Genomic DNA, 56,693 nt, shown 5'->3' on the forward strand with positions numbered 1-56,693 from the left:
GTCTTGAACGAGTCGTTCAGGACCTGGGGTGTCTCGAACGACTCGTTCAAGACACCCCAGCCCCGCAGCCCCGCGGGATTCACGGCTACCGCCGGCCACAGGAGCTCGCCGGGTACAGGTAGCCGCGCGAGGCAACCCGCATCACCACACCAGACATCGACGCTACTGAGAAAACCTCACTGGGGCGCTTGGGCCCGAACGTCAAACAACTGGCGATGCGACGTGGAGCTGCCGGAAGGCACGGACTGGGCGCGCTACGGTTTCACCGTGCCCGAAGTCGACGTCGTGCACTCGCTCGGCATGGAGATCTACGTCGGCACCGTCCAGCCCGCGATCCGCTGGCTGGGCGTGGTCACCTGGTGGCCCGGCGGTGGGGCCGGTTGCGCGGAATGACGAATCCCACCCCCTGATGGACGCACCGGTTTTGCGGGACTTCACGAAGACGCCGCCGTCCCGGCTCCGCCACCTTGGGACGGCTCGTGGAGAGGAGACCGGAATGCGAGTCGTCAGAGGGCGCCGGAGGACGGCGCTCGCTTGCTCCGCCGTCATGGTCGTTTCGTTGCTGACCGGGGCGTTTCCCGCGTCCGCGCAGGACCCGCCGGTCCGTCCGGGCCCGCATGAGCTGTCCCGCAGCGCGCTCGAAGGGCTCCTGCGCCGCACGAGTCCGCAGGAAGTCGACGCGAGCGTACGGCAGGCACGCCAGGCGGTGACGGACCAGGCGGCCCGGACGCCGGCGGCGACGGGGAGCGCGTCGGTCGTGCTCGCCGAGGGCCTGACCGCCGGCGGCGCGGCGGACTTCGTCGCCAAGCGCGGGCTGGACCTCATCAGCGGCGAGGCGAAGGTTTCCGTCGCGGGCGAGGTGTACACGTTGTGGTTCAACGACTTCGAGCGCATCGAGGGCACGGGGGCGCAGAAGCTCGAGCGCGCGGTCGGCAAGGCGCGGCTGCGCAACCTGCAGCAGGCGAACGCCGCACCGGCGGCCGAACAGGCGAAGCTGCGCGAGCTCGCCACCGCCGACATCCGGTTCTACCGCCTCGACGTCGCGGCCACGCACAGCCGGCTCGCGGACCTGGCGAACGACCGGTCGATCGCCGCGGTGGTACCGGACACCGACGACCGCAAGGTGACCGAGCTGCGGAGCCGGCGCGCGAAGATCGACGCCGCCCGGAAGTCCGGTGCCACCGCACCGCCGATCCGGCTGGAATCCGGTGATCCGGCGAAGAGCGGCACCACGCCGAGCACGCCCGTCCTGACGAACTCGGGCCAACGCTGCGCGTGGCGCCCGTCCGACGGGGCGCTGGGCTGCGAAACGGCCCACTGGGGCAAGGTCTCGGGCGACCCCGTGACCGACAGCGGCCTGGCGCGCCGCCAGGGACAGGTCGCGGCCGGAACGACGGCACCGGCGGCGTCGGCCGCGAACGCGCTGACGGACAGCAACGCGTTCACCGACTGCCGGGCGCCCTCGAACAACGAGGGCTGCCCCAACGACTTCACCTACTCGCCGCGGCCGCAGACCAGTGGCAGCCAGAGCTTCGCGGTCCTCGTCGACGCCTACCCGACGGGTTACGTCACGTTCTACGACTGCTACCTCGTGTGGGTCCCGAACAACGGCGGCAGCGAGAACGACGGCGGCTACTGGCAGACCGTGTGCTATCCCTACACCTACTACACGAACGCGTTCACCTACGGCGCGGCCGGGTGGCGGAGCACGTGGGGCGCCCAGACCACGACCGTGGCGCCGAACGTGACCAAGCCCGTCAGCACGCTCGCGTTCAAGGCGTCGGAGCTGAAGAACTGCGACGTCGACCAGTTCGGCGCGACCGCGACGTGCGACCCGTCCGACCAGAACGCGATCTACGTGCCCTACCCCGGGATCGAGGACGAGCTCCTGATCGACAACCCGGCCTGCACGGGCGGCGACCGCAGCGGCGACTCGAGCGACTGGGACCGGGGCTGCTTCTACCCGACCCTCGCGCAGAGCAACCTGCCCTCGCCGTACCTCGACACGACGTTCGGGGACCACCCGGGTGATCCGTACGACCTCGCGATCGGCTCCGCCAACCCGGCGGCGATCGCGGAGAGCTCGCCGTACACCAACTACGCCGAGTTCTTCTCGTGGGGATACAACGACATGGTGGGCAGGCGGGCCTGGCACGCGGTGTCCGTGGACTCGCGGGTCAGCCTCTCGGCCGCCTGTGCCTACGGCAACGTGATCGGCCAGCCGGACGCTTTCTGCTACTTCCCCGTGGATTCGGTGCGGGTGTCGGAAGTGGCCTACTTCAGCCCCGCCTGACCCGCACCGGCGAAGAGCTGGAGGGGTCGATGCCGCCCGGTCCGGGCGGCATCGGCCTTCAGCTCACCTGGATGCCCACCGCGTCGAGGCAGGCGTCGATCCTCGCGCGGAGGGCGTTCGCCCGGGCCGCGGTGCCGGCGTCCGCGTTCTCGTCCTGGTGCCGGGACACCTCGATGATGCCGCCGATCAGGAAGTCCGCGAGAACGCCGGCGGACCGCTCCGAAAGCCCGGCCGCCAAGCGCTCGCACGCCGGGCGGATCAGGTCCCGGTAGGCGTCGGCCGTCTGCTGGGAAGCCGCACTGGGATAGAGGTTGCGGTACAGCCCGGCGTGCTCGGCCGTGTAGTCGCAGAGGCGGTGGATCAGGGCCACCGGGTGCTCGCCGTCCGTCTCCGCGGCCGCGGCCTGCAGTGACGCCGCCACTGCCGAAGCAACAGCGTCGTCGCGGTCGCGGAAGTGCTGGTAGAAGACCTGACGACTCACTCCGGCGCGCTGCGTGATGTCGCTGACGGAGATCTTCTCCACGCGCCGCTGCTCGATCAGCTCGAAGGCCGCGCGGCGCAGCCGGTCGCGGACCCGGGCGGCCCGGGGATCGGGGCTGCCGGTGCGCGCCGGTGCCCGCAGCCCTTCGTTCGTTGACACGTGTCCACAATAGCCGTAGCGTCGATTTCGACGACAGGTGTCGACGAAATGAGGTGGCCGGGATGGCACGTCCGGTCCGGATAGCGAACTTCTCCGGCGCGATGGGTGACCGGTTCTCCGCGTTCGAAGAGGCCGTCCAAGGCGACCCGGACGTGGTGATCGGCGACTCGATGGCCGAGATCACCATGTCGATGGTGGTCGCCGGCTTCCACCGGAACCGCGAGGCCCGGCGCGGGTTCTTCTCCGAGTACTTCCTGCGTCAGCTCCGCCCGCAGCTTTCCGCGATCGCCGGGAAGCGGATCAAGGTCGTCACCAACGCCGGGATCTACCACCCCGCGGGCCTGGCCGAGGCGATCCGCACCGAGGTCGCCGCCCAGGGGCTGGACCTCAAGGTCGCCTACGTGACCGGCGACGACCTCACCGACACCGCCAAGGACCTGATCGCCGACGGGCAGCTCAACCACCTCGAGACGGGCGCGCCCCTGGAGATCGACGACCTGCTGGCGGTCAACGCCTACCTCGGCGGCTGGGGCATCAAGACCGCCCTCGACGCGGGCGCCGACATCGTGATCACCGGCCGCGTCGCCGACGCGTCCCTGGTCACCGGGCCGGCCGCGTGGTGGCACGGCTGGGACCGCGGCGACCTCGACCGGATCGCCGGCGCGACCGCCGCCGCCCACATCATCGAGTGCGGGCCGCAGGCCACCGGCGGGAACTTCGCCGGGTTCACCGGCCTCGCCGACAACACCCTGCCCGGGTTCCCGATCGCCGAAGTCGCCGAAGACGGGAGCTTCGTGATCACCAAGCGGCCGGAAGACGGCGGAGCGGTCACCGTCGACACCGTCACCGCGCAGCTGATGTACGAGATCCAGGGCCCGCGCTACCTCAACCCCGACGTCACCTGGCACACCGACTCGATCACCCTCGCCCAGGAGGGCCCGGACCGGGTCCGCGTCACCGGCGCCCGGGGCAGCGCGGCGCCGGAGACGACCAAGGCCGGCGTCAACTTCCAGCGCGGCTACCGCGGTGCCACGTGGCTGTTCCCGACCGGCCTCGACGTCGACGCCAAGATCGACGTCCTCAAGGCCCAGGCCGAGCGGGCGCGGCAGGACCACCCCGTCGAAGAGCTGCACTTCTTCGTCTGCGGGCAGCCGGTCCCCGATCCGCGGGACCAGTGGCAGGCCACCGTCGCGGTGCAGGTCGCCGTCGCCGCACCCGACGCGAGCACGGTGTCCGGGTTCCTGAACCAGTTCTGCTCCTACGGCCTCGGCAGCATCCCCGGCTTCTACATCGACATGACCCAGATGTACTCGATGGCCGGGCAGCCGCGCATCGACTACTGGCCAGGCCTGGTGCGCCAGGCCGACCTCCGCCACCGGGCGCACCTGCCGGACGGCCGGGTGGCCGACATCGCTCCCCCGCCGGACACCGCCCCCTTCACCGGCCAGCCCGAAACCGCTTCGAGCACCACGGATCCGGCGTCGTTCGGTCCTACGGTGACAGTCCCGTTCGGACAGACCGTCTACGCGCGCGCCGGCGACAAGGGCGCCAACGCCAACCTCGGTGTCTGGGCCCGCGACGCGGCCGCGTGGCCGTGGCTGGCGACGTACCTGACCGCCGACCGGCTCCGCGAGCTGCTTGGCTGCCCGGACGCCGTGGCCATCGAGCGCTACGAACAGCCGAACCTGCACGGCATCTCCTTCGTACTGCGCGGCTACTTCCCGCCCAGCGGCTCGGCGAACCTCGCGCTCGACCAGATCGGGAAGTCCCTCGGCGAGTTCCTGCGCGCCCGCCACGTCGACGTCCCGACCGCCCTGCTGCCCTGACCGGAGAGTCCACAGTGGAAACCACCGACCCGCGAGCGTTGCGCGAAGCCATGCTCAAGGCCGTGCACGACCGCGCCACCGACGACGAGTTCGACCCGCACGCAGAGCTCCGCGCCGTCCTCGCCCCGCTCGGCCTCACTCCCGAAGACAGCGGCGGCACCATCACCTTCCTCAAGCGCGACCCGCTGATGCCCAGCAGCATTCGGATCGGCGGCGCGGCCGCGGTCGCGCTGGCCCAGCAGTCGGTGATCGCCGCGAAGCTGTGGCGCATGCGCACCGGCCTCGGCCAGGACATCACCGTCGACCTCGGCCAGGCCATCCGCCGGCTCGCCCCGGCCTCGGAAATGAAGTGGGAGACCCTCAACGGCTATCCGGCCGACATGCCCGACCGCAGCGTCTTCGCCTACTTCGGCTTCTACCCCACCCGCGACGGCCGCCGCGTCATCCCGCCCAACATCTACCCCGGCCTCAAGTCGAAGATGCTCGCCGTCCTCGACTGCGCCGACAACCCCGAAGCCCTCGGCCGCGCCATCGCCCGGCACACCGCTGACGAGCTCGAAGCACTCGGCGAACAGCACGGGATCGTGTTCGCCAAGGTCCGCAGCGTCGAGGAGTTCGTCGACGAGCCGGTGTTCGAGCACCTCGCGTCCCGGCCGCTGATCGAAATCGAGAAGGTCGCCGACACCCCGCCCGAACCGCTGCCGGACTGGGGCACCCACCCGCTGTCCGGCATCCGCGCGCTGGGCATGGGCCACGTCATCGCCGGGGCCGGCATCGGCCGCTCCCTGGCCTCGCTGGGCGCGGACGTGCTCAACGTCTGGCGCGTCGCGGAGTTCGAACAGGACCCGCTCATCGCCACCGCGAACGTGGGCATGCGCTCCACCCGGCTCAACGTCCGCGGGCCCGACGGCCAGGAGACCCTCCGGGCCCTGTTGCGGGACGCGGACGTCTTCTTCGCCAACCGCCGCCCCGGCCTGCTCACCGAACTCGGCGTCGACGCCGGACAGGCCTTCGCCGTGCGGCCCGGCCTCATCCACGTCACCGCCAGCTGCCACGGCGAGACGGGCCCCTGGGCGCGGCGCGTCGGCTTCGACCAGGTCGCCGGGACGGTGACCGGCATGGTCGTCGCGGAAGGCAGCCTCGAGGAACCGAAGCTGCCGCCGACCTCGATCATCAACGACTACCTCGTCGCCTGGCTCGGCGCGACCGGCGCCATGGCCGCCCTCGCCCGCCGCGCCACCGAAGGCGGCAGCTACCGCGTGCACGTGTCGCTGACGCGGGCCGCCATGTGGGCGGTGACCCTCGGGTTCTTCGACTGGGACTACGTCCACCGGGCCGTCGGCAGCGGCGGCGAACACGAGCTGCTCGACCCGCAGCTGTTCACGTCCCTCACCCCGCTCGGGATCTACCAGGGCGTCACCGAGAACGTCACGCTGTCGCGGACTCCGCACCACTACCTGAACGTGCTCTCACCGCGAGGAGCCGACCAGCCGGTCTGGCTGCCACGGCCACGGAAAGTCGACGTCGCGACCCTCCGGCGGTGAGCCCGGCCAGGGCGTGACCTGCCCGAACGCTACGGACCACCAGGCCACGGCAGCACGCACCGGCGGCGCCGTCACCCGGGTTCACCGAGGAGCCGGTTCAGCTCGGGGAGCACCGTGTCGAGGTCCTTGCTCGTCCGGAAGACCACAATGGACGATTCGGCGCCTTCGCGGGGGCGGCTGAACAGGCCGACAGTCTCCGTCATCGCCGCGTCGAACTCGCGCTCCGGGTCGCTCGCCTGGCCGCGCAGCCACCTGCGCAGCACGTGGTTGTGGGCGTTCACCACCGCGCCCGCCATCAGCTCGGCGCGCAACGCCGTGTCCGGGCCGCCGCCCATCCAGCGATGCAGGAACCGGCGGAAGAGCCGCTGGTACTGCTGGACTCCCGCGATCTCGCGGTCGCGCAGCGCCGGGACGGTGCGCGTCAGGCGGTAGCGGGTCATCGCCCGCTCGCCCTCGGCGAGGTAGTGCCGCAGGACCAGCCGGGCCGCCTCGGTCACCGCGATCAGCGCCGTCCGGTCGGTCGAGCCCGCCAGGCGGGACTCGATGGCCCCGAGCAGGACCTCGTGGTCCGGGAAGATCACGTCTTCTTTCGTGGGGAAAGTGCGGAAGAAGGTCGTGCGGCCGACGCCGGCCCGGTCGGTGATGTCGTCGACCGTGGTCTGCTCGTAGCCGCGCTCGGCGAACAGAGCGAACGCCGCTTCGACCAGGCGCTCCTTGGCCGGTCTCGCCGACATACCCGCTCCTCCCGCCGCGTGGCGGCCGTCACCTTCAACTACCCGTCGGTACTGAGTACCGTCGACATGGTACCGAGTCCCAGAGAGGTGGCGGCGATGGAACGCGTAGGCGTGGTCGGATGCGGGCAGATGGGGGCCGGGATCGCCGAGGTGTGCGCCCGGGCCGGGCTCGACGTCGTGGTCGTCGAGGCGGATCCGGCCGGCGCGGACGCCGGGCGGCGCCGGCTCGAGACCTCGCTGGCCCGCGCGGAGAAGAAGGGCAAGATCCCCGACGCCGCCGAGGTCCTGCGCCGGATCCGGGTCACCGAGACGCTGGACGACCTGGCCGACCGCACCTTCGTCGTGGAAGCCATCGTCGAGGACGAAGCGGTGAAGACCGAACTGTTCCGGCAGCTCGACAAGATCGTGGCCGCCCCGGACGCGGTCCTCGCGTCGAACACCTCGTCCATTCCGATCATGAAGCTCGGCACGGCGACCGAGCGTCCCGCCCAGGTCGTCGGCGTGCACTTCTTCAACCCCGTCCCGGTGCTCCCGCTGGTCGAGCTGGTGCCCAGCCTGCTGACCGCCGAAGCCACCGTCGACCGGGCGCGAACCCTCGCCCAGGACGCGCTGGGCAAGCAGGCGATCCTCTGCCAGGACCGCGCCGGGTTCGTGGTCAACGCGCTGCTGATCCCGTTCATCCTCGCGGCGATCCGGATGTTCGAGTCCGGCTTCGCGACCCGCGAAGCCATCGACGAGGGCCTGGTCCGCGGCGCGGCGCACCCGCAGGGACCGCTCGCGCTCGCCGACCTGATCGGCCTCGACACCACCAAGGCCGTCGCCGAATCGCTGTACGAAGAGTTCAAGGAGCCGCTGTACGCGCCCCCGCCGCTGCTCGCCCGCATGGTCGACGCCGGCCTGCTGGGCCGCAAGACCGGCCGCGGCTTCTACACCTACGACCGGTCATGACGGAGTGCCAGTGCTTGTGCGCCCCGGCCGGCCACCAGCACCAGATCTGCACCGGGACAGCGGAGTACGGGAAGGCCGTCCGGCTCCCGGGAAGCCCGGCGACGACACTGGTCCCGGCGTGCACGCCGTGCCAGCACGCCACCCGGACGGGCTTCCCGCCGCGGCCGCTCCCGTCGGAGCCCGTCCGGCGGGCTCGTAACCTGGGCAAGCGTGACTGGGACGACGCCGCACTCGCCCGGCCCGGCCGGCGTTCCGCGCGCTGGCCCGGTCAGCCGGCGCAGGAGCCGCCGGCCGGGAGCTGAGCCGAGGCGCCGGATCGTCTCGTCGGCGTACGGGGAGGCCGGTCAGAGTGGCCGGCCCCGGCGCGGCCACGCGAAGGCGAGCCAGCCGACCAGGGCCCGGAACCACGCGGTGGAGCACGGCCGCCGCGACGGCGACCGGTGACTGGAGCCGGTCAGCCAGCACCAGCGCGGCGATCGGCACCACCGGCCCGGTAACCACGGAAGCCGCGGCCGCGAGCCGGTCCGTGGGTTCGACAGTGCCGCTCACGAGCCGGCCGTCGATGAAAGCGCTTTCACGGAACCATACGTCGAAGCCGGCCCCCGGGGGTAGCCCCGCGACCGATCTTCACGCTAACCTGGTTCAAGCACGTGATTTAACTCCGCGCTCAGTCCGGCTCGCCCCGAACTCACGTCCTGCCCCGGCAGGCGGAAGGGAACACATGTCCTCCCGACCGGTCGCCCCGGACCGCCCGCGCCTCACCGCCGAGGAGCTCGGCTTCGACCCCGACGTCCTCCGCGCGAAGTACCGGGCGGAGCGGGACCGCCGCCTCCGTCCGGACGGCGCGGCCCAGTACCGGCGGGCGGCCGGCGAATTCGGGTACTACGCCGCCGATCCCTACACCGAACGCGTCGACCGGGACGCCGTGCACGACCGCGTCGAAGCCCTCGTGATCGGCGGCGGCTTCGGCGGGCTGGTCACCGGGGCCCGGCTGCGCCAGGCCGGCGTGACGGACATCCGGATGCTCGACGAGGCCGGCGACTTCGGCGGCACCTGGTACTGGAACCGCTACCCCGGCATCCACTGCGACATCGAGTCCTACTCCTACCTCCCGCTGCTCGAGGAAGTCGGCTACGTCCCGAAATGGCGGTACGCGCCCGGCGAGGAGATCCGGCAGCACGCGATCGCCATCGCGAAGCACTTCGACCTCTACCGCGACACCCTCTTCCACACCCGCGCCACCGAGCTGCGCTGGGACGACGACACCGCCGAGTGGGAGGTGCGCACCGACCGCGGCGACGCCTTCCGCGCCCGCTATGTCGTCGTGTCCTCCGGCACGCTGACCCAGCCGAAGCTGCCCGGCATCCCGGGCATCGAGTCCTTCCGCGGGCACACCTTCCACACCAGCCGCTGGGACTACGGCTACACCGGAGGGAGTCCCGAGGGCGGCCTGGACCGGCTCGCCGACAAGAAGGTGGCCGTGGTCGGCACCGGCGCGACCGGGATCCAGGTCATCCCCCACCTCGGCCGGGACGCGCAGCACCTCTACGTCTTCCAGCGGACGCCGTCCTCTGTGGATGTTCGCGGCAACCGCCCCACCGACCCGGACTGGGCCGCCTCCCTCAAGCCCGGCTGGCAGCGGGAACGGATGGACAACTTTCTCACCATCGTCACCGGCGGCCACGCCGAACACGACCTCGTCGGCGACGGCTGGACCAGCAGCGCCCGCCTGCAACGCCAGATGCTCAGCGGCACCCTCGACACCTCGCTGTCGGACGAAGACCGCGAATACCTCGACGAGATCGCCGACTTCCGCAAGATGAACGAAATCCGGGCCCGGGTCGACGAGATCGTGACCGACCCGGCCACGGCCGAGCTGCTCAAGCCCTGGTACCGCTACATGTGCAAGCGGCCGACGTTCAGCGACTTCTACCTGCAGACGTTCAACCGCCCCAACGTCACCCTGGTCGACACCGCCGACCACGGCGGCATCACCCGGATGACCGAGACCGGTGTCGTCGTCGGCGACCGCGAGTACGAAGTGGACTGCGTCATCTTCGCGACCGGCTTCGAGGTCGGCATCTCCGGCATCCTCTCCGGCACACTGCCGGTGTACGGCCGCGACGGCGTCCCCCTGCTGCAGTCCTGGGCCCGGGGACCGAAGACACTGCACGGCTTCTACAGCCACGGCTTCCCCAACCTCTTCCACCTGGGGTCGCTGCAGAACGCCACCGCCGTCAACTTCGTGCACATCCTCCAGGAACAGGCCACGCACATCGGCGCGGTCGTCGCCGAGGCCCGCAAGCGCGGCGCCCGCCGCGTCGAGCCCACCGCTGCGGCCGAAGAGTCGTGGGTCGCCACCATCCGCGCCCATTCCCGCGACAACTACCGGTTCCTGGCCGAGTGCACGCCGGGGTACTACAACAACGAAGGCAAGCCCCGCGCGCACACCAACTCCTTCAGCCCCGGTCCGGTCGTCTTCCACGACCTGCTGCGGCGCTGGCGCTCCGACGGCGGCCTGGACGACGTCCTGGCCGGCGCGTGAACAGCCTCCGCGCGCGCCGGCTGACCCGGCCGACGCCCCTGCGCGGCTCGAACGGCGTCGCCTTCGGCCCGGACGGCCGGCTCTACGTCGCCCAGTTCCTGGCCGGCGAGATCAGCGCCGTCGACCTGGCCACCGGCGATGTCGAGGTGGTCGTGCCCGCGGACGGACCGGTGCAGGCGCCGGACGACCTCGCCTTCGGCGCCGACGGGTCGATGTACATCACCGACCTCGTGCCCGGCCGCGTGTGGCGACGGCATCCCGACGCCACGTTCACCCTGGTCACCGATCAGGTCCGGCTGCCGAACGGGATCGCCTGCATCGGCGACTGCCTGTTCGTCAACGAGATGGTCCCCGGCGGCCGGCTGCTCGAACTGGGCCAGGGTGAGCCGAAAGTGCTCACCGGCGGGCTGGCGATGGGCAACGCCATGCAGCTCGGCCCGGACGGCGCCCTCTACTACCCGCACATGCTCACCGGCGAGGTCTTCCGGATCCCGCCCGACGGCGGCACGCCGGAGCTCGTCGCCGCCGACGTCCACGAGCCGGTCGCCGTCCGGTTCGACCTCGGGGGCGTGCTGCAGGTGCTCTCCCGCGGCGCGGCCGGCATCGTCACCCGCGTCGACCTGTTCGGCACCGGCGACCGAACCCTGCTCACCAGCGGCCTTTCCGGTCTGGACAACGCGGCCTTCGACACCGAGAACCGCATGTTCGTCTCCAGCTTCGCCGCCGGCGGCATCACCGAACTGCACCCCGACGGCCGGACCCGCGAGATCGCGCCCCGCGGGTTCGCCGGACCCTACGGCGTCACAGTGGACTTCGGCGGCACCGTGTTCACCGCCGACCACTACCGCGTCGCCGAGCCACGGCACCCCGAAGGCGATGTCACCACGACCGAACTGCTCACGTTCACGCACGGCATCGCCGCGGACGGCGACCTGCTCCACCTGACCTCGCAGTACGGCCAGGTCCGGACCTACGACCGGGCCACGCGGACGGTCCGCACCCGGGCCGAAGGCCTGGACCAGCCCCTCGGCATCGCCGTCGGCGCCGACGGCACGCTGGTGGTCGCCGAGGCCGGCGCCGGCCGGGTGCTGGCCATCGACACCGACGACGAGGTCACCGAGCTCGCCACCGGCCTCGGCCGCCCGGTCGACGTGGCCGTGGACGACGAAGGCGTCTGGTACGTCAGCGACGAGGCCCACGGCACGGTGTACCGCCTGGACGACGGCGCGCCGCTGCCCGTGGCCGCGGATCTCGAGGCGCCGCAAGGGATCGCCGTGCGCGACGGCCGGCTGTACATCGCCGAAACGGGCCCGGGCCGGCTCGTCGCAGTGGACCTGGCCACCGGAGAGACGGGGACGACGGACCTCCCGGCCGGCCCACCCGCGCCCAGGGACCTGCCCTCGTTGCGCGCGCACGGCCTCCCCGGTGTGCCCCGGCCGTTCGCCGGTCTCGCCGCGGGGCCCGGTCAGTCCCTCTACCTCACCGCCGAGGGCACGATCCTGCACCTGACTCCCGCGGAGCACCCGTGACCACCATCGCCGCTCCGCCACGCCGTCAGGTTCTCCAGGCCCTGAGCGGCCTGCTGCTCGCGTTGTTCGTCTCCACCTTGAGCAGCACCGTGGTGGCCACGGCCCTGCCGCGGATGCTGCACGAGCTCCACGGCTCGCCGACCCAGTACACCTGGGTCGTCACCGCCACCCTGCTCGCGGCCACGGCCACCACCCCGATCTGGGGCAAGCTCGCCGACCTCTTCAGCAAGAAGACCCTGATCCAGACCGCCGCGGTGGTGTTCATCGCCGGCTCGGTCGCCGCGGGGCTCGCCCAGAACGCCGGGCAGCTCATCGGCGCCCGCGCGCTGCAGGGCGCCGGCGTCGGCGGCCTGCAGTCGCTGGTGCAGATCGCCATCGCCGCGATGATCCCGCCCCGGGAACGCGGCCGCTACGCCGGCTACCAGAGCAGCGTCACCGCGCTGTCCACCATCGGCGGGCCGCTGCTGGGCGGCTTCATCGTCGACACCTCCTGGCTCGGCTGGCGGTGGTGCTTCTTCATCGGCGTGCCCGTCGCCGCCGTCGCGCTCGTCCTGCTGCAGCTGACGCTCCGGCTTCCGGTCGTGCGCCGGGAGAACGTCCGCATCGACTACCTCGGAGCCACCCTGATCACCGGTGGGGTCAGCCTGCTGCTGATCTGGGTGTCCTTCGCCGGCGACTCGTTCGCCTGGGCCTCGTGGCAGACCGTCGTGCTGGTCGGCGGCACCGTGGTCCTGCTCGGGCTCGCCGCCCGGGTCGAGACGCGCGCCGCCGAGCCCGTCGTCCCGCCGCGCATCATCCGGCAGCGCACCACCGCGCTGGCGATCCTCGGCAGCCTGGCCGCCGGGACCGCGATGTACGGCGCCGCGGTGTTCCTCAGCCAGTACTTCCAGGTGAGCCGAGGCCGGACGCCCACGGAGGCCGGGCTGCTCACCATCCCGATGATGGCCGGCATCCTCGTCGCCTCCATCACGGCCGGCCGGATGGTCAGCCGCTCCGGCCGCATCAAGCCCCACCTCGTCACCGGCTCGATCAGCCTCACGACCGGGTTCGCGCTCCTGGGGTTCCTCGGCGAACGGACACCGCTGGTGTTCATCGCGGTGGCGATGGCGCTCATCGGCGCTGGCGTCGGGATGACGTTGCAGAACTTCGTCCTGGTCGTGCAGAACGCCGTCCCGCTGCGGGAGGTCGGCGCGGCCAGTGCCACGGTGTCGTTCTTCCGGTCCCTCGGCGGCACGATCGGCGTCGCCGTCCTCGGCGCCGTCCTGGCCCGCCAGGTCGCCGGCGGCACCGCACGGGGCGTCCCGGCGCCGACGGCCTACGGCGACGCGACCGGGCACATCTTCGCCATCTCCGCCGGTGTCGCCCTGCTCGGAGTGCTCGCCGCGATCCTGCTCAAGCCCGTGTCCCTGCGCACCAGCCTCGACAAGACGGGCTGATCCGGCTACCCCGCCGGCAGCAGGGTGAGCACCTCGTCGGTGGTGGCGGTTCGGCGCGGGGATCGGTGATCGCGTCGGTCACCACGGTGACGCTGAAGCCGAGGTCACCGCCCCGCCCGCGGATCCTGTCGAGTTACGGTCGTGCTGTTCGTCATCCTCTTCGACGCAAGCACCACCGCCCGAGCTGGAGGACACGTGCAGTACATGCTGCTGATCTACAACTGCGACCGCCCCGAACCCGACGATCCGCGCTTCCCCGACGCACTGGCCAGGGTGAACGCCTTCGCCGACGAATGCCGCCGACGGGGCGCCCTCGTCGCCGCGCACCCGCTGCAGGGCGAGCACACCGCGACCACCGTGGCCGTGCGCGAGGGCAAGACGCTGATCACCGACGGGCCGTTCCCCGAAACCCACGAGCACCTCGGCGGCGCGTACGTCCTCGACTGCCGCGACCTCGACGAAGCCCTGGAACTGGCCGCACTGTGCCCGATGGCCGCGGACGGCACCATCGAGGTCCGGCCGCTCGCCGGCGTCCCGGGCCACCGGACCGCGACCGGCGCATGACCGCGGCGCCCGTCCTGCAGGCGACCTACCGCGAACACCGGACCCGGATGCTCGCCGCGCTGGTCCGCGTCCTCGGCGACTTCGAACTCGCCGAAGACGCGCTGCAGGACGCGTGCGCGCTGGCCATGCGCACCTGGGACGACGCGGTTCCGGACGATCCGGTCGCCTGGCTGCTGACCGCCGCCCGCAACAACGCCATCGACCGGCTCCGCCGCGCCCGGCGCGGCCGGGAGAAGCTCGCCCAGCTCGACGCCCCGGAGGTGACCACCATGGACCTCCGCGCGGAGAGCCTGGCCGATGTGGGCGACGAGCGGCTCAGCCTGATCTTCACCTGCTGTCACCCGGCGCTGGCCGAAGAAGCCCGCGTCGCCTTGACCCTGCAGGCGGTGGCCGGGCTGACGGCCGGGCAGATCGCCCGCACGTTCCTGGTCGGTGAACCGACGCTGGCCCAGCGGCTGGTCCGGGCCAAGCGCAAGATCCGCGACACCGGGATCAGCTTCGCGGTCCCGGCCGACCACCTGCTGCCGGAGCGGCTCTCCGGTGTCCTCTCGGTGATCTACCTGATCTTCACCCAGGGCTACACCGCCGGCCCCGGCCGGCCGGAGTTCCGCGAGCTGCAGCAGGAGGCGATCCGGCTCGCCAAGCTGGTGGCCACGCTCATGCCCGACGAACCGGAGGCGCTCGGCCTGACCGCCCTGCTCCTCCTGCAGGACTCCCGCGCCGCCGCGCGTTACACCCCCGACGGCGAGGTCGTCCTGCTCGAAGACCAGGACCGGTCGCGGTGGGACCGCACCGAGATCGCCGAAGCGGTCGGGCTGCTCGACCGGGCGCTGCGCCTCGGCGCACCCGGGCCGTACCAGCTGCAGGCCGCCATCGCCGTCCTGCACACCCAGGCCCCGACGGACTGGGCCGGAATCGCCGGGCTCTACGAACGGCTCCTGGAACTGGCGCCCTCCCCGGTGGTCGCGCTGAACCACGCCGTCGCCGTCGCCATGGCCACCACCCCGGCCGACGGGCTCGCCCTCATCGACCGGATCGAGGGCCTCGACCGCTACCACCTGTTCCACGCCGCCCGCGCCGATCTCCTGCGCCGCCTCGGCCGCGGCACCGAAGCCGCGGCCGCGTACCGGCGCGCCCACGACCTCGCCACCAACCCCGCCGACCGCCGGTACCTCGCCGGCCGGTCGCACGCTCTGGAGTCCCCATGAGACTGTCCATTCTCGACTGCGGCCACCGCCGCCGCGCCAAGCTGTTCCTCGCCGTGACGTCGAAGTCGTCCGGAGTGGACAGTCCTGACATCGTCAAGCTGCTGCTGTACCGGCCGGGGCTCTTCGCCCGCCCGCTGCTGCACCTGACCGCCGAAGCGATGCGTGGCCCGTCCTCCTGGACCGCCGCCGAGCGCGAGTACCTCGCGATGTCCACGGCGAAGGTGCACGAGTGCCCGTTCTGCGCGGTCACCCACGCCGAACTGGTACGGATCGCGAGTAGCGGCGAGATCGACCCGGACGACCCCCGCTCCGCACGTCCCGAACTCGAGGCCGTCCGCGCCTTCCTCGAAAACGTCAGCCTGAACCCCGGCCACGTCGACCCCGCCCCGGTGGCCGCGTTGCCCCGGCAGGCCGTCCTCGAGGCGCTGCGGGTGAACCTCGTGTGGAACATCGTCAACCGGCTCGCCAACGCGTTCGGCTTCGTCCTGCGCGACGGCCAGCTCGAAACCGGCACCCGGTCCCTGCACCGGTTCGGCTACCGCTTCCCCGGCTTCCTGATCGCCGACGGCCACTACACCGACCTCGGCGACCCCGCGCGGAACCTGCGTCACGCCGTCCTGGAGACACCGGGCGAGACGGACCGGGCGATCCGCAAGGCCGCCCTGGACGGCGACGAGCTGCCGGAACCACTTCGGTCCTACGCGGCCGACGTCCGCGACGCCTCTTACCAGATCTCCGGCATCGACGAGCTCAAGGCAGCAGGCTACAGCGAAGACGCGATCTTCGAAGTGACCGCGGCCGCGGCCGTCGGAGCGGCGCTGCGCAGCTACGACGCCGGCCGGCGGGCGATCGAAAACTGAGCCCGGCGGCCACGTCATTCAAGAATCCATCGTCCAGGCCGTGCGGAAAAGCCGGGTGTGCGCCATCGAGATCCCCGGGCTCAGCGCGAGCGACCGCCGCGCCGTGGCCAGCGTCGACAGGCATTTCGCACCGCCGCCGGGTTTTTCCGCCTCGCGGATGCGCTCGGCGACCTCGGCCGGGTCGAAGAACTCCAGCACTGTCGCGGCGAAGAGCAGGAACGCCGCCAGCTCGCTCCCGAGGCGCACCGCCGACGGGATCGGCTCCCCCGGCGCCACGGCCGGTGCCCACGACGACAGCTCGTCGTGCCACTTCAGCAGCGACGGCACCGTCGCGTCGGCGGGCGTGAGGTCCGCGACCTTGGCGAGCAGGTCGATGTTCAAGGCGTCGAACGGGTCCCGCATCAGCTCGTGCCGGATCGCGTCGGCCCGCGCTTCCGCCTCGCGGCGGCACATGGCGAGCGCGACCGCGCCGAGCTCGATCTCGTCGCCGTCGGTACGGTGGGACACGAGCTCCCGCGCGCTGCGCCGCAGATCGCGGGCGAGCCCGCCGGAAAGGACGTAACACAGACCGACGAACGGCTTCGTCCAGCCCAGCAAGAGCCCGTAGACGATCCTCCGCGAACACCCCATGTCCAGCAGACGCACGGAAAGCACGTCGTCGAACGCGCTGTCGAAGACGTCCCGGAACGGTGCGCCGCGGCGCTCGAAACCGGCCGCGGCGTCCTCCGACACCGAGACGAGGAAGAAGCACCCGGTGACGCCGAAGACGCTTTTGATGTCGTTGAGGAAGTTCTCGACGTCCTGGTACGAGCGCAGCTTGTCCAGCTCGTCCACACCGATCACGACGGTGTGCTGCTGCGCCACCGCCGCCAGGAACGCGCGCAGGTCCCCCACCAGCTCGGGATAGGTCTTCGCGATCTCCTGGCGGGTCTCGCCGCGCTTGCCGCCGACGTCGAACCCGATCGCGCCGCCGGCCTTCACCGCCATCGACCGCTCGTGCGCGAAGCTCTGCTGGTACCGGATCCCGCGCAGCCGCTCGACCGCCAGCTCGCGCAGCTGTCTCTCCGCGGAGAGCGGGAGCTCGTCGGGAAACTCGACCCGGGACAGCAGGTTGCGAACTCGGTGGGCCAGCACGAACGCCGGGATGCTGACCAGCACGCCCGCCACCGCCCCGAGCAGCTGCCAGGTGTGGCTTTGCCAGCCGTTCCCCGCGGTGATCATGATCAGCCCGTCGACCACCAGCGCGGGGACCACCACCGCCGGCCACACCTTGTCCTTTCGCCGGGCCTGCAACCGGATCGCACCGCGCGCGGGGACCAGCTTCACGTTCCGGACGAACAACGCGGTCGTGGCGATCATGGCCGTGCCGAGCAGCACCGTGCCCGCGTCGGCGAACGGATGCATGACCCACAGCGGCCGGTGAAGACCCAGCAGGGCCAGCAGCCCGGCCGTGACGGCCAGCGCGCCGCCGCCGAGCACCATCAGCCAGGCGTGGACCCAGCGCAGCGGCGCCCCGGCGAACCGGGGTTCGGGCTCGCTCTCCGACCGCGCGGTCGTGTCGCCGTCACCGCCGATCACCCGTTTGCACAGCTCGGCGTAGAGGTGCAGAACGAAGTCACGGGGCTGGTAGGCCACCGGCGCCGAAACGACCACACCGAGCCGCGGACGCTTCCCGGCCGACCGCTCGTGCTCCTCGTCGTCGGGCAAGCCGTGCACCCCGCGTGTGGTGGCGAAGAACCGCACGAGCGTCGACTTGCCGACGCCGCGTGGCCCGGCGATCCCGAAACTGCCGTCGCTGCGCTCACGGATCATGTGTTCCAGCCGCTCGTAGGCGTCCGTGAGCACGATCCGCTCGGTGGTGACGCTCTGCCGCAGCCCGTCGAACGACTTGACCCGCATCCGCGGCGCCGTTTCCTCGGTCACCGCGGTGTTCAGGGCCGTCAACGCGCAGCTGAACACCGCCGATTCCAACGCCTGGACGGTGTCGCTGCGCCGGACTTCCCAGTCGGTTTCCAGCGCGCGGAACTCGAGCGCCTCCCGCGCCCGGGGCCGGGCCGCCGCCAGCAGGTCCACCTCCCGCCGCACCAGTTCCGCGAGCAGCGCTTCACAGACGTCCAGCTCGGCTTCCAGCGCGGCGGCCGAGTCGTCAGGCAGGTCACGGCGCGGCACTACCACGTTCGTCCGGCGTTCCAGGCGCAGCCGGATCTGTCTCAGCTCGTGAGTGCTCTCGGGCAACGGCTCCGCCAGACTGAACTCGTCGACCACGCTCCGCATCGTCATGACGCCTTCGACCAGCCCGGTCAGCACCTCGAGGCCGACCGGTCCCGCGGCCTCGACGAGCAGCTCGTGCAGGCGGTTCCCCACCATCTCGGTACGGTCGAACTGCTCGCGCAAGGAGGAGAGGAGCATTTCGCGGTTCGCCAGGATGACCGCGAGCAGATCCGGTGGATCTTGGAGGGTCTCCAGCTCCTCCCGGATCTCCCTGCGCGCCCGCACGGCGGCGATCGCTTCGACGAACAGGTCGTTGAAGTCCAGCGAAAACGGGCCCTTGGTCGGCCTCGGCATCGGATCCAGCTGTCCGGACATCACACCGGGGAGTCGCACCGGCCGGACCGGGCGCTACACGGGGATCCCGGAAGGCGTCCTGCGGTGCCGCTCGGGACTGCCGGGTGCCGGGTAGACAGGGCGCGCTGCGCGGCTCATGCCGGGCCCCTGGTCGATCACGTGCACCTGGACGCCAGGAACCCGCACGGAAGACCGGGCCGGGGCAAACCCGAGATCAGGCCGAGCTCCCGGCGCCTGTTACGGGCGTAACATCTCGATGTGACTGTCGAACCGCGCGGTGCGGGCCGGCTGCTGGTCAGCGTCTCCACCGCGGGCGACGCCGAATACGCCGAGGTTCCTCGAGCGGTTGCCGGAGCTGCGGCGGGAGCTCGCCGACGAGCGGGCTCGCGGCAACGCCACCTACGCCGAAGTCGAGGAGTCCGAAGCCGGCCTGCAGCGGTTCCGCGGCTGGCTGGACAAGATCGCCGCCCGGGACTACTTCGGCGCGCCGGTCGGCCAGGACGCCCGCGAGGCGGTCGAGCAGGCCGCCGCCGAACTCGCCGCCTTCGAAGAAGCCGCCCTGCGCGCCGAAGCCCCGGGGCGGTGACGCATCCGTGACCGGCTCGTTCTGGGGGGACCTGCTGATCGGCGTCGCCGGCGCGGTGCTGCTGGCGTGGCTGGCCCTCGTCGTGGCGCTGCTGGTGATCCGGCCGCGCGGCGGGCTCCTGCGGGAAGCACTGCGGCTGCTGCCCGACGTCCTGCGGCTCATCCGGCGCCTGGCCGCCGACCGGACCCTCCCCCGCGGCGTCCGCGTCCGGCTCGGGCTGCTGCTGGCCTACCTCGCGCTGCCCATCGACCTGGTGCCGGACTTCATCCCCGTCCTCGGCTACGCCGACGACGCCATCATCGTGACCGCCGTCCTGCGGAGCGTCGTCCGCCGAGCCGGGCTCGACGCCGTCCGCGTCCACTGGCCCGGCACCGACGACGGCTTCGCCGCACTGGCCCGCCTTACCGGAATTCGCGCCGCCGCGGAACCCGGAGGTCGCGACGGGTGAAGCCCACCGGGCCGCGCCCCGCGACATCCAGGGCCGCCCGGTCCCGGCACCCGGACTCCGATCACGGCTAACCTGGGTTCCGTGAAACGTGCCGACCGCCTTCCGGCCCCCTTGCGCGGCGGAGTGCTCGGGGTGGTCACCGCGGCGATCGGCATTTCGGCGCACGTGGTCGGCGGCGGCACGGTTCCCCACACCGGGCTGACCGTCGGCGTCGCCCTGCTCGTCGCCTGGGCCGGCACCGCGCTGGCCGACCGGCAACCCGGCCCGGCCGCCACGGTCGCCGCGCTGGCCGCGGGTCAGGCGATGCTGCACGCCGTCCTCGTGCTGCCCTCCGGGCTCGGCCACCAGCACCCGCCGGCCGGTTCCGGCCTGCTGACGATGCTGGCCGGCCACACGACCGCCGTCCTGCTCATGGGATTGCTGCTGGCCTGGACGGACACGGTGGTCCTCGCGGCCCTCCGGATCGTCCGCCGCGTCCTGTGCCGGATCCGGACGGCGGTCCCCGCGCACGCGCCGCTTCGGGTGGCCGTGGTGCCCGCCGTCCCGCGCGACGGTGCGAAAGAAGTCCTCCTGCGCCGGGCCCGTTCCCGGCGCGGGCCGCCGCTGTCGGCCTGACTTCCGCCGCACCCGCCGGACCCCGGCGGTCCCCCACCGACCCGAAGAGGTTTCCGCATGCCCAAGCCCACCCTGCTGCCCGACGCCGTCCGTCACGCGAAACGCGTGGCCGTCGAAGCCGAAAAACTCTTCCACCGCGCGCTCACCACCGTCGGCGCCCGGCAACCCGAATCACGGATCTCCGCCGACGCCCAGGACTACTGGCGGCGTCCCGCCGACGCGACGTGGCGCGGCAACTCGCACTGGCGCGACGCGCCGGTGTTCGGCGGCACCGACCTCTGGGACCGGATCGGCGCCCGGCACCTCGAGCTGTTCGACGCCGGCGCGCGCATGTGCGGCTTCGAACGGCCCTGGCACCGCGTGCTCGAATGGGGGTGCGGCGGCGGTGCCAACGCGGTCCGCTTCGCCCCGCGCGCCGGGGAGTTCATCGGCGTCGACATCTCGGCGGAAACCCTCCAGGAGTGCGCGAAGCAGGTCGGCGCGGTCTGCGACACGCCGTTCCGGCCGATCGCGATCGACGTCGCCGATCCCGAGTCGGCCGTTCCGCGGGTCGAAGGCCCGTGCGACGTCTTCCTGTCCTTCTACGTCTTCGAACTGGTCCCGACCCCGGAGTACGGGGAACGCCTGCTGCGCATCGCCCACGAAGTCCTCGCCCCCGGCGGGCTGGCCCTGATCCAGATCAAGTACTCCGACGGCCGGTGGCGCACCCGGTCCCGCCGCCGCGCGTACCGCCGCGGGCTCGCCGAGATGACGACCTACCCGATCGACGAGTTCTGGCAGCTCAGCCGGGCGTGCGGGTTCGCCCCGAAGGCCGTTCACCTCGTGCCGCGCGACGAGCTCGACGAGCGGTACGCCTACTTCTTCCTCAAGCGTGAGCCTGCCGGGAACTTGGTAACGAAATGATAACGGAGACATGACCTTTTGAACCCTATGTCGGATTTGCCCGTTTCACCGGATGTCGGGACCAGCGGCCGGAAGTCCGGACCTCCGGCCGCTCCCCCGGGTCCCGCGCGTCCGGACCGGACGTGTCGCCGGTTGCCACCCGGGCCGCGCCTTGCCTTGGCGCGTCCGGGAAAACCCGATTGAGGTGAACAATCCCCATGCCCCGAAAACCCGCCACGGGACGCCACCGCATCACCCGCCGCACGAAGATCGCCACGCTCGGCTTGGGCCTGGCGCTGGCCGTCGGCGCCTTGGTCGTCGCCACCACGACCGGTGGCACCGACACCGCCGGAGCGTCCGAAGTGGACAAATCCTTCTTCGTCGACATCACGAAGGTTCCGAAAGGCACGAACGCCGACCAGGCGCTGCAACGCCAGGGCGCCCGCGGGACGTTCACCGTCGACTGCGGCCGCAACGAGAACCAGCACTTCAACCCCGACAACTTCATCGCCCAGCCCGGCGGCCGCAACGGCGCCGAGCACCTGCACGACTACGTCGGCAACCTTTCCACCAACGCCGACTCCACCAACGAGAGCCTGGCCAAGGCCGGCACCACCTGCAAGAACGGGGACAAGTCGACGTACTTCTGGCCGGTCATCCGCATCGACACCGAGGAAGACGAAGAGAACGCGCCGGCCAAGGACGTCTCCCGCGATCGCGAGCAGGCGAAACAGGAGAAGGCCGGGACGCAGGTGGACTGCCCCGACGTCGCCAGCAAGCTCGCCGACGTCCCCGACCGGGCCGCCGCCGAGGTCGAGCGCAACCTCGACCTGCTCGACAACCAGGTCGGGGAGGCGAACGCCCGGATCGCGCGCGGGGACCTGAAGTCGGAGCAGGACATCCGCAACGCCGTGCTGAACCCGCTCGGCGACAAGCGCAAAGCGACTCTCGACCGCATCGCCACCGCCGTCGGCCGGACCGGGGCCGAACCGGAGGACCTCGGCGGCCTGGCGGCCTGCGCCCTGAAGAAGAACGGCCAGGGCGGCCTCGACAACGGCGGCGGCAACAGCAACGGCCGGCCCGCCGAACTGCCGGGCGTCAACGACAAGAACGAGATCGGCGACAACGAAGGCGAAATCCAGCGTGCCGAGCGGGCCGACCTGACGTTCACCAGCGGCGGCGCCCGCAAGGTCGTGGCGATGCCGCAGTTCCTCCGGATCCTCTACGGCGACGCCAAGCAGAGCACGAACGGCCCGGCCAACGTCCGGCCGAGCTGGACGTGCAGCGGGTTCGAAGACCGGCTCGTCGACAAGTACCCGATCTGCCCCGAAGGCAGCAAGGTGACGCGCATCCACAGTTTCCCGAACTGCTGGGACGGCAAGAACATCGACAGCGCCAACCACCGCTCGCACATCGTGTTCTCCGACCAGCAGGGCCGCTGCCCGCAGGGCTTCCGGAACGTCCCGCAGCTGCGGATCACGTTGACCTACAACATCCCGCGGGACGTGCAGGTCAACGGACAGTACAAAGTGGACGCCTTCGAGCAGGAAAACCACAACCCGCGCTCGGACCACGACGACTTCGCCAACGTCATGGGCCAGCGCCTGATGAACCAGGTGGTCCGCTGCATCAACAGCGGCCAGCGCTGTTCGCAGTGACCGTTCCGCGTGGGCCCGCGCTCCGCGGGCCCACGCGCGGGTTCGCGGCCGCGCCGGTCCGGTGAGCCGCTTCCCCGCGACGGCCGCGCGCCGCTCGCCGAAATGGTTGGTTACCCGCTCACCGGACTTGTCGGCGGCCAACGGTTTGCGCTACCGTAACTGGGAGCGCTCCCAGTGTCCTCGTTTCCGTGAGAGAGGAACACCATGCGAGCCACCCCGAGGAGGAAGCGCACGGTCCCCCGCTCGAGCCTCCGGGCGGTGTCCACGGTGGTGCTGCTGGGCTTGGGTGCCGTGCTTCCGTCACCCGCCACGTCGGCCGCCACCGCGAACGCCGCCGCCGACACCACGCCACCGACCGCACCGGCCGACCCCCGCACCTCGAACCTGACGTGCACGTCGGTGGTGCTGTCGTGGTCGGCGTCGTCCGACGACGTCGGCGTGGCCTTCTACGACCTCTACCACGACGGGCAGCTCATGCGGTCGGTGCCGGGCACGGCACTTTCGGCCGAGCTGACCGTCGTGCCGGGGGCCACCTGGGGCCTGTACGTCAACGCCCGCGACGCCGCGGGCAACGTCTCCCAGGCCAGTCCCACGGTCACCATCGCCGTGCCGCAGTGCCAGGCCGACACCGAGCCGCCCACCGTCCCCACCCGGGTGACGGCGACCGCGTCGGGCACCACGGTCACCGTGCGGTGGGCGCCGGCCACCGACAACGTCGGCGTCACCGGCTACGAGGTGCTCCGCGACGGCACCCAGGCCGGCTCGACCAGCGGCGCGGCCACGACGTCGTTCACCGACAGCGGCCTGGCCGCGAACACGCGCTACCGGTACCAGGTGCGAGCGCGCGACGCCCGGGCCAACCGGTCGGCCCCGAGCACGCCGGTCGTGGTCACCACCGGTTCCTCCTGCGCCACGGCGCTGTGCTCGGTCACCAGGGTCACCACCGAAACCGACCTGCCCTGGGGGCTGACCACCCTGCCCGACGGCCAGGTGCTCTACAGCCGCCGCGACACCTTCGAAATCGTCCGCCTCGACCCCGCCACCGGCACGAAGACCGTGGTCGGCAAGATGCCGAACGTGACGGGCACCGACGGCGAGGGCGGCGTCCTGGGCATCGCCGTGGCCGCCGACTTCGCGGCCGATCCGTGGCTGTACGTCATGCACACCAGCTCGACCGACAACCGGGTGGTGCGCGTCCGCTACACCGGCGGCGTGCTCACCGGCACCCCGCAGGTACTGCTGACCGGCATCCCGCGCAACAAGTACCACAACGGCGGCCGGCTGCGTTTCGGGCCCGACGGCAAGCTCTACGCCTCGACCGGCGACGGCCAGAACAGCGCCTGGGCCCAAGACCTCACCAGCCTCGCCGGCAAGGTCCTGCGCATCAACCGGGACGGCACCATCCCCGCGGACAACCCCTTCGGCACGCCGGTGTGGAGCTACGGCCACCGCAACCCGCAGGGCCTGGCGTTCGACTCCCAAGGCCGGTTGTGGGAGCAGGAGTTCGGCAACAACGTCATGGACGAGACCAACCTGATCGTCCGCGGCGGCAACTACGGCTGGCCCGCCTGCGAGGGCACCACGGGCAGCTGCGGTGACCCCGGCTTCATCGCACCCAAGCACACCTACCCCGTCGCCGAGGGTTCGTGCAGCGGCATCGCCGTGGTCCGAACCGGCCTCTACGTCGCCTGCGAGCGCGGAACACGGCTGTACCGGGCCGAAATCTCCGGTGACAGCCTGACCGACGTCCAGCAGTACCTCAACGGCACGTACGGGCGGCTGCGCACCGTGGAGCCGTCCGCCGACGGCGGTCTGTGGCTGACCACCAGCAACTACGGCGACAAGGACAGCATCCCGAACAACAGCAACGAAAGCATCCTCAAGGTCGAGCTCGGACGCTGAACCTAGCGCACGGAAGGAGAGCCGTCATGGCGCACCGCAGGACCTCCCGCCACCGTCGCCTGTGGACGGTTCCGGCGGCGGCGATCGCCCTCGCGGGCGCAGTGACGCCCACGGCGTCCGGCGCCGTGACGGCCTCACCGTGCACACCGGGCGCGACCTACGGGCCGCCATTGCCGGCGCCGGCGGTGACGTCCCAGCTCATCCGAGGAGGATTCAACTTTCTCGAAGGACCCACCTGGGACCAGCGAACGGGCACCCTGCTGCTGTCGAACATGCAGAATCCCACCGGTCCGCAGGGCGTGCAGCCGTCGGCGGTGCTCCGGTACACGCCGCCGGCCACCTTCGAGACGTTCATCGCCGACTCCGGCAGCAACGGCCTGGCGATCACCGCCGACGGCACGCGGGTGCTCGCCGCCACCCACGACAACCGCACCGTCTCCTCCTACAACCTCACCGACCGCGGCCGGACGACGGTCGCGGCCGGCTACCTCGGCCGCGCCTTCAACTCCCCGAACGACCTCACCACCGGCCGGGACGGCACCACCTACTTCACCGACCCCGACTACCAGCGCGGCAACCGCGCGGACCAGCAAGGCGGCCGGACCAGCGTCTTCCGCGTCCACGACGGCGTGGTCAGCCTGGTCGACGACACGCTGCGGGAGCCGAACGGCGTCGTCCTGTCCCCTGACGGCAAGACGCTCTACGTGGGAGCCACCGGTACCAACGTGATCATGAAGTACACCGTCTTCCCCGACGGCAGCACCGGCAACCGCACGACGTTCGCGAGCATGAGGACGCCCGACGGCGCCACCATCGACTGCGCGGGGAACCTGTACTGGGCTTCCTACGACGAAGGACTCGTCCACGTCTTCTCACCGACGGGCGCCCAGCTCGGCACCGTTTCCGCCGGCCGCAACACCACGAACGCGGCGTTCGGCGGGCCGGACGGGCAGACGCTGTACCTCACCTCCGGTGTTTCCGGTGGGTTCGGCCTCTACCAGACACACCTCAACGTGCCCGGCAACCCTTACTGAGCAGGGAGCCCGTCAGCCACGGCAACGGCCAGTGCTGTCGATGCCTGCTACGGCCTCGGCTCCGATGCGCTTGCGCGGTCCGGCTCCGGCGCGAGGACGGGGAAGTTGCTGCGGAAGACTCCGTGCGGGTCGCGGCTTCGCTTGATCGCGCGCAGCCGGGTCAGCGCCTCGGGGGTGAACGCGGCCGCGGTGGTCTCGCCCGGGGCGAGACAGGTGAACGGCTTGCGGTCGCCGAGGTGCGGGGCGAGATCGGCGGTCAGGTCGTCTTGCCGGGCGCGGATGGCCGTCGCGGTCGCGGGTGCGGTGGGTACGCCGAACAGGTAGAGGGCGTAAGGCTCGGTCAGCGGGCCGTGCGGGCTGTCCGAGGGCCGGGCCAGCGCGCCGCCCAGGTGCCGGATCTGGACGGTGAGCAGCGGCTGGATGGGGGCGGCCAGCAGTGCCTTGATCGCGGTGTCGGTCAGCTCGGTCAGCAGCTCGCCGCGGGCGAGTCCCGGGCCGGGTGTGGTGGGTTCGGCGGTGATGGTGCCCAGGTCGGCGACGGGCATCGCGGTCCGGCTGTCGGAGATCGGTGTGCCGATCTCGTCGAGGGGACGCAGCAGGGCCCGGGCGCCGGCCGGGTCGCCGAGGTAGGTGGCGTCCACCGCGATCACGGGCGCCGAGCCGGGGAAGTGCAGCAGGTCGGCCCAGACGGTGAGTTCGTCCGGTGCGCCGGCCGTGATGTCGTGGAAGGCGGCGAGGACGTCGGGGGCGTGGTCGGCGGGCCAGAGCATTCGCCCGCCGTACAGTGCCGGCGCGGGGTGCAGGCCGAACTCGATCGCGGTGACGATCGCGAAGTCACCGCCGCCACCGCGGAGCGCCCAGAACAGCTCGGCGTCGGAGTCGGCGGTCACCCGGGCGCGATGTCCTTCGGCGTCGACGACTTCGAAGGCGGTGACGCTGTCGGCGGCCCACCCGTGCTTGCGGCCGAACCAGCTCAGCCCGCCGCCGAGGGTGTAGCCGGCGACACTGACCACCGGAGAGCTGCCGGGCAGCCCGGTGAGGCCGTGCGCTCCGGCGACGGCCTGGACCTGACCCCAGGTCACGCCCGCGCCGACGCGGGCGGTGCGCGCGTCCGGGTCGACGCGCAGTTCGCCGAGTCGTCCGGTGCGGAGCAGGATCACGCCCGCCACGTCACCGGTGGCACCGTGCCCGCTGGGCTGGGTCGCCACGCTCAGCCCGTGGGTGCGGGCGTAGCGGACCAAGGCCGCTATGTCGCCGGCGTCTTCGGCGTGGACCACGGCGGCCACCGGTTGGTCGACGGCGAGGTTCCACGGCCGCGCGGCGCGGGGGAAGCCGTCGTCGCCGGGCAGCAGCACCGGGCCGTCGACGGCCGAGCGCAGGTTCTTCACGAGATTCTCCTCGGGGTGGACGTCAGTCATGCTCGAGCACGACCTTTCCGGGGACGCCGTTCTGCTTGGCCAGGAACGCTTCCCGGGTATCGGACAGCGGGAAAGTGGCGCCGGCGAGCGGGCGCAACCGTCCACTTCGGACCCGGTCGGCGAGTTCGGCCAGCTGCGTGCGGTCGGGTTCGACGATGAAGTACACCGCCCGGCTCGTCCCGGGCAGCGCGGCGGGTGGCGCGGAGATCGACACCAGCGCCCCGCCGGGCTTGACGACCGCGGCCGAGCGGGCGAGCACGTCCCCGCCGACGGTGTCGAAGACGAGGTCGGCCCGGCCGTCGAACCATCCCCGGTCGAGGTCGACGAACTCGTGCGCGCCCGCCGCGTCCGCCGCCTCGGCGTGCCGCCCGCGCCCGGTTCCGATCACCCGCGCGCCGGCGTCCCGCGCGAGCTGGACGGCGACGGCGCCGACGCCACCACCCGCACCGTGGACGAGGACGGTCTGCCCGGCGGTGAGCCGGCCGTGGGTGAACAGCGCCTGCCACGCGGTCAGTCCCGGCATCGCCAGGGCCGCCGCGGCGCGGTGCGTGACGTTGCCGGGCAGCACTGCCAGATCGCGGGCCTCCACGGCGAGGTACTCGGCCGCGGCGCCGTCGCGATGCCGGTCGGTGAGTCCGTAGACACGGTCACCGACGCGCAGCCCGGTGGTGCCGTACCCGACTTCGGCGACCACGCCCGACACCTCGTGGGCGGGGACGACGGGGGTCCGGTCCCGGCCCCGGCGGTCGACCCACGTCACCGGCCAGTCCAGCTCACCCGGCGTGAACGACGCCGCGTGCACCTGCACGACGACGTCGCCCACGCCGGCATACGGTTCCGGGGCGTCCTCGTACACCAGATCCCCGGGGCCACCGGGCCGGTGGATTCTGACGGCTTTCATGACTTTTCCTCCTCAGGCGGTGAAGATCGCGGCCGGATCGCCGGTGAACCAGGCGTTGTCGATGCGCAGACGGCGGATCACCCAGCGCTCGCCGTCCCGCACGAGATCGACGTCGTAGGGGTTCTTCAGCAGCGCGAACACCCCGTGGTCGGCCGTGAGCAGGTGCTGGGCCTCGACCAGCGCGGTCAGCCGCGCGGTGTCGCCGTCGATCACGACTCGCGGGTTGGTGACCTGGTGGGTGGTGTCGACCCGCCCGGTGAACAGGCCCAGGATGGTGGTCACGATCGTGTCCCGCCCGGACATCAGCGGCGGCCGGGCACCCCACTTCGCGGCGGCCGGCCGGAAATCCAGCTCGGCGTCCGCGGCGAAGGCCGACGCGAACAGCTCCCGGTCCTTCAGATCCTGGCCGAAGCCGAAACGGTAGAGCGCGTCGACGATCTCGGTGCGGTCCCGCAGCTCCCGCACCACGGTGTCGATCAAGGTTTCCATGGCTCCACCCTCGGGCAGGCCACGCGCCGGAACAACGCGCATGTGTGCCACGATCATGAAGCCACGGTTAACGATGCGGAGGGTGCGGGGATGCTGGAGCGGCACGAGATCGACGCGTTCCTCACCCTCGCCGACGAACTGCACTTCGGGCACGCGGCCGAGCGGCTGCACGTGTCCACCGCCCGGGTCAGCCAGACCATCCGCAAGCTCGAACGGCGGGTCGGTGTCCCGCTGTTCAACCGGACCAGCCGCCGGGTGGAGCTCTCCCCCGTCGGGCGCCGGCTCCACGAAGACCTGCGGCCGGCCTGGGACCAGGTCGCTGCCGCACTCACCCGCGCGATCGAGACCGGCCGCGGCTTCACCGGCACGCTGCGGGTGTGCTTCACCGGCGCGGCGGGCGGTCAGCTGCTCGTCGGCGTGTCCGAGCTGTTCCAAGCCCGCCACCCCGACTGCGAAGTCCAGATCCGCGAAGCACAGCTGGCCGAGCTCACGCCGTGGTTGCGCGACGGCACCGTCGACCTCGCGCTGGCCACCTTCCCCGTGGACGAACCCGGCATCGCCACCGGACCGGTCCTGGTCTCCGAGGCCCGGTTCCTGGCTGTCCCGATCGGACACCCCTTCGCCCGCCGGGACGCTCTCTCACTCGAGGACCTGGCCACGGTCACGCTGCTCCGGCTCCCCGACACCCTGCCGGAATCCCTGCGTGCCGACCGGACCCCCGACACCACCCCGGGCGGGCAGCCGATCAGCCCCGGCCGGTCCGCCGCGACGTTCCAGGAACTGCTGACCCTCGTCGGCGCCGGACAGGGCGTCTTCCCCGTGGGCGCCAACGTCCGCCGCTACTACGTCCGCCCCGACGTCGCCTACGTCCACCTCGACGACGCGCCACCACTGCAGTGGGGGCTGCTCTGGCGCGCCGACAACGCCACCGCCCGCGTCCTCGCCTTCAACGATGCCGCCCACGACCACGTCACCGCATATCGGTGACGGCCGGGACATCCCTTCACCACTTCGCCATCGCCGCGATCAGGTCGCCGATTTCCGCAGAGGTCGCGGCCAGCTGCCGGAAGAACGGCCGCCACCGCTCGCGCTCGTTCCGCATCAGCTCGGACTCGGCCCGGGACTGACGCGCCGGCCGGCGGTGCCGACATCCGGCTTCGCGAAAGCAGGTTCGCCCGGCTAGGCTCGGAGCGGAACGCTCCGACAGTCAGCGCGGACCCCAGGGAGCCACCGACGTGGTCGAGACGCCCGACATCGTTCGCCCGCCTGCCGAGCTCAGCGCGGCCCTCGCGACCATCGGCAGCGCGACGGCCAGTGCCGAGCTCAGCCGCATGGGCATCCGCAGCGCCTTCATCCGCGGGCCGGTTTCGGTGACGCCCGGCGTGCGCGTGGCCGGCCCGGCGCTCACCCTGCAGTTCCTGCCCAAGCGGGAAGACCGCTATCCCGCCGACGAGTACGCCGAACCGGAGAAGCAGCTGCACCGGCACGTCATGTACCACGCGCGGCCCGGCGACATGATCGTCGTCGACGCGCGCGGTGACATGAGCAGCGGGGTGTTCGGCGAGATGATGCTGACCTACTTCAAAGGGCGCGGCGGCGCCGGCGTGGTCGTCGACGGGTGCCTGCGCGACATCGGCGAGGCGCGGCAGCTCGGCCTCGGGCTGTGGATCCGGGGCGCGACGCCGAACTTCCACGCCCAGACCGGCATCGTCCCGGCCGCCGTCAACGTGCCGGTGGCGTGCGGTGGCACGCTCGTCGAGCCGGGCGACATCGTCGTCGCCGATGACGACGGGGCGGTCGTGGTGCCCGTCAAGCTCGCGCCCGCCCTGCTGGCCGCCGCCCAGGAGCACGCGGAATGGGAGGAGTTCTCCCGGATGCGGCTGGCCGAGGGCGGCGACCTGCGGCGGTACTACCCGCTTTCGGACGAGGCCCGGCCCGAGTACGAGCGGTGGCGCGCCGAGCGGGGCCGGGCCTGACGGGCGCCTTCACCCCTTCACGGCCCCCGCGGTGAGGCCCTCGGTCAGGAACCGCTGCCCGAAGCCGTACATCAGCACGACCGGGATGCTGATCAGGAGCGAGGCCGCGGCCAGCTGCCCCTGCGGCACGACGTCGCCGAAGATCATCGACTGCATGCCGACCGGCAGGGTCTTGTTCTCGTCCTTGGTGATGAACACGAAGGCGAACAGGAACTCGTTCCACGCGTTGGTGAGCGTGAACAGCGCGACCGCGAGCAGGCCCGGTTTGGCCAGCGGCAGCACGATCCGGGTGAACGCCCCGAACCGCGTGCAGCCGTCGACCAGCGCGGCCTCCTCGAGGTCGGCCGGGATCGACTTGAAGTAGCCGACGAGCAGCCACGTCGCGAACGGCAGGGTGAACGTGGGATAGGCGAGCACGAGCGACCACAGCGAGTCGTTCAGCCCGATCCCGCTCATGAGCTGGTACAGCGGGATGAACAGCAGCGCGCCCGGCATCACGTAGGTGAGCAGGATCGTCACCGTGAAGCTTTCCGAACCCCGGAACTTCAGCCGTGCCAACGCATAGCCGGCCAGCGCCGCGCAGATCAGGGCGATCACCGTGGACGCCACCGACACCAGGATCGTGTTGACGTACCAGGTGCCGAACGCCCGGCCGGTGAACAGGTTCGTGAACTGCTCGGTGGTCCACGGGGTCGGCCAGAGGTCGTCGGTGCGCGCGACGATCTGGTCGTCGGACTTGAAGGCCGTGACCGTCATCCAGTAGAGCGGGGCGAGCACGAAGCCCAGCAGGCCCACGAGCGCGACCCCCGAGCCGGCGCCGCCGACCAGGCGGGCGGCCATCCGGTTGCCCCGGATGGCGAGCACGGAAACGACCCGGCCGACGACGGCCGCGAGCACCACGAACACGCCGAGCACGAGCGCGGCCTTCCAGACGATGTGCGGCGACGCCCAGACCAGCACGAGCGCCGAACCCACGACGACCACCCACGGCAGGGCTTTGCGCTGGGCGGGAGTCAGCCGCCGTCGACCCAGGTCGCCCGCGCCGGGCAGGTCGCTGCGGCGCATCATCCGCACGAGGATCACCACGAGAACGCCGATGACCGGCAGCATCACCAGCGTGGCCGCGGCGCCCGCGCCCAGCTGCAGCTGCTGGATCGCCTTCGAGTAGGCCACCATCACGTACGGCGCCGTCGCGTCCCCCGGCCCGCCCTGGGTCATCAGCCAGATCAGGTCGAAGTTGTTGAACGTCCAGATCGAGGACAGCAGCACCGTGACGATCATGACGGGACGCAGCCCCGGCAGTGTGATGTGGACGAACCGCTGCCACGGCGAGGCACCGTCCACCATGGCCGCCTCGTGGAGATTGCCGTCGATGGCCTTGAGCCCGGCGAGGAACGTCACCGTGAAGAACGGGATGCCCTTCCAGACGTTGACCAGGATGACCGAGGGCATCGCGAGCGCGGGATCGGACAGCCACTCCGCGGGCCATCGGTCGACGAGCCCGATCGCGGCGAGGGCGGGCCCGATCCCGGTGTCGGTGAGCAGGGTGTTGACGCTGCCGAAGATCGGGTCCAGCAGGGACCGCCAGGTGAAGGCCGTGACGACCGTCGGGATCACCCACGGCAGCAGGATCACCCCGGCGATGATCGCCCGGCCGCGGCGCAGGTGGTGCAGCATCAGCGCCGCGATGAGCCCGAGGGTCACCTTGAAGATCTCGGCGTAGGCGGTGAAGACGAACGAGTTGAGCACGCCCTTGTGGAACAGGGCGTCGTCGATGAGGGCCGTGTAGTTGTCCAGACCGGCGAAGACCGTCTCCGCGCCGTGGCGTTCCGTGGCGCTGGTGACGACCGAGCCGGCGATCGGGACCAGGATCAGGCCGGCGACCAGCAGCAGCGCCGGCCCGATGAACACCGCGGCGAGACGCCAGTCGCGCCCGAGCAGCCGCTGGGTCCTGGTGAGCGAGGACGACGCGCCCGGCACCGGACGGGCCGGCGCCGTCGGTGTCCTCTTCGGACGCAGGACGGTCACTGCCGATAGCCCTGTTGCTCGAAGATCTGGACGATCCGGGCGTGCGTCGCGGCGACGGCGTCGGCCGGCCGGGTGCCCTGGATGACCGACTGCATCATGTCGGTCAGCAGGTAGGCGGCGAGGGCGGCCTGCTCGCCGGGGCTCGGGGCCTGGGGAAACGCGTAGCCGGTCCTGGTTTTCATCGGAAGCGACGCGCGGGTCTGCTCACGCAGCGCAGGGAAGGCCGGGTCACCGCTGGTGTAGTACGGGTCGGAGTCCCACACCTTGTCCCACGAGGGGTTGACCAGGCACGGCGCTTCCTTCGCGACACCGAGCAGCGCGCTCCCGCTGACCATGAACTTCGCCACCAGCTTGGCGAGGCCGGGGTTCTTCGCCCCCTTGAACACGACGAACGAGTTGGACTCGCCGTACGCCAGTGGCCGGTCGATCGCCGGTCCGGTGGCGCCGTTGAACGGATGCGTGTTGGCGTAGACCGGGTTCTTCTTCGTCTTCGAGTCGGCGTAGACGCTGAATTGGTTGAGCGTGAGTCCCAGGATCCCGGCCAGCCAGTTTTCGTTGTTGCTCGAATCGGTCCAGCTCCCGATCCCGGGTGGCAGCATCGGCTTGTACTTCGGGTTCGTGTAGATGTCGCCGATGAACGTGACGGCGGCGACGGTCTCCGGCGAGTTGAACACCACCTTCGTCCCGGTGTTGTCCGCGATCGCCCCGCCGTAGGTGTTGATGACGTTCTGGATGAAGCCGTTGGCGTCGCCGGAGCGGTTCGCCGTGAGCCCCCAGCCGAACCGCCGCTTCGCCGGGTCGGAAACCGCCAGCGCGTTGTCGCGCAGTTCCTCCCACGTGTAGTAGGGCTTGAGCGGGAGACCCTTCTCCTGGTACCAGTCCTTGCGCAGGTACATCCCGGACGCGATGAAGTGGTAAGGGATCGCGTACCAGCGCCCGTCGAACACGCAGAATTTGGTCGACGCCGTCGCGGGTTCCCCGTAGAGCCCGCGCATCTCTTCGACCACGTCGGTGACGTCGGTGAGGGCGCCGAGGTTGTGGAGCTGGCCGACGAACCGCCGGTCGCTCACGAAGGCCAGATCGCGGTTGGTGCCCGCCTTCACCTCGGCGTCCATCTTCGCGACCATGTCACCGGCGTCGCCGGAGACCAGGTCGTTGCGGATCGTGGTGCCGGTGGCCTGGGCGAACACCTGCAGCGACTTGTCCAGCGCCTTGTTGGCGGCCTCGGAGTACAGCTTCTGCGAGAGCATCCCCACCGACCCACCGCGGAGCCTGGAAGCTTCATCGAGCAGCGCCTGGGGCACCTGGACGTCGACCTGCGGTGCGGGGGCGGAACCGCTTCCGCACCCGGCGAGGCCGAGCGCGCCCAGCGCACCCACCCCCGCGCTCATCCCGAGGAAAGTGCGTCTCGACCACTCCGTTTTCTCTGCCATGCCTCATCCGTCCTCGTCATTGGTTCCGGATCTCGGTCGTGCAGTGCGCTAGTGCTTGCTTCGCTGCTCCGCGACGAGCGTGGAGTAGTTGTTGCTCAGGTGCCTGCGCATCGCCGCGCGGGCACCTTCCGGGTCACGCGCCACGAGGGCGTCGTAGATCTCCGTGTGCTGGGCGGTGGCGCGGCGCAGCCCGGCCGGCGCCTCGTTGGTGAGGCGGCGGCTGGCCGTGCCGAGCCACCGGGCGGAGTACATGATCCGGTCGAGGATGCGGTTGTCGGCCGCCCGGCAGATCTCCATGTGGAATTCGTGGTCGACCTCGAGGTAGGCCTCGGGATCCGCCTCGAGCGCCGCCATGCGGTCGAGTTCGTCCCTGAGCCGTTCCAACGTCTCCCCGGTGACGGCGGCCGCGGCCATCGCGGCCAGTTCGGGCTCGAGCAGCGCGCGCATCTGGTGCAGTTCCTGCAGCAGTTCGTCGACGATCTCCGTGGGCAGCCACTCGATCAGCAACGGGCTCAGGTAGTCCCACTCCGCGCGGGGCCGCACGACGACGCGGCGGCCCTGCGCGACGTCGACGATGTCGAGGGAGGCGAGGATCTTGAGCGTCTCGCGCGCCACCACGCGGGACACCCCGAACTCACTCGAGATCTCGATTTCCGACGGCGCCCGGCCCTCGTCGATCTCGCCGTTGACGATCCGCCGGGTCAGGTGGGCCGCCACCTGCACCGGAAGGGTCCGGACCTTGACAGCGTCCGGAGACTCTTGTCTCCTTGGCATGTCATCAGCTTATCGGACAAGTTGGACGTCGCATTAGTCCGTTCATACGCACGACCCGGCGACGGGAGAGCAATGCGGATCGTGAACGTCACGACGGCGGTGGTCGCCTACCACGGTCAGGCCACGCTGGTGCGGATCGACACCGACGAGGGCCTCAGCGGGTTCGGCGAGGCCAATCCCGACGCCGGCGCGGCCGCCGTCGTCGGCATGATCGGCACGTTGACACCCCTGCTGATCGGCGAGGACCCGCGCAACGTCGAACGGTGCTGGGAAAAACTGCGCCGCAGCAACGTTTTCGCGGGTTCCCAGGGCGGGGTGTTCGTGATCGCCCTGTCCGGGATCGAGCTCGCGCTGTGGGACCTCGCGGGCAAGGCCGCCGGGCAGCCGGTCCACCGGCTGCTCGGCGGGAAGTTCCGCGACCGGATCCGCCTCTACGCCGACTGCGGCGACGGCGACGACCCGGCGGGCTCGGTAGCCGGGTGCGTCGACCGGGCCCAGCGGATGGTCGCCGAAGGCTTCACCGCCCTGAAGTTCGACATCGACAACCTCCGCCACCCGGCCAAGTTCGACGCCTTCAACCACACGGTCAACGCCGCCGAACTGCGCTCGATGGCCGAGCGCGTGGCCGCCGTCCGGGACGCGATCGGACCGGACGTCGACCTGGCCATCGACCTGCACGCGCGCTACGACGTGCCGAGCGCGTGCCGGATCTCCTGGGAGCTCGAGCCGTTCGGCCTGATGTGGCTCGAGGAGCCGCTGCCGGCGGAGAACGTCGACGCGCTGGTGCGGGTGCGAGCCCAGACCCGGACGCCGATCTGCGCCGGAGAAAACCTTTACCTGCGCTGGGGGTTCCGCGAGCTCCTCGAACGCGGTGCCGTGGACGTCATCGAGCCGGACGTCCCGAAGTGCGGCGGCCTCGCCGAAGCCAAGAAGATCGCCAACCTCGCGGAGCTGCACTACATCCCGTTCGCACCGCACCTCGTGTCGACGCCGCTGGGCACGATGGCCACGTCACACCAGTGCGCCGCGATCCCCAACTTCTTCGTCCAGGAGTGGCACGCCCTCGAGGAGCGCGCGGTGTGGGACAGCTACGTCCGCGCCCCCGACGGGAGCGGCTCGATCGTCAAGGACGGCTACATCACGCTCCCCGACACGCCCGGCATCGGTGTGGAGCTCGACATGGACGGCGTCCGGGCACACGCCGTCGCGGGCTACGGAGTGTTCGAGTAGCTCTCCGAAAGGCGCGAAGAACCCTTTGTTCTTTCGCGGTAAGGGCCCGGATCGCCGATTCTTGCTTGCTATCTTCGCGTCCGCCGAATCAGGCGACGAGGAAGGTGATCCGGATGAACTTCATCGAAACGGTCGCGAACCGTCAGCCGACGGGAATGCCGACCCTGGAAATGTGCACGCCGACCCGGGTGGTGAGCTCGGCCACCGAGCTGCAGACCGCGGTCGTGGTGTGGAAGGCCGTGCTCTACGGGGCGAACTTCTTCCGCGCCGCGGTGCACGGGTTCCCCCACGGTCCCCAGGGAGCGGACACGGCCGGCGTGCCCGGCCGCGAGCAGTGGGGCCGGCTGTCGGCTGCCCAGCTGACCGCCCTGCTGGCCGAGACCGCCTGATCACCCGCGGCGGGGTTCCGGCAAAGTCCTCTTCCGCGGACGGGTTCGCGATGTCCTGAACGACTCGTTCCTGTCGTCGGACGTCCTGAACGAGTCGTTCAGGACATCGGACCACCGCGGCAGCCACCGACTTTTGCCGGAACCTGCCGCGGGGAAAGCGGCTCAGGAGACCGTCCACACCTGGCTCGAGGCACCCGTCCCGGCGACCTGGCCGACCGGCGCGCCGCTCGCGGTGGAGGAGCCGGTCACCCCGATCACGAGGCCGCTGCCGATGTTCTCCAGGACGTACTGGCTGCCGGTGAGGCTGCCCACCAGGTCCGCGGCCCACTGCTGGCCGGCGGCGCCGGTGCAGGTCCACTGCTGCAGCTGGACGCCGTTCGCCGTGGACCCGTCCGGGACGTCGAGGCACAGCCCGCTGTTGACGTTGACCAGCGTGAAGACGTTGTCGGCCAACTTCGTCAACCGCCACTGCTGGTTGGTGCCCCCGTGCGCGGGCCATTGGATGATCTTGCCGCCGGCCGCGGTCGAGGCGCCCGAGGCGTCCAGCACCATCGAGCTGTTGGCGTTCTTCAGCACGTGCGTGCCGGCACCGGGCAGCCCCGAGTTCGCCGACCACGTTCCCGCGTCGGTGTCGAGGGTCCAGCTCGGGTACTGGCCCAGGTTGACCGTCGTGCCGCGGATCGTGAGCGGAAGCCAGATCAGCGGCGAATCGCCCATGGCGTTCCCCGTCCAGCGGTCTCCCGCGTAGACGTAGGTGGTCTCCGCACTGCCCTGGACCGTGATGATGTTCGCGGTCTGGCTGTTGTAGGTGTTCGTGCCCGGCGCCGCGAAGTTCCGGAACGATGACCACGGCCCGGCGAGCGACGGCGCGGTCGCGTACACGTTGTCGTTGGTCGCCCATCCGGTCAGGTGAGACGCCAGCAGGTAGTACGTCCCGCCGACCTTGATCACCGCCGGGGACTCGTAGTTCGGCAGCGTCGCCACCGCGCTCGCCACCGTCGTGTAGTCCGCGGACAGCCGGTAGATGCGGAGGCTGCGGCCGGCGTTCTCGCTCAGCAGGTACGCGGATCCGTCGGTGTCCTGGTACAGGCCGATGTCGCGGCTCTGGTTGCCCAGCGGCTGGAAGCTCCCCCGGTAGCTGTACGGGCCGCACGGCGTGGGGCTGGTCGCCACGCCGACCCGCTGCTCGGAGTAGCTCGTGTTGTCGATGTGCAGGTACATCACGTACATCCGGGTGCCGGCGTTGTAGAGCACCTTGGGCCGTTCGACGATGCGGTTCGGCCCGAGGTCGCCGCTGCCCTGTCTCGCCAGCGCGACTCCCTGGTGGGTCCAGTTCGCCAGGTCGGCCGAGGTGTAGCAGGGGATGTCCTGGAAGGCGGTGTTGGCCGTGGTCTGGCCGGTCTTGTCCTCGCCGAAGCCGTACCACGTGGTCCCGGCCTTGACGATGCCCAAGCCGTGCAGCTGCAGCGCGCGGCCGTCGGTGTCGGTCCGCCGGGCTCCGAGGGTGAACGTGTTCGTCGCCTGCGCCGGCGGCGCGGGCAGCAGCGCGCCGGCCAGGACGGTGAGCAGGACGACGAGCAGGGCGAGCGGCCGTTCCTTTGTGGACAGTCGCCGTGAGCTGGGCATCCTGGCTCCTCTCGGCCGTCGAACCGGTTCGCGTGATCGGTTCGCCGAAACAGTATGGACCCGTTCGGAAGCAGGTCAAGGCAAGGCTGGAAACTTACACACTCACCCAGGAACGTCGAATCGGTTCGAACAGCAGGACTCAGGCGGGCCCGACGGGCGTCGCGAGGACGTCACCCGGTGCGGGCTCGGCCAGCAGCCGCCGCCCGGCCCGTTCGGGCCGGACGCCGGGCGTGGCCCGCACGTCGTCCGGCGGGAGGCTGCCGAGCGCGCGGACGGCCTCCTCGTCCACCACGACGCCGAGCCCCGCGCCGTCACCGAGCACGAACGCGCCGTCCTCGATCGTGTGGTCCACGGCCACGCCGACGGGAGGACGCAGGTCCTGCAGCTCGCTGACGATGTGGTTGGGCACCGCGGTCGCCGCGTGCACCAGCCCGGCGGGCGTGGTGCCGACCGGGCTGACCGGGAGGTCGTGGGCGTGGGCGAGCGCCGCGACGCGCAGGAAGTGGGTGACTCCCCAGACCGACGCCGTCTGCACGATGTCCACCGCGCCGGCCGCCAGCAGGGGACGGAACTGCTCCAGCCCGGTGAGGTTCTCACCGGTCGCCACCGAGGCGCGGATGCCCCTCCCCACCGTCGCGAGCCCGTCGGCGTCCCAGCGGCGCACCGGCTCTTCCACCCAGATCAGGTCGAGCGTGCGCTCGAGCTCGCCCACGTGGCGCAGGGCCTGCTTGCGCGTCCACGACTCGTTGGCGTCGAGCATCAGGCCCGGGCGCACGCCCCCCGAGAACTCCGCCAGCACGTCCCGGACCACGCTCAGCCGACGCCGGTCCCGGTCGACGTCGAGGCCGCCCTTGACCTTCGCGACGCGCAGCCCGCGCTCGGCGTACGCGCGGTAGGTGGCGGCGAGCTCCGCTTCCGTCAAGGCGATGTCGAGGCCCGACGCGTACGCCGGCACGCACCGGTCACGGCCGCCCAGCAGGCGCCACAACGGCTGCCCGGCCGCCTTCGCCTTGATGTCCCACAACGCGGAGTCGAAGGCGCCGATCGTGCCGAAGACCGCACCGGCGTGCCCGGCCTTGAAGGTCCAGCGGAGCATCCGGTCGTACAGCGCGGCCACGCCGCGCGGATCCTCCCCTTCGATCGCCGGGAAGATCTCCCCGGCCTGCGGGTGCGGTCCCATGCCGACACCGGTGATGCCTTCGTCGGTGTCGAGCAGCACGATGGGCACCTTCACCACGCCGTCCGCGTAGACGCCGTTGGCGTCCCCGACCGGCCGGCCCCAGTCCTGGACGGTGGTCAGGCTCCTGAACCCGGTGATCCGCATGTCAATCCTCCCCGGAGCCGATCGTGGGGTCCCGGGCCCGCGCGTAGATCGACAACGTAAGTCGTATTACATAGTATGAAAAGACTCGAATGACCCGGAGGTGATCGATGAGCACGGTCGCGTTTCCTCCTCCCGACGCGGCGCCCCGGCGCGGCCGCCGGGCCGACGCCGTCGTCGACCACCTCGTCGAGCTGATCGCGAGCGGGGTGATCCAGCCCGACCAGCTGCTGCCCGTCGAATCCTCGCTCTGCGAAACGTTCGGGGTCAGCCGGACCGTCGTCCGCGAGGCCATCAAGTCCCTGGAGGCCAAGGGACTCGTCAAGGCCCGGCAGGGTGTCGGCACGCTGGTGTCGGCCCAGGAGTCGTGGAACCTGCTCGATCCCGCGCTGCTGGCGGCCGTCGTGCGGCACGACCGGCGGTACGACGTCCTCGATCAGCTCATCGACGTGCGCACCTCCCTCGAATCGAGCATGGCCCGGGAGGCCGCGCGCCGGGCCACCCCGGCGGACCTCGCCGAGCTGCGGGAGCTCATGGCCCGGCTCGACGCGGCGGTGCGGGAACCGGACCTCCTCGACGACATCGACGTGGCGTTCCACGAGCGGATCATGCTGGTGTCCGGGAACCGGCTCGGCCGGGCGATCGTGCACACGGTGCACGCCGAGGCCCGGCGCAGCCCGCGCTACGTCGGGTACTCCGCCCTCAAGCACCGCCGTCAGTCGAACCGGCAGCACCTCGCCGTCCTCGAAGCGATCGAGGCCGGGGATCCGGAAGCGGCGGGTTCGCTGATGGCCGAGCACATCGCGACGTCCTGGCAGCGACGCCGTCCCACCCGCTGAGCCCGCGTCGCCGGGGGTCATTCCTTCACCCCGCCACCGACCAGCCCGCGCACCAGCGCGCGCTGCGACAGCATGAACACGACCGCCACCGGGATGACCGCGAGCAGCGTGGCGAGCGCCAGTTCCGGCCGGAAGATGTTCACCTGCTGGCCGCCGCCACCGACGGCGGGGTTGAACGAAGGCGTCGACGACAGCAGGTCCGACAGGCCGACCTGGATCGGGTACTGCGTGGAGTCCGCGAGAACGGTGTAGGGCAGGAAGAAGTTGTTCCAGTCGGCCACGAAGCTGAAGAACAGGACCAGCGCGAGCACCGGCTTCGCCAGCGGCAGCGCGACGTGGCGGAACGTGGCCCATTCGCCGCAGCCGTCGATGCGCGCCGCGTCGAGCAGTTCGCGCGGAACCGCGGTCGCGTAGTAGATGTAGGCGAGGTAGACCCCGAACGGGTAGAACGCGAACGGGAGGATCACCGAGAGGGCGCTGCCGATCAGGTGCACCGAGTTGAGCTCGAGGAAGATCGGCAGCACCAGCGCCGCCGCCGGCATGATCATCACGATGAGGGTCAGCGACAGCACCAGCCGCCGGCCGGGAAAGCGCCCGAACGCGAGGCCGTAGCCGGCGGGAATGCCCGTCACCAGGACGATCGCGGTCGCGCTCACCGCGTACAGCAGCGAGTTGCCTATCCACAGGCGGTAGAGGTGGTCGCTGAAGGCGTCCAGGTGCTGCCACGCCAGGGCGAGCCGGTCGAGGCCGCCGAAGGCCAGCGGCGCACCGGTGACCAAGGCTTCGTCGGATTTCGTGGGTGCCAGGATCAACCACGCCAGCGGGACCACGAAGAACGCGGCGAAGACGGCGAGGATCGCGAACCGGAGGCCACGCGCGGCGAGTCGCATCAGTCGTCCGTCCTGAACAGTCCGGTCCGGGTCACGATGAGCGCCGCGGCGAGCAGGCCGATCGCGAGCAGGTCGACGGAAATGGCGGCGGCGGCGTTGAAGTCCGCATAGCGGAACGCCAGCTGGAACGCGAGCTGGTTGGCCGACCAGGTGTCCGGGACCAGCCCGAGGCTGGCCTGGTTCACCAGCTGCGGCTCGACGAAGAGCTGGGTTCCGGTCGCGAAGGACAGGATCACCATGTAGGCGATCCACTTGCGGATCAACGGAAGCTTGATGCGCAGCGCGATCGTCACCGGGCCGGCGCCGTCGATGCGCGCGGCGTCTTCCAGCTCTTGCGGGATCGTGTTCAGGGCGCCGTACATGATGACGATCCAGCCACCGGCCCCGGTCCAGAACGCGATCATCGCGAAGATGAAGGGCAGCTTGCCGGGCGCGATCGACTCGACGAACAGGTGGGACCCGAACACGTCGCGCACGAGGAAGGACCCGGGGCTCACGGTGGGGTCGAGCATGAACAGCCAGACCAGCACCGACGACGCCCCGGCGAGAGCACCGGGGATGTAGAACAGGAACCGGAAAGCCGACGAGACCCGGTTCGCGCGGCCGTGCAGCAGCAACGTCAGCCCGACGACGAGTACGACGAGGGAGCCGAGCCACACGCTGGTGTAGAGCAGGACGTGCCCGAAGGCGGGGAGGAAACGGTAGTCGCCGATGGTCCGGGTGAAGTTGCGGAAGCCGGCCCAGCCACCCGCGTCGTCGGTGAAGGCGAGCAGGAGCGCGTAGAGCATCGGAAGGACGCCGAACGCGACGAGGAACGGCAGGTAGGGCCCGACGAACGCGAGACCCGGCCAGGTGTGCTTGCCACGCTTACGCTTGTACGGAGCGGGCGCTCCTGCCCCCACGGCAGGAGCGTCCGCTTCGGCGGTACTAGTTGACCGCATACCCGGCCGCCTGTGCCGCTTGCTTGAGAGCCTTCCCGAACGGCTCCAGCAAGGAGCTCAACGGCTTTCCCGCCACCAGCTCCGTGACGACGCTGGTGGACCAGACGGGCTGGTCCGGGTACGAGACCAGGTTCCAGCCGGGCCAGATCTGGTCCGCGGCGGCCTTGAGCGCCGGCGTCGGATCGGCGGCGTAGTAGACGTTGCCGGCCTGTTGTTCCAGCCACTTGGTGGCCAGCGGCGCGTAGGCCGGATACCCGGGCCGGCTGTCGGCGCCACTCGGGTTGAACACGGTCGTGGCCCAGGTGACGAAGTCCGCCGCGGTCGCGAGGTTGGTGGAGTGCCGGGACATGATCCACGGCCCGCCACCGACCTGGCCGGTGGTCACCGGCGTTTCGTCCCCCCACTGCAGCGGCGGCGCGGCCGTGATCTGCTTGGCCGGGACGTGCAGCGACTGGTCGAAGACCGCCTGGGCGTACCAGGACGGTCCCGGCATCAGCAGGACCTTGTCGTCGGCGCCGCCGTACTTCTGGGCGAAGTCCGGGGTGAACACGCTCAGCGGGGGCACCGTCCCGTTCTTGATCAGCGGATCGAGCAGGCCGGCCACCCGGGTGCAGTGCGCGTCCGTCGCATCGATGCGCACGCTGGCACCGTTCACCTGCGAGAGCGGGCACTGGTTGCCCCACAGGTAGATCCAGTGGCTGAACGAGTCCCCGACGTTCCCGACGATGTAGCCCGGGTGTTCCTTGGCGACCTTGTCTCCGAGGCTCGCCCATTCCTGCCAGGTTTTCGGCACCGTGTAGTGGAATTGGTCCATCAGTTTCTTGTTGACCCAGAGCACGACCTGGGCCAGGTTGTCCTGCACGCAGTACTGCGTGCCGTTGATCGTGCACTGGGCGGTCGAACTCGCGGGCCACTTGCCGAGCACGTCCTGCGGAATGAGATCCTTGACCGGCGCGGCGAAGTCGAACGGCTTCTGCGCCATCCACACCGGGTCGTTGACCTGCTCGCTGAAGATGACGTCCGGCCAGCCCTTGCCGGTCCGGTTCCACAGCTGGATCTTGGTCTGCAACGTGGTCGCGCCGTTGCCGTCGCCGTCGAAGGTGACGATGTTCGCGTGGACGCCGGGATGCGCCTTGGCGTAGGCCTGGGCCACCGGCAGGCGTGCCGCGTCCACCCAGACGGTCAGGTCACCCCCGACCTTCCCCGGCGAGTTCGACGCGGCCGGCGAGGTACTCGTGGAGGTCGAACACCCGGCCATGGCCAATGCCGCCACGGCGACGAGCCACAGACGTCGCTGAATCATGGCTGATCACACTCCCCTGTGGGGACTGCCCAGAGGCTCCGTCGACCCTGGGATTCAAATAACGTAAGTCGTATGATGTCTTATGTCAATCGACCATCGCGACCTCGTGCACACCGCCGGAAAGTGACGAAATCCGGGCAGGCACAGAAAAAAGCTCTCCTGCCCGAAAGGATCACCGGGTCAGGAGAGCGGGCTCGGAGCGCACTTTCAGCTGCCGAACCGGCGTAAACGGCACGCCGGGGAACAACTGGAGCTCCACCCGGACCTCCCCCACCGCCCCGATACAAAGCCGGAACGCGGACGGCAGTGCCGGGTCAAGGCACGCTTTCCCGCCTTGACCCGGCACTGCCGTCCGTAGTCACAATCCGGCTTCGGGGTGGTGGGCTGCTTCCACCACGGAACACCGCGACAGCGATTGACTTTGCCAGTCGCAGGAGTGTCCATTGTGGAGCTTGTCCGCCTCCGCGCGCTCAGGCGAGGCCGAACCGCTCGGAGTGCACCTGCCGCCCGGGAACCTTCAGCTCACGCAAAGCACCAAGCACAGCCGACGTCATCGCGGGCGGCCCACAGACGTACACATCGCGTTCGGCGATGTCGGGTACCAGGGCACGAAGATTGCCCGGCTCGAACGGCAGCGTCCCGTCCCCGGTGCGGCCGGTGAGCAGGTGCAGCCGCCCACCGCGATCCGAGATCAGGGCCCGTACCTCGTCGGCCAGCACGGCGTCCCTCTCGCTGCGCACCCGGTACAGCACGACGACATCGCCCGGCGGTTCCTCCTCCAGCAGGGCCCGGACCGGGGTGATCCCCACTCCCCCGGCGATCAGCAGCGCGCCCGGCCGCGTCCGGTGCAACGCGGTGAACGCCCCGTACGGCCCCTCGACGAACGCGCGGCTGCCGACCGGGACGTGCCGCAGGCCGGCGCTGGTGCGGCCGGCCGCCTTGGCGGTCAGGCGCAGCGTGCGGCCGTCGGGGGCCGCCGACAGCGAGAACGGGTTCGCCTGCGACCAGTGGTGGTGGCCGGGGAACCGCCAGATGCAGAACTGGCCGGCCCGGGCCGGCAGCCGGTCGAGGTGGCGGCCGGTGACGTGCACCGACACGACGTCGTCCGACTCGGACACGACCGCCGTGACCTCGAACCGGTGATAGGCGTTGCGCCACAGCGGCATGACGATCCGTCCCGCGACCAGGGCACCGAACGCGAACAGCCACAGCGCCCACCAGTAGATCTTCGCGGGCACGGAAGAGCTGAACGTCGTGGTCTCCAGCAGCTGGTGGACGAACGCCAGCCCCAGCGCCAGGTACAGCAGCAGGTGCACGCCGTGCCAGGTCTCGTACCGCAGCCGTCGCCGCACGTACCGGGCGGAGACCGCGGCGACCACGACGACGATCGTCGCGGCGCAGATCCCGAGCAAGGAGGCCGGCACGCCGGCCAGCGAGAAGAACGTCTTCACCATCGGCGCGTCGTCGAGCCGCGCGTAGCCGAGCACCACCAGCACGGCGTGGGTGAGGATCGTCCACAGCAGCGTGAAACCGGCCCACCGGTGCCACACCGTCAGCCGGTCCATGCCGATCCGGCGGTCGAGCCACGGCAGCCGGGCCACCAGCAGCAGCTGGAACAGCATCAGCACGGCGGCGTGCAGGCCGAAGAACTTGGCGACCGTGAGCACGCCGTTCTTGCCGGTCCCGGCGGTGAGGAAGAGGACCTCGACGATCACCAGGTTGACCACGACGAACGTCCACAACGCCCACCGCGCCGCCACGACCGGAGGTATGGTGCCGGTCCGCACCTGAATTCTCGTCGCCTGCACTGCTTCCCCTTCACGTGTCCCTGCCGTCGCGGGGGTAGGTTGGGTGATTAAGCTCTTAACCACAAGCCGTCGACGGGTTGCGTGGGAACAACGGGCGTTGTTGGGGTACAAATGGGAAGCTCGCGTGCCTGGCAACGCCCCACGCTCGGCGCGGTGGCCGCCCGAGCCGAGGTGTCCGCGGCCACGGTGTCGAACGCGCTCAACGGCACCGGGCGGCTGTCCGAGGCGACGAGGCAGCGCGTGCTCGCCGCGGCACGCGAACTCGGTTACGCGCCGGCCGGCACGGCCCGCGCGCTGGCCCGCGGCGGCACCGGGGTGCTCGGGCTGACCATGACGACGTACGGCGACCTCCCCGTCGCGTACACCGAGATCCCGTACTACGGGCAGCTGGCGCTGAGCGCCATCGCCGCGGCGCACGAACGCGGTTACCTGCTCATGGTGCTGCCGAACTCGCTGACCCCGTGGATGTGGCTCAACACGCCGATGGACGGCGTCGTCCACGTCGATCCCCGCACTGACGACCCGGTGCATTCCCTCCTGCGGGAGCGCGGCATCCCGACGGTCTGCGACGGGCGCCCGCCCCGGCCGCGCTGCGTCGACGCGTGGGTCGAGCCCGACTGCGACGCGGGCCTGCGCCTCCTGCTCGACCACCTCACCGAGGCCGGCGTCCGGCGGGTGGGGCTCACATTGCCCCTTCACGACGACACGTACCCGTACCGGATCGGACGCGCCTACGCGTCCTGCTGCGCCGAACGCGGCCTGCCCGCCCTCGTCGAGGAGTACGCCGCCATGCCCGACTACTTCACGGCCGAACGGGAGGCGGCCGGCCGCCTGTTCGGCCGCGATCCACGACCGGACGCCGTCATCGGCGTCTATTCCGACTCCGGTCACAACATCCTCGCCGCCGCACGGCACCACGGCCTCCGGGTGCCGCAGGACCTGCTGGTGGCGTGCGTCAGCGAGGACCCGGACTACGCGACGACGAGCCCGCCGGTCACCACGCTCAGCCTCCGCCCGGACCGGGTGGGCGAGGAGGCGGTCGACCTCCTGATCGCTCTCGTCAACGCCCGCGGCGGTGTGGACCGCCATCGGCTCGTGCAGCCGGTGCTGACTCCTCGCCAGTCCACGCGAAGCCCGGCACGGCAAGGCACCGGCACACCCTGACCGGTGGGGTGGGCGAGGGGAGTTTCCTGCGGAAAACCCACGAGCACGGCCCCGCGTCGGCCCACCCGCACGAGCGCCGGGTGCCGACACCGACAGTGCCGCCGCGGCGTTCGCCGTGCGCACCGCCCGGTCCAGCGGTTCGCCCGCCGCGAAGCGGCTCGGCTACCTGCGCGCGTTCCTGGACCGGCAGGTGGAGGGCGTGCTGGCGATCCCGTCGACGACGAGCCCGGTGCTGCGCGCGGAGTACGCCAAGATGCCGGCGCCGGTGGTGTTCGCCGACCGCTCGTTCGGCGACGGGAACCTGCCCACGGTGGTGGCCGACGCGGTCGACGGGGCCCGCGAGGTCGTCGCGCACCTCATCGGGCACGGCCACACGCGGATCGCCTGCCTGAGCGGGCCGGACGTCTCGACCTCCCGCGACCGCGTGGCCGGGTACGAGCGCGCGCTGGCCGAAGCCGGGCTCGCCGCCCTGCCGGTGCTGCGCCGCCCGTTCGGCGGCCGGGCCGGCTACGAGGCGCTCGAAACCCTGCCGGCCGGGCCGAACCCGCCGACCGCGCTGTTCGTCACCAGCGACCTCGCCGCGCTCGGTCTCCTGCGGGCCGCCACCGACCGCGGCCTGCGCGTCCCCGACGATCTCGCGGTCGCCTCGTTCGACGGGATCGAGTACGCGGCCTGCACCAGCCCCGGCCTCACCACCGCCGAGCAGCCGATCTTCGAGATGGGCAAGCCGGCGGCCGGACTGCTCGGGGGCGCCCTCGGCGACGAACCGCGCCCGGCCGGGCTGCGGACCCTGCCCACCCGGCTCACGATCCGGGGCTCGTGCGGCTGCGCCGACTCGTTCGTCCGGTCCTCCAACACGTTGCTGGAGCGCACCACCGAGGCAGGCTGATCCCGGCGACCTGCGGAATCAGCGGCGCCGCAGCCGATTCCGCACGCGGCGTCCTCCCATCAGGAGCGCGACCCCGGCGACGACGACCAGACCGGCCGCCGCCAGCACCATCCCCAAGGACGCCGGCGACTCCGGCGCGGCCGCCGCGGCGCTCGGAGCGACCGGCTGAGCCTGCCCGGCACCGCCGCCGTTCAGGGCGATCGCCGGGGGCCGGATCGCGCCCCACGGCGACTTTTCGCCGTCGGGCATCGGGGCCGGCGGCGGACTGACCACCAGCCCTCCGGGCAACGTCAGCGTGCCGATTTCGTAGTCGGCGAAGACACCCTGGCGTGCCGACACGCGCCAGGTCCCGTCGTGGGGCAGGGCGAACGCGGCCGCGTAGTGCGCGGGTTCGCGCAGGGCGACACCGGGGAACACCACGGGGTCGCCCTGCGAGGGCGTGAAGACGAGCGCGGTCGCCCCCAGCTCTCCGTAACTGGGGTGGGAACCGTGCTGCAGCACCCAAAAGCCGGCGGTGTAAGGCTGTCCGGCCGCGAAGGTGTCCGGCAGCGGGTCGAGGTAGGTGATCGCCCAGTTGCCCGCCACGGCACTGGGCACCGGCACCAGCATGGCCACCAGGACCGCGGCGAGCAGGGAGACGAGTCGCAGTTTCATGCCCCGCACTACACCGCGGGCCGCGATCCGGTTCCCGGCGGAACCTCGTGGCCGCGGCCGGTGTAGAGGAGGGTGGAACACCGGTGGGAAGGGGGCGGCGACGGACGACGACGAAGTGGTGGCGCTGATCCGCGACGGCGACGTGGCGTCCTACGGGACGCTGGTCGACCGGTACACCTCGCTCGCCCACCGGACGGCCTACCTGCTGGGCGCCGGGCACGAGGCCGAAGACGTCGTCCAGGAGGCGTTCGTGAAGGCTTTCCGGGCGCTGCCGTCGTTTCGCGGTGGCGCCTCGTTCCGCGCCTGGCTGCTGCGCATCGTCGCGAACGAGACGCACAACCTCGTCCGCTCCCGGCGCCGGCGCGTCGCGACCGAGCTGCGCGCCACGCGCCTGGAACTGGTCCGTGACGGCGATCCGGCGGTACAGGCGGTGGCGGACGCCGCCGGGGCCGAGTTGCTGGACGCCGTGCGGGCCCTGCCCGAGAAGAACCGGGCCGTCGTGGTCTGCCGGTACTTCCTCGACCTCACGGAGGGGGAAACGGCGGAGGTGCTCGGGTGCCCGCGGGGTTCGGTGAAGTCGCGGGCGCACCGCGCGTTCGCCCGGCTGCGGGAGCTGCTGGCCGAGCCGGACAAGGAGGCGGTCGGTGACTGATCCCCGGGACGCGCGTCTCGCCGCCGCCCTGCGCGAGCTCGGCGACCGCCTCGACGTGCCGCCGGCCCCCGAGGTGCGCGCGGCCGTCCTGGCCCGGCTGCCCGCCCGGCCGCGACGGCGTCCGCCGGTTCCGCGCTGGGCCACCGTCGCCGCGGCGCTCGTGCTGGCGTTCACCGCGGCGGTGACGCTCTCCCCCGCCGTCCGCGCGACCGTGACGGACCTGCTGCGGTTCGCCGGCATCGAGCTGCGCGGCGAGCCCGGCCCCGCTGTGCGCGGCCAGGGCCTGCTCCCCGGCGAGCGTTCGGTGGACCTCGCCGAAGCGCGCCGGCTGACCGCGTTCCCGATCGGGGTCCCGGCCGTCCTCGGCGGGCCGGACGACGTCCGGATCACCGGCGACCCGACGCGCGTCGTTTCGCTGCTGTACCAAGGCGGACCGGGCCGGCCGGCCGCGGCGGCGGGCGAGCCCGCCGTCCGCCTCGACGAGTTCGACGGGCAGCTCGGCCCGGTCTTCGAGAAGTTCCTCGGCATGTCCGAAGGCCTGCGGGTGAGCGTCGCCGGCGACCCGGCGATCTGGATCGACCGGCCGCACGAGCTGATGTACGTCGACCGGACCGGGGAATGGCGCACGGAGACGGCCCGTCTCGCCGCGCGGTCGCTGGTCTGGCAGCGGGGCACGGTCACCTACCGGCTCGAAGGCGCGTTCACCCTCGAGGAAGCGGTCAAGATCGCGGCGACGGTCTCGTGAACATCGGCTGGACGGTTTGCCGGACACGGCATACTCATCGGCCTGGGACACTGAACGAGGAGGTCCGGGATGAGCCACCTGGTGCGCTTCGCCGACGGAACCGGCGAAATCCGGGTCGGCCTGCTCGGCGACGAGCAGCTGCGCCCGCTCGCGGTGGCGTCGATGAGCGACCTGCTGCGCCGGCCCGTGGCGGAGATCCGGGAGCTGGCCGAGGCCGCCGGGGAGCCCGTGTCCGCGGCCGGGACGCGTCTGCTGCCGCCGCTGGACGGCCGGATGGAGGTGTGGGCCGCCGGGGTGACCTACCTGCGCTCCGAGGAGGCCCGCCGCGAGGAGAGCGCCGACGAGGACGTCTACGCGCGGGTCTACCGCGCGGAGCGCCCGGAGTTGTTCTTCAAGGCGGCCGCGTGGCGCGTGGTCACCGACGGCGAGCCGATCGCCGTCCGCGCCGATTCCGCCAACAACGTGCCGGAGCCGGAGCTCGGCCTGCTGCTGACCGCGGCCGGGGAGGTCGCCGGGTACGTGGTGGTCGACGACGTCAGCTCCCGCAGCATCGAGGGCGAGAACCCGCTGTACCTCCCGCAGGCCAAGATCTACACCGGTTCGTGCGCGGTGTCGGCGCGGGTGCGACCGGCGTGGGAGGTGCCGGACCCGCTGTCGCTCGGGCTCCGCATGCGCATCCTGCGCGACGGCCGGGAGGTGTTCTCCGGCGAAGCCAGTACCTCGCAGCTGAACCGCGAACCGGCCGGACTGGTCGAGTACCTGTGGCGGGACAACGACTTCCCCGACGGCGTCGTGCTCTCGACGGGCACGTCCGTCGTGCCGGGGCTCGATCTCGGCCTGCGCCCCGGAGACGCGGTCGAGATCGAGATCGACGAGATCGGCTCGCTGCGCTCCCCCGTGGTGCTGGGCGCGGACGAGGTGCGCCGGGCGCTCGCCGCGCGCTGAGGGCCTGTTGGCGAATGGTCCAGCCTCGGCCGCCGGGCCAACAACCGTGTCGACCCTCCAATCACGCGTGTCGACCGCCCAGCCACGCGAGATACGCCTGATCGAAACCCCTCGCGTGATCAGACGGTCGACACGCGTGCTCGAGGAGCCGACACACGTGATTGAACGGACGACACGCACTCCGGAGCCAGTCCCCGCACCGTCGAAGCAGCCACATGATCATTCGCCAACAGGCTCTGAGGGCCCGGCGCGACGCACGTGACCCGCGTCCGAGGCTGATCATGCCTCGGCGGGCATGCCGATCAGGCTGATCATCCGGCGGGTGCGCCCCTCCCCGGTCCCGCGGCCGAGCCGGGCCGTGACGGCTGCGCGTATCTCGTCCTGGAGCTCGGCCAGCTCGGCGTCGGTCAGCCACAACGCAGCCTGCTGATAGGTGACGCCATCGGCCAACGGGTCGGCCGGCTCGGCGGCGAGGTAGTGGTCGAAGTCGGCCAGCAGCCCGCCGACGAAGGCGGTGAACGCGCGCCGGTGGTCCTCGGTGGTCATGGCGGCGCGGGCCTCGGGGCCGATCTCGGCGTGCTGCCACGACACCCGATACGTGCGCTCGACCGCGCCACGGACGCGTTTCTCGTCGAGCACCTCGAGCACGCCCGCCGTCGCGAGCGCCCCGACATGCCGGTACATGGTGGCCGGCGGGATGTCCGGCAGCCGTTCACGCAGCTGCGCCGTCGTCGCGGGGTGGCCGTCGAGGAACGTGCGCAGGATCCGGAGCCGGACCGGGTGCAGCAGCAGGTCGAGCGTCGTCATGGACACATGATTACCCGGGCTGATACCTTTATCAAAACTGATAACGATGGAGGCCTGGCGATGAACGAGACGGAGACCGCGGTGACGCGGGAGAGCGAACTGGCCGCACCGGCGGCGGACGGCGTGCTCCTCGCCGGAACCCTCACCCTGCCCGCCGGGCCAGGACCGCATCCCGCGGTGTTGTGCCTGCCCGGATCCGGCAAACTCGACCGCGACTCCAACGCCGGCAAACTCCGGATGGACCTCGGCCGTCCCTTGGCCGCCACGCTGGCCCGACACGGCATCGCCTCGTTCCGCTACGACCGCCGCGGCGTGGGCGCAACCCCCGGCGACTGGCACACGGTCGGCTTCCTGGACAACCGCGCCGACGCCGACGCCGCACTGCGGGCACTCCGCACACACCCGGAGGTGCGCGGAGAATCGGTCGCGGTGCTGGGACACAGCGAAGGTGCGGTCCACGCCATGTGGCTGGCGGCCCACACGCCCACCGCGGCGGCGGTCCTGCTGGCCGGTTACGCCCGTCCCGGCGAAGCCGCGGTGCGGTGGCAGGGCAGCCGCCTCGCCGCATCGGCGCCCCGCCTGATCCGTCCGCTGTTGCCGATCCTGCGCCGCGCGGCCGCGAAGCAGCTGGCCCGGGTGGCCGCGACGACGACCGACACGACCCGCGTCGGCGGCGTCCGGGTCAACGCCAAGTGGTGGCGGGAGCAGCTGGCCTACGACCCGCGGGCGGACCTGAGCCGCATCCGGGTCCCCGTGCTGGCGATCACGGGCGAGAAGGACGTCCAGGTCGACCCCGCGGACCTCGACGTGATCGCCGGCCTGGTGCCCGGGGCACGGATCCACCGGGCCCCCGACCTGACCCACGTCCTCCGCCGCACCGACGGCCCCGGGACCGTGTCCACCTACCGCGGCCTGCTCCGCCGGCCGGTGGAAAACGAGCTGGTGACCGGGATCGCGCGGTGGCTCGCCGAACGGCTCGGATGACGACCGTGAACGGGCGATGGGGGTGTCAGCTCCACGACGGTTCCGCAGGCCGGTAGCCCGGGCGAACGTCAGCCGGCGAACCGGCCCACCGCCACGAACGCCGCCAGCACCAGCAGCACGACGTTCATCGGCAGCGCCTTCGTCTCCCCGCGCCGCACATGCACGACGATCGCCCCGATCTGGACGACCGCCAGCCCGGTGGCGGCCAGCGGCGTGAGCACCCGCGCGATGTCCAGTGCCCACGGCAGGATCAGCCCGAGCGCGCCGAGGACCTCGACCGCGCCGATGCCCTTCACCGCCGCGTCGGGGAAGTCCCCCGCCCAGCCCATGTTGGGGTTCTCGAGGAGCTTCTTCCTCGGCGTCGACAGCTTCATGCCCCCGGCGGCGAGGTACACCGCGGCGAGCAGACCCGACACGACCCACAGGACGACGTTCACGGAAACCTCCGGCTCGAAGAAATTAGTTGAACGCTACATCTCTTTCCGGAGGTTACTCCTCAACTTGGCTGAACCGTGACCCGACCGCCGGTGACCAGCACCGGCGGACCGGTCACCCGGTCAGAACTCGATCACCAGACGCGCGGGAACGCGGTTGGCCAGGACCTCGCCGAACGCGTCGTTGACGTCCTCCAGCTTCCGCGTCTCGGCCGTCACCGTGGTGCGGCCGGCGGCGTGCAGCGCGAACACCTCCGCCAGGTCCCTGCGGGTACCGACGATCGAGCCGATCACCGAGATCCCCTTGAGCACCGTCTCGAAGATCGGGATCGGGAGGACGCCGCCAGCCGGGATGCCGACGCACACCAGCCGGCCGCCGCGGCGCAGGGAACGCAGGGCCTGCTCGAAGGCGCTCGGCGCGGCGGCCAGGACGATCGCCACGTCGGCGCCGCCGTCGGCCTGGATGGCTTCGGCCGGGTCGCCGGCGCTCGCGTCGACCACGCGGTCGGCGCCGAGACCGCGCGCCAGGTCGAGCTTGGCGGACTCGATGTCGACCGCCGTGACGAAGCCGCCGGCGATGCGCGCGTACTGGATGGCCAGGTGGCCGAGGCCGCCGACGCCGAAGATCGCGACCCGGTCGGCCGGCCGGACGTCGCCGACCTTGACCGCCTTGTACGTCGTCACGCCGGCGCACGTCAGCGGGGACGCTTCGATCGGCGAGACGCCTTCGGGCACCGGGACCGCGTAGCGTGCGTTCGCGACGGCGTACTCGGCGTAGCCGCCGTCGATCGAGTAACCGGTGTTCTGCTGCGACTCGCACAGTGTTTCCCAGCCGGAGACACAGAAACCGCATTCGCCGCAGGCCGAGCCGAGCCACGGCAGAGCGACCCGCTGCCCGATCCGGCTCTCCGGCACGCCCGCGCCGACGCGTTCGACGATGCCGACGCCCTCGTGGCCGGGGATCAGCGGCAACGCCGGCTTGACCGGCCAATCCCCGTGGGCGGCGTGGATGTCGGTGTGGCAGATCCCGCAGGTCTCCAGCCGGACCAGGATCTGCTGGGGACCGGGCTCCGGGACCGGCAGCTCACGCAGCTCGAGCGGCGACGAGAAATCCGTGACGACAGCGGCCTTCATGTTCACTCCTCTTCGACGGTGAGGCCCCACGATCGCGGAACCACCCCCGGGCGGACTGTGGCCGGCGGTCACGAGCCGGCGGGACTTTGGTCATCCCGGCGGGTGCGTCCGGCCTGCCGGGCGAACCGCTCCTGCTGCCATCGGGCGAAGCGGGCACCCTCATGACTTGCGCCCGCAGGGAGTTCGGCTTACCGGTGACCCGCTCAGCGGCCGAATTCGCCGCGGACCGCGCGGACGACTTCGGGGACCGCGGCTCGCACGGCGGGCGTGAGCCCGACGCCCAGGCCCAGGTCCGCGGCTTCGACCGCGTACACCACCAGTTCGCCCGGCACCCGGCCGAGGGCGGCCCCGAGCCGGACGGCGTCGGGGATGCCGAGCGCGTGGGAACTCGCGGAGCCACCGCCGGGCCGCAGTTCGTCCACAGTGGACCGCCAGATCCGGCCGGGCGTGCTCGGTTCGCACAACACGGCATCGACGACGACGGCGAGACCGGCTCCGGTCCACGCTTCGAGAAGCGCCGCCGGCTCGCCGTCGCAGAGCGCGGTGACGACGCCCGGGATCGGGTTCGCGTCGAGCTCGGCCAGCACGGCGAGCCCGACGCCGTCGTCGTGGCGGTATTCGTTGCCGACGCCGATCACCACCGAGCGGCTCACCGGTGTTCCCAGGTGACGTCGAGGAAGTGGGCCGAGCAGGAGATGCACGGATCGTAGTTGCGGATGGTGCGTTCGCAGAGACCGGTCAGCGCGGCGTCGTCGAGGTCGAGGTTGCCGCTCACGACGCGGCGCAGGTCGTCCTCGATGGCGGCCTGGTTCTGGGACGTCGGCGGCACGATGTCCGCCGCGCGGATCAGCCCGCCGGCGTCGAGCTCGTAGCGGTGGTACAGCGTGCCCCGCGGTGCCTCGCTGATCCCGTGCCCGATCCCGGCTCGCGGCGGTACTTCGACGGACGGTCGTGACGGCTGTTCGTACTCGCCGATCAGCCGCAACGCCTCTTCGACGGCGTACACCACCTCGACGCCGCGGACGAGGATGCTGCGGAACGGGTTGCGGCACTCCTCCCCCAGCCCGGCCTCCGCGGCGACCTGGCGGGCCGTCGGCGACAGCTGCGCCGAGTTCAGGGTGTAGCGGGCCAGCGGTCCGGTCAGGTAGCGGTGCCCGTCGAGCGAGGCGTGCAAGGCGGTGGAATGCGGCACCTGCGACTCGACGACGTGCGCGGAGAATTCGCGCGGCGGGAAGGCCGATCCCGACGTGGTGCGCAGGGTTCCGTCGGCGATGGCGTAGCGGCCGGGTTCGTACGCGGCGAGGAAGTCGTGGTCCAGTTCGAGGTCGGGGAACTCGAACCCGGCCGCCCAGCGGACGGTGCCGACAGCGTCGTCGAGGGCCCGCCGCAGCACTTCGGCCAGTGGCGCCAGCTCGGCGCGCGCAGGCAGCGAATAGAACCCGCCGACCCGGACGTTGACCGGGTGGATCGCCCGCCCGCCGAAGGTTTCGAGCAGGGTGTTGCCCGCCTTCTTCAGCGCCAGGCCGCGTTCGACGAGCTCGCGGTGCTCGGTGGCGAGGCTGATCGCGTCCGGGTGCCCGAGGAAGTCGGGGGCGTGCAGCAGGTAGATGTGCAGCGAATGGCTGGAGATCCATTCGCCGCAGTACAGGAGCCTGCGCACGTCCGCGAGCCGCGGGTCGAGCGTGACGCCGCACGCCTGCTCGATCGCGTTGCACGCGCTGGTCTGGTAGGCCACCGGGCAGATGCCGCAGATCCGCGCGGTGATGTCGGGGGGTTCGGTGTGCGCGCGGCCGCGCAGGAACGCTTCGAAAAACCGCGGTGGTTCGTAGATGTTCAGTTCGACGCGCTCGACCGTGCCGCCGGTGATCCGCACGCGCAACGCGCCTTCGCCCTCGACCCGGGCCAGCGAGCTGACCTTCAGTTGCCGGCTGCGATGGCTCATCGTTCCTCCCGCCGGGTTTCGGCGACGGTGAAGGTGCTGAACACGCGGTCCACCGCGGCGTCGCTCATCCCCCGCGAGCGCAGCAGCGGGATGAGCACCGGGGTGTTCGGCCGAGCCATCGGGCCGAAGCACCCGAAACACCCCCGGTGGACGCCGGGGCAGAGCGCGCCGCACCCGGCCCGGGTGACCGGGCCGAGGCACGGAGTGCCCTCGGCGACCAGCAGGCAGGTGAGCCCGCGGCGCTTGCATTCGGTGCACACGCTGGTGTCGGGCAGGTCGGGCTTGCGGCCGGCGAGCAGTGCCGTGATCGTGCCGAGGAGCTGCCCGCGGTCGATCGGGCAGCCGTGCAGCTCGTGGTCCACCGGGACGTGGGCCGCGATCGGGGTCGACGTCCCCAGCGTGTCGATGTACTGCGGGTTCGCGTAGACGACCGAGGTGAATTCGGTGACGTCGGCGAAGTTCCGCAGCGCCTGGATGCCGCCCGAGGTGGCACAGGCGCCGATCGTGACGAGGACCTTCGACCGCGCCCGCACTTCGTGGATGCGCCGCAGGTCCGCCTCGGTGGTGATGGACCCCTCGACCAGGGACACGTCGTACGGCCCGGGCAGCACCTCGCTGGAGGCTTCGAGGAAGTGCGCGATCCGCACCTGCCCGGCGAGCGCGAGGAGTTCGTCTTCGCAGTCGAGCAGGGTCAGCTGGCAGCCGTCGCAGGAGGCGAACTTCCACACGGCGAGCGTCGGGGTGGGCATCACAGCTCCTTCACCGCGAGCAGGGGACCGGCCACCGTGTAGTCCACGACCGGGCCGTCCCGGCAGACCAGCAGCGGGCCGAGCTGGCAGTGCCCGCACAGCCCGATCCCGCATTTCATGGCCCGCTCCAGGGAAACCCGGATGTGCCGTGCGGCCATGCCGTTGTCCAGCAGGATCTCCGCGCAGGCGCGCATCATCGGTTCCGGCCCGCACAAGAAGGCCCGGGTGCGCTCCGCGTCGAGCGCGAGCCCGGACAGTGGTCCGGTGACGAAGCCGACCGGCCCGGTCCAGCCCGGCGCCGGACGGTCGACGGTCCGCAGAAGTTCGACGTCGTGCCTGCCGGCCCAAGCCGCCAGCTCGTGCGGGAACAGGAACTCTTCCGGCGTCCGGGCCCCGGCCACCACGACCACC

General features: G+C 71.3%; 53 protein-coding genes (1 of these 53 running past the window's edge). 30 read left to right on the forward strand and 23 right to left on the reverse strand.

The genetic code is table 11. The annotated features are described in order from the left end of the window. The first annotated feature begins 222 nt into the window (after window positions 1-222). Together AB0G28_RS35370 and AB0G28_RS35375 are read left to right on the forward strand one after the other, a co-directional pair. Complete coding sequence (locus AB0G28_RS35370) at window positions 223-393, forward strand: hypothetical protein (RefSeq protein WP_361099463.1); 171 nt, start codon at window positions 223-225, stop codon at window positions 391-393. Between the two features lie 103 nt (window positions 394-496). Then, window positions 497-2,293 carry a hypothetical protein gene (locus AB0G28_RS35375; protein WP_361099466.1) on the forward strand — a complete coding sequence of 599 codons (1,797 nt, stop codon included), beginning with the start codon at window positions 497-499 and terminating at the stop codon, window positions 2,291-2,293. 58 nt (window positions 2,294-2,351) lie between these two features. Here the strand turns inward: AB0G28_RS35375 and AB0G28_RS35380 are convergent, their stop codons facing one another. Further along, the gene (locus tag AB0G28_RS35380) at window positions 2,352-2,933 is read right to left on the reverse strand and encodes a TetR/AcrR family transcriptional regulator (protein WP_361099469.1); all 582 of its coding nucleotides are present in this window, start codon (window positions 2,931-2,933) and stop codon (window positions 2,352-2,354) included. A 62-nt stretch (window positions 2,934-2,995) separates the two neighbouring features. Here AB0G28_RS35380 and AB0G28_RS35385 point away from each other — a divergent pair, with 62 nt between their 5' ends. Continuing rightward, window positions 2,996-4,759, forward strand: a complete 1,764-nt coding sequence (locus AB0G28_RS35385; protein ID WP_361099472.1) for an acyclic terpene utilization AtuA family protein — start codon at window positions 2,996-2,998, stop codon at window positions 4,757-4,759. A 14-nt stretch (window positions 4,760-4,773) separates the two neighbouring features. Further along, the gene (locus tag AB0G28_RS35390; RefSeq protein ID WP_361099475.1) at window positions 4,774-6,303 is read left to right on the forward strand and encodes a CoA transferase; all 1,530 of its coding nucleotides are present in this window, start codon (window positions 4,774-4,776) and stop codon (window positions 6,301-6,303) included. A gap of 71 nt (window positions 6,304-6,374) precedes the next feature. Here AB0G28_RS35390 and AB0G28_RS35395 read toward each other — a convergent pair whose 3' ends face one another. Continuing rightward, entirely contained in the window at window positions 6,375-7,037 is a 663-nt protein-coding gene (locus AB0G28_RS35395; protein WP_361099478.1) for a TetR/AcrR family transcriptional regulator, read from the reverse strand. An 87-nt stretch (window positions 7,038-7,124) separates the two neighbouring features. Between AB0G28_RS35395 and AB0G28_RS35400 the strand changes: the two genes are divergently transcribed. The 8 genes from AB0G28_RS35400 to AB0G28_RS35435 all read left to right on the forward strand — a co-directional run bounded on the left by AB0G28_RS35400 (window position 7,125) and on the right by AB0G28_RS35435 (window position 16,127). Further along, window positions 7,125-7,985, forward strand: a complete 861-nt coding sequence (locus tag AB0G28_RS35400; RefSeq protein ID WP_361099481.1) for a 3-hydroxybutyryl-CoA dehydrogenase — start codon at window positions 7,125-7,127, stop codon at window positions 7,983-7,985. Beyond that, complete coding sequence (locus tag AB0G28_RS35405) at window positions 7,982-8,287, forward strand: hypothetical protein (protein WP_361099484.1); 306 nt, start codon at window positions 7,982-7,984, stop codon at window positions 8,285-8,287. The genes AB0G28_RS35400 and AB0G28_RS35405 overlap by 4 nt, the downstream gene beginning before the upstream one ends. A 419-nt stretch (window positions 8,288-8,706) precedes the next feature. After that, window positions 8,707-10,530, forward strand: coding sequence for an NAD(P)/FAD-dependent oxidoreductase (locus AB0G28_RS35410; protein ID WP_361099487.1), 1,824 nt, complete (start codon window positions 8,707-8,709; stop codon window positions 10,528-10,530). Beyond that, complete coding sequence (locus AB0G28_RS35415) at window positions 10,527-12,059, forward strand: hypothetical protein (protein ID WP_361099490.1); 1,533 nt, start codon at window positions 10,527-10,529, stop codon at window positions 12,057-12,059. Before AB0G28_RS35410 ends, AB0G28_RS35415 begins: the two co-directional genes overlap by 4 nt. Then, window positions 12,056-13,495: an MDR family MFS transporter gene (locus AB0G28_RS35420; protein ID WP_361099494.1), complete on the forward strand. Its 1,440-nt coding sequence runs from the start codon at window positions 12,056-12,058 to the stop codon at window positions 13,493-13,495. Before AB0G28_RS35415 ends, AB0G28_RS35420 begins: the two co-directional genes overlap by 4 nt. Window positions 13,496-13,690: 195 nt before the next feature. Continuing rightward, on the forward strand, window positions 13,691-14,059 hold the full coding sequence (locus tag AB0G28_RS35425) for a YciI family protein (protein ID WP_361099668.1): 369 nt from the start codon (window positions 13,691-13,693) through the stop codon (window positions 14,057-14,059). Beyond that, a complete protein-coding gene (locus tag AB0G28_RS35430; RefSeq protein ID WP_361099497.1) occupies window positions 14,056-15,267 on the forward strand; it encodes a DUF6596 domain-containing protein in 1,212 nt (403 codons plus the stop codon). The genes AB0G28_RS35425 and AB0G28_RS35430 overlap by 4 nt, the downstream gene beginning before the upstream one ends. After that, a complete protein-coding gene (locus AB0G28_RS35435) occupies window positions 15,264-16,127 on the forward strand; it encodes a hypothetical protein (RefSeq protein ID WP_361099500.1) in 864 nt (287 codons plus the stop codon). The genes AB0G28_RS35430 and AB0G28_RS35435 overlap by 4 nt, the downstream gene beginning before the upstream one ends. Before the next feature lie 18 nt (window positions 16,128-16,145). Here the strand turns inward: AB0G28_RS35435 and AB0G28_RS35440 are convergent, their stop codons facing one another. Then, on the reverse strand, window positions 16,146-18,692 hold the full coding sequence (locus AB0G28_RS35440; RefSeq protein ID WP_361099502.1) for a hypothetical protein: 2,547 nt from the start codon (window positions 18,690-18,692) through the stop codon (window positions 16,146-16,148). Between the two features lie 346 nt (window positions 18,693-19,038). Here AB0G28_RS35440 and AB0G28_RS35445 point away from each other — a divergent pair, with 346 nt between their 5' ends. The 7 genes from AB0G28_RS35445 (at window position 19,039) to AB0G28_RS35475 (ending at window position 25,817) form a co-directional block, all read left to right on the forward strand. After that, window positions 19,039-19,278 (forward strand): Chromate resistance protein ChrB, encoded by a 240-nt coding sequence (locus AB0G28_RS35445; RefSeq protein WP_361099505.1) that lies wholly within the window; start codon window positions 19,039-19,041, stop codon window positions 19,276-19,278. A gap of 7 nt (window positions 19,279-19,285) precedes the next feature. Beyond that, window positions 19,286-19,726 (forward strand): YkvA family protein, encoded by a 441-nt coding sequence (locus AB0G28_RS35450; RefSeq protein ID WP_361099508.1) that lies wholly within the window; start codon window positions 19,286-19,288, stop codon window positions 19,724-19,726. Window positions 19,727-19,807: 81 nt separating this feature from the next. Then, window positions 19,808-20,341: a hypothetical protein gene (locus AB0G28_RS35455; RefSeq protein ID WP_361099511.1), complete on the forward strand. Its 534-nt coding sequence runs from the start codon at window positions 19,808-19,810 to the stop codon at window positions 20,339-20,341. Between the two features lie 57 nt (window positions 20,342-20,398). After that, window positions 20,399-21,244 (forward strand): class I SAM-dependent methyltransferase, encoded by an 846-nt coding sequence (locus AB0G28_RS35460; RefSeq protein WP_361099514.1) that lies wholly within the window; start codon window positions 20,399-20,401, stop codon window positions 21,242-21,244. A 197-nt stretch (window positions 21,245-21,441) separates the two neighbouring features. After that, window positions 21,442-22,881 carry a DUF1996 domain-containing protein gene (locus tag AB0G28_RS35465; RefSeq protein WP_361099516.1) on the forward strand — a complete coding sequence of 480 codons (1,440 nt, stop codon included), beginning with the start codon at window positions 21,442-21,444 and terminating at the stop codon, window positions 22,879-22,881. A 258-nt stretch (window positions 22,882-23,139) separates the two neighbouring features. Further along, a complete protein-coding gene (locus tag AB0G28_RS35470) occupies window positions 23,140-24,783 on the forward strand; it encodes a PQQ-dependent sugar dehydrogenase (protein WP_361099519.1) in 1,644 nt (547 codons plus the stop codon). Between the two features lie 26 nt (window positions 24,784-24,809). Further along, the gene (locus tag AB0G28_RS35475) at window positions 24,810-25,817 is read left to right on the forward strand and encodes an SMP-30/gluconolactonase/LRE family protein (RefSeq protein WP_361099522.1); all 1,008 of its coding nucleotides are present in this window, start codon (window positions 24,810-24,812) and stop codon (window positions 25,815-25,817) included. Between the two features lie 47 nt (window positions 25,818-25,864). Here the strand turns inward: AB0G28_RS35475 and AB0G28_RS35480 are convergent, their stop codons facing one another. From AB0G28_RS35480 to AB0G28_RS35490, 3 genes are read right to left on the reverse strand one after another with little or no spacing between them, the layout of a single operon-like run. Further along, window positions 25,865-27,235 (reverse strand): FAD-binding oxidoreductase, encoded by a 1,371-nt coding sequence (locus AB0G28_RS35480; RefSeq protein WP_361099525.1) that lies wholly within the window; start codon window positions 27,233-27,235, stop codon window positions 25,865-25,867. Further along, window positions 27,228-28,136 (reverse strand): NADP-dependent oxidoreductase, encoded by a 909-nt coding sequence (locus AB0G28_RS35485; RefSeq protein ID WP_361099528.1) that lies wholly within the window; start codon window positions 28,134-28,136, stop codon window positions 27,228-27,230. The genes AB0G28_RS35480 and AB0G28_RS35485 overlap by 8 nt, the downstream gene beginning before the upstream one ends. A 12-nt stretch (window positions 28,137-28,148) precedes the next feature. After that, entirely contained in the window at window positions 28,149-28,625 is a 477-nt protein-coding gene (locus tag AB0G28_RS35490; RefSeq protein WP_361099531.1) for a nuclear transport factor 2 family protein, read from the reverse strand. 90 nt (window positions 28,626-28,715) lie between these two features. Here AB0G28_RS35490 and AB0G28_RS35495 point away from each other — a divergent pair, with 90 nt between their 5' ends. Both AB0G28_RS35495 and AB0G28_RS35500 read left to right on the forward strand, forming a co-directional pair. Continuing rightward, the gene (locus AB0G28_RS35495) at window positions 28,716-29,612 is read left to right on the forward strand and encodes a LysR family transcriptional regulator (RefSeq protein ID WP_361099534.1); all 897 of its coding nucleotides are present in this window, start codon (window positions 28,716-28,718) and stop codon (window positions 29,610-29,612) included. A gap of 248 nt (window positions 29,613-29,860) precedes the next feature. Then, window positions 29,861-30,601 carry a ribonuclease activity regulator RraA gene (locus AB0G28_RS35500; protein ID WP_361099537.1) on the forward strand — a complete coding sequence of 247 codons (741 nt, stop codon included), beginning with the start codon at window positions 29,861-29,863 and terminating at the stop codon, window positions 30,599-30,601. A 9-nt stretch (window positions 30,602-30,610) separates the two neighbouring features. Here the strand turns inward: AB0G28_RS35500 and AB0G28_RS35505 are convergent, their stop codons facing one another. Genes AB0G28_RS35505 through AB0G28_RS35515 form a run of 3 tightly spaced genes read right to left on the reverse strand, consistent with a single transcriptional unit; the run spans window position 30,611 to window position 34,836 of the window. Next, window positions 30,611-32,629: an ABC transporter permease subunit gene (locus AB0G28_RS35505; protein ID WP_361099540.1), complete on the reverse strand. Its 2,019-nt coding sequence runs from the start codon at window positions 32,627-32,629 to the stop codon at window positions 30,611-30,613. Continuing rightward, the gene (locus AB0G28_RS35510) at window positions 32,626-34,062 is read right to left on the reverse strand and encodes an extracellular solute-binding protein (RefSeq protein WP_361099543.1); all 1,437 of its coding nucleotides are present in this window, start codon (window positions 34,060-34,062) and stop codon (window positions 32,626-32,628) included. The genes AB0G28_RS35505 and AB0G28_RS35510 overlap by 4 nt, the downstream gene beginning before the upstream one ends. Window positions 34,063-34,110: 48 nt before the next feature. Continuing rightward, on the reverse strand, window positions 34,111-34,836 hold the full coding sequence (locus AB0G28_RS35515; RefSeq protein WP_361099546.1) for an FCD domain-containing protein: 726 nt from the start codon (window positions 34,834-34,836) through the stop codon (window positions 34,111-34,113). Between the two features lie 72 nt (window positions 34,837-34,908). Here AB0G28_RS35515 and AB0G28_RS35520 point away from each other — a divergent pair, with 72 nt between their 5' ends. Both AB0G28_RS35520 and AB0G28_RS35525 read left to right on the forward strand, forming a co-directional pair. Next, a complete protein-coding gene (locus AB0G28_RS35520; RefSeq protein WP_361099549.1) occupies window positions 34,909-36,066 on the forward strand; it encodes a mandelate racemase/muconate lactonizing enzyme family protein in 1,158 nt (385 codons plus the stop codon). Window positions 36,067-36,179: 113 nt separating this feature from the next. Then, window positions 36,180-36,455 carry a hypothetical protein gene (locus AB0G28_RS35525; RefSeq protein ID WP_361099552.1) on the forward strand — a complete coding sequence of 92 codons (276 nt, stop codon included), beginning with the start codon at window positions 36,180-36,182 and terminating at the stop codon, window positions 36,453-36,455. 162 nt (window positions 36,456-36,617) lie between these two features. Here the strand turns inward: AB0G28_RS35525 and AB0G28_RS35530 are convergent, their stop codons facing one another. Continuing rightward, window positions 36,618-38,081: an RICIN domain-containing protein gene (locus AB0G28_RS35530; protein WP_361099555.1), complete on the reverse strand. Its 1,464-nt coding sequence runs from the start codon at window positions 38,079-38,081 to the stop codon at window positions 36,618-36,620. Between the two features lie 139 nt (window positions 38,082-38,220). Next, window positions 38,221-39,405, reverse strand: a complete 1,185-nt coding sequence (locus AB0G28_RS35535) for a mandelate racemase/muconate lactonizing enzyme family protein (protein WP_361099558.1) — start codon at window positions 39,403-39,405, stop codon at window positions 38,221-38,223. A gap of 107 nt (window positions 39,406-39,512) precedes the next feature. Here AB0G28_RS35535 and AB0G28_RS35540 point away from each other — a divergent pair, with 107 nt between their 5' ends. Beyond that, complete coding sequence (locus tag AB0G28_RS35540) at window positions 39,513-40,241, forward strand: FadR/GntR family transcriptional regulator (protein WP_361099561.1); 729 nt, start codon at window positions 39,513-39,515, stop codon at window positions 40,239-40,241. A 17-nt stretch (window positions 40,242-40,258) separates the two neighbouring features. On the opposite strand, the gene AB0G28_RS35545 is transcribed toward AB0G28_RS35540, so the two are convergent. The 4 genes from AB0G28_RS35545 to AB0G28_RS35560 form a co-directional block, all read right to left on the reverse strand. Beyond that, a complete protein-coding gene (locus AB0G28_RS35545; RefSeq protein WP_361099564.1) occupies window positions 40,259-41,131 on the reverse strand; it encodes a carbohydrate ABC transporter permease in 873 nt (290 codons plus the stop codon). Then, window positions 41,131-42,033: a sugar ABC transporter permease gene (locus tag AB0G28_RS35550; RefSeq protein WP_361099567.1), complete on the reverse strand. Its 903-nt coding sequence runs from the start codon at window positions 42,031-42,033 to the stop codon at window positions 41,131-41,133. The genes AB0G28_RS35545 and AB0G28_RS35550 overlap by 1 nt, the downstream gene beginning before the upstream one ends. 25 nt (window positions 42,034-42,058) lie before the next feature. Continuing rightward, window positions 42,059-43,375, reverse strand: a complete 1,317-nt coding sequence (locus tag AB0G28_RS35555) for an extracellular solute-binding protein (RefSeq protein WP_361099570.1) — start codon at window positions 43,373-43,375, stop codon at window positions 42,059-42,061. Window positions 43,376-43,845: 470 nt separating this feature from the next. After that, the gene (locus AB0G28_RS35560; RefSeq protein ID WP_361099573.1) at window positions 43,846-45,162 is read right to left on the reverse strand and encodes a ferredoxin reductase family protein; all 1,317 of its coding nucleotides are present in this window, start codon (window positions 45,160-45,162) and stop codon (window positions 43,846-43,848) included. Window positions 45,163-45,294: 132 nt separating this feature from the next. On the opposite strand from AB0G28_RS35560, the gene AB0G28_RS35565 reads away from it, so the two are divergent. Together AB0G28_RS35565 and AB0G28_RS35570 are read left to right on the forward strand one after the other, a co-directional pair. Further along, complete coding sequence (locus AB0G28_RS35565; RefSeq protein ID WP_361099576.1) at window positions 45,295-46,347, forward strand: LacI family DNA-binding transcriptional regulator; 1,053 nt, start codon at window positions 45,295-45,297, stop codon at window positions 46,345-46,347. A gap of 115 nt (window positions 46,348-46,462) precedes the next feature. Beyond that, on the forward strand, window positions 46,463-47,236 hold the full coding sequence (locus AB0G28_RS35570; RefSeq protein WP_361099579.1) for a substrate-binding domain-containing protein: 774 nt from the start codon (window positions 46,463-46,465) through the stop codon (window positions 47,234-47,236). Window positions 47,237-47,254: 18 nt separating this feature from the next. Here AB0G28_RS35570 and AB0G28_RS35575 read toward each other — a convergent pair whose 3' ends face one another. Then, the gene (locus AB0G28_RS35575; protein WP_361099582.1) at window positions 47,255-47,890 is read right to left on the reverse strand and encodes a hypothetical protein; all 636 of its coding nucleotides are present in this window, start codon (window positions 47,888-47,890) and stop codon (window positions 47,255-47,257) included. 115 nt (window positions 47,891-48,005) lie between these two features. Between AB0G28_RS35575 and AB0G28_RS35580 the strand changes: the two genes are divergently transcribed. From AB0G28_RS35580 to AB0G28_RS35590, 3 genes are all read left to right on the forward strand, one after another. Continuing rightward, window positions 48,006-48,542, forward strand: a complete 537-nt coding sequence (locus tag AB0G28_RS35580) for a sigma-70 family RNA polymerase sigma factor (protein WP_361099585.1) — start codon at window positions 48,006-48,008, stop codon at window positions 48,540-48,542. Further along, on the forward strand, window positions 48,535-49,287 hold the full coding sequence (locus tag AB0G28_RS35585; protein WP_361099588.1) for a hypothetical protein: 753 nt from the start codon (window positions 48,535-48,537) through the stop codon (window positions 49,285-49,287). The genes AB0G28_RS35580 and AB0G28_RS35585 overlap by 8 nt, the downstream gene beginning before the upstream one ends. Window positions 49,288-49,356: 69 nt before the next feature. Then, entirely contained in the window at window positions 49,357-50,232 is an 876-nt protein-coding gene (locus AB0G28_RS35590) for a fumarylacetoacetate hydrolase family protein (RefSeq protein WP_361099591.1), read from the forward strand. Between the two features lie 279 nt (window positions 50,233-50,511). Here the strand turns inward: AB0G28_RS35590 and AB0G28_RS35595 are convergent, their stop codons facing one another. Beyond that, entirely contained in the window at window positions 50,512-51,039 is a 528-nt protein-coding gene (locus tag AB0G28_RS35595; protein WP_361099594.1) for a helix-turn-helix domain-containing protein, read from the reverse strand. A 60-nt stretch (window positions 51,040-51,099) separates the two neighbouring features. On the opposite strand from AB0G28_RS35595, the gene AB0G28_RS35600 reads away from it, so the two are divergent. Next, entirely contained in the window at window positions 51,100-52,023 is a 924-nt protein-coding gene (locus AB0G28_RS35600; RefSeq protein WP_361099597.1) for an alpha/beta fold hydrolase, read from the forward strand. A gap of 68 nt (window positions 52,024-52,091) precedes the next feature. Here AB0G28_RS35600 and AB0G28_RS35605 read toward each other — a convergent pair whose 3' ends face one another. The 6 genes from AB0G28_RS35605 to AB0G28_RS35630 form a co-directional block, all read right to left on the reverse strand. Further along, window positions 52,092-52,460, reverse strand: a complete 369-nt coding sequence (locus AB0G28_RS35605; protein ID WP_361099600.1) for a DoxX family protein — start codon at window positions 52,458-52,460, stop codon at window positions 52,092-52,094. A gap of 120 nt (window positions 52,461-52,580) precedes the next feature. Continuing rightward, window positions 52,581-53,591, reverse strand: coding sequence for an alcohol dehydrogenase AdhP (gene adhP, locus AB0G28_RS35610; RefSeq protein WP_361099603.1), 1,011 nt, complete (start codon window positions 53,589-53,591; stop codon window positions 52,581-52,583). Window positions 53,592-53,794: 203 nt separating this feature from the next. Then, the gene (locus tag AB0G28_RS35615) at window positions 53,795-54,244 is read right to left on the reverse strand and encodes a hydrogenase maturation protease (protein WP_361099606.1); all 450 of its coding nucleotides are present in this window, start codon (window positions 54,242-54,244) and stop codon (window positions 53,795-53,797) included. Continuing rightward, entirely contained in the window at window positions 54,241-55,533 is a 1,293-nt protein-coding gene (locus AB0G28_RS35620) for a Ni/Fe hydrogenase subunit alpha (protein WP_361099609.1), read from the reverse strand. The genes AB0G28_RS35615 and AB0G28_RS35620 overlap by 4 nt, the downstream gene beginning before the upstream one ends. Then, complete coding sequence (locus AB0G28_RS35625; protein ID WP_361099612.1) at window positions 55,530-56,282, reverse strand: oxidoreductase; 753 nt, start codon at window positions 56,280-56,282, stop codon at window positions 55,530-55,532. Before AB0G28_RS35625 ends, AB0G28_RS35620 begins: the two co-directional genes overlap by 4 nt. Continuing rightward, a protein-coding gene (locus AB0G28_RS35630) for an FAD/NAD(P)-binding protein (RefSeq protein ID WP_361099615.1) crosses the window boundary here: on the reverse strand, window positions 56,282-56,693 show its 3' portion. It continues 398 nt past the right edge of the window; 412 of the gene's 810 nt are visible here — the last part of the coding sequence; the start codon falls outside the window, past its right edge; it ends in the stop codon at window positions 56,282-56,284. Before AB0G28_RS35630 ends, AB0G28_RS35625 begins: the two co-directional genes overlap by 1 nt.

The sequence above is a fragment of the Amycolatopsis sp. NPDC021455 genome (assembly GCF_040640995.1).
In the GTDB taxonomy this organism is placed as follows: domain Bacteria; phylum Actinomycetota; class Actinomycetes; order Mycobacteriales; family Pseudonocardiaceae; genus Amycolatopsis.

Excerpts from the sequence above, each read along its gene's own strand:
- AB0G28_RS35475 (WP_361099522.1), top strand. The coding sequence starts at position 24,810 with ATGGCGCACCGCAGGACCTCCCGCCACCGTCGCCTGTGGACGGTTCCG.
- AB0G28_RS35395 (WP_361099478.1), bottom strand. The coding sequence starts at position 7,037 with ATGTCGGCGAGACCGGCCAAGGAGCGCCTGGTCGAAGCGGCGTTCGCT.
- AB0G28_RS35385 (WP_361099472.1), top strand. The coding sequence starts at position 2,996 with ATGGCACGTCCGGTCCGGATAGCGAACTTCTCCGGCGCGATGGGTGAC.
- AB0G28_RS35600 (WP_361099597.1), top strand. The coding sequence starts at position 51,100 with ATGAACGAGACGGAGACCGCGGTGACGCGGGAGAGCGAACTGGCCGCA.
- AB0G28_RS35405 (WP_361099484.1), top strand. The coding sequence starts at position 7,982 with ATGACGGAGTGCCAGTGCTTGTGCGCCCCGGCCGGCCACCAGCACCAG.
- AB0G28_RS35515 (WP_361099546.1), bottom strand. The coding sequence starts at position 34,836 with ATGCCAAGGAGACAAGAGTCTCCGGACGCTGTCAAGGTCCGGACCCTT.
- AB0G28_RS35530 (WP_361099555.1), bottom strand. The coding sequence starts at position 38,081 with ATGCCCAGCTCACGGCGACTGTCCACAAAGGAACGGCCGCTCGCCCTG.
- AB0G28_RS35625 (WP_361099612.1), bottom strand. The coding sequence starts at position 56,282 with ATGCCCACCCCGACGCTCGCCGTGTGGAAGTTCGCCTCCTGCGACGGC.
- AB0G28_RS35440 (WP_361099502.1), bottom strand. The coding sequence starts at position 18,692 with ATGCCGAGGCCGACCAAGGGCCCGTTTTCGCTGGACTTCAACGACCTG.
- AB0G28_RS35575 (WP_361099582.1), bottom strand. The coding sequence starts at position 47,890 with ATGAAACTGCGACTCGTCTCCCTGCTCGCCGCGGTCCTGGTGGCCATG.
- AB0G28_RS35555 (WP_361099570.1), bottom strand. The coding sequence starts at position 43,375 with ATGATTCAGCGACGTCTGTGGCTCGTCGCCGTGGCGGCATTGGCCATG.
- AB0G28_RS35590 (WP_361099591.1), top strand. The coding sequence starts at position 49,357 with ATGAGCCACCTGGTGCGCTTCGCCGACGGAACCGGCGAAATCCGGGTC.
- AB0G28_RS35375 (WP_361099466.1), top strand. The coding sequence starts at position 497 with ATGCGAGTCGTCAGAGGGCGCCGGAGGACGGCGCTCGCTTGCTCCGCC.
- adhP (WP_361099603.1), bottom strand. The coding sequence starts at position 53,591 with ATGAAGGCCGCTGTCGTCACGGATTTCTCGTCGCCGCTCGAGCTGCGT.
- AB0G28_RS35460 (WP_361099514.1), top strand. The coding sequence starts at position 20,399 with ATGCCCAAGCCCACCCTGCTGCCCGACGCCGTCCGTCACGCGAAACGC.
- AB0G28_RS35430 (WP_361099497.1), top strand. The coding sequence starts at position 14,056 with ATGACCGCGGCGCCCGTCCTGCAGGCGACCTACCGCGAACACCGGACC.
- AB0G28_RS35540 (WP_361099561.1), top strand. The coding sequence starts at position 39,513 with ATGAGCACGGTCGCGTTTCCTCCTCCCGACGCGGCGCCCCGGCGCGGC.
- AB0G28_RS35525 (WP_361099552.1), top strand. The coding sequence starts at position 36,180 with ATGAACTTCATCGAAACGGTCGCGAACCGTCAGCCGACGGGAATGCCG.
- AB0G28_RS35480 (WP_361099525.1), bottom strand. The coding sequence starts at position 27,235 with ATGACTGACGTCCACCCCGAGGAGAATCTCGTGAAGAACCTGCGCTCG.
- AB0G28_RS35595 (WP_361099594.1), bottom strand. The coding sequence starts at position 51,039 with ATGACGACGCTCGACCTGCTGCTGCACCCGGTCCGGCTCCGGATCCTG.
- AB0G28_RS35465 (WP_361099516.1), top strand. The coding sequence starts at position 21,442 with ATGCCCCGAAAACCCGCCACGGGACGCCACCGCATCACCCGCCGCACG.
- AB0G28_RS35435 (WP_361099500.1), top strand. The coding sequence starts at position 15,264 with ATGAGACTGTCCATTCTCGACTGCGGCCACCGCCGCCGCGCCAAGCTG.
- AB0G28_RS35520 (WP_361099549.1), top strand. The coding sequence starts at position 34,909 with ATGCGGATCGTGAACGTCACGACGGCGGTGGTCGCCTACCACGGTCAG.
- AB0G28_RS35620 (WP_361099609.1), bottom strand. The coding sequence starts at position 55,533 with ATGAGCCATCGCAGCCGGCAACTGAAGGTCAGCTCGCTGGCCCGGGTC.
- AB0G28_RS35535 (WP_361099558.1), bottom strand. The coding sequence starts at position 39,405 with ATGCGGATCACCGGGTTCAGGAGCCTGACCACCGTCCAGGACTGGGGC.
- AB0G28_RS35490 (WP_361099531.1), bottom strand. The coding sequence starts at position 28,625 with ATGGAAACCTTGATCGACACCGTGGTGCGGGAGCTGCGGGACCGCACC.
- AB0G28_RS35495 (WP_361099534.1), top strand. The coding sequence starts at position 28,716 with ATGCTGGAGCGGCACGAGATCGACGCGTTCCTCACCCTCGCCGACGAA.
- AB0G28_RS35545 (WP_361099564.1), bottom strand. The coding sequence starts at position 41,131 with ATGCGACTCGCCGCGCGTGGCCTCCGGTTCGCGATCCTCGCCGTCTTC.
- AB0G28_RS35485 (WP_361099528.1), bottom strand. The coding sequence starts at position 28,136 with ATGAAAGCCGTCAGAATCCACCGGCCCGGTGGCCCCGGGGATCTGGTG.
- AB0G28_RS35510 (WP_361099543.1), bottom strand. The coding sequence starts at position 34,062 with ATGGCAGAGAAAACGGAGTGGTCGAGACGCACTTTCCTCGGGATGAGC.
- AB0G28_RS35565 (WP_361099576.1), top strand. The coding sequence starts at position 45,295 with ATGGGAAGCTCGCGTGCCTGGCAACGCCCCACGCTCGGCGCGGTGGCC.
- AB0G28_RS35410 (WP_361099487.1), top strand. The coding sequence starts at position 8,707 with ATGTCCTCCCGACCGGTCGCCCCGGACCGCCCGCGCCTCACCGCCGAG.